This window comes from Pseudomonas sp. BN417 (genome assembly GCF_029871205.1).
Taxonomy (GTDB): domain Bacteria; phylum Pseudomonadota; class Gammaproteobacteria; order Pseudomonadales; family Pseudomonadaceae; genus Metapseudomonas.
The window spans coordinates 1-49,818 of sequence record NZ_SSOJ01000085.1 but is presented as its reverse complement, the minus strand read 5'-3'; the positions used below and the strand labels follow the sequence as shown (position 1 = coordinate 49,818).

Annotated in this window: 51 protein-coding genes and 1 rRNA gene; 27 read left to right on the top strand and 25 right to left on the bottom strand. The window is 66.3% G+C overall.

Features of this window, described 5'->3' with window-relative positions:
- The first annotated feature begins 277 nt into the window (after positions 1-277).
- Positions 278-393 (top strand): 5S ribosomal RNA (gene rrf / locus E8F11_RS10035).
- A 338-nt stretch (positions 394-731) separates the two neighbouring features.
- On the opposite strand, the gene queD is transcribed toward rrf, so the two are convergent.
- Positions 732-1,088 (bottom strand): 6-carboxytetrahydropterin synthase QueD, encoded by a 357-nt coding sequence (gene queD / locus E8F11_RS10030; protein ID WP_280288697.1) that lies wholly within the window; start codon positions 1,086-1,088, stop codon positions 732-734.
- A gap of 117 nt (positions 1,089-1,205) precedes the next feature.
- A complete protein-coding gene (norR, locus tag E8F11_RS10025; protein WP_280288696.1) occupies positions 1,206-2,762 on the bottom strand; it encodes a nitric oxide reductase transcriptional regulator NorR in 1,557 nt (518 codons plus the stop codon).
- 148 nt (positions 2,763-2,910) lie between these two features.
- Here norR and hmpA point away from each other — a divergent pair, with 148 nt between their 5' ends.
- From hmpA to E8F11_RS10010, 3 genes are read left to right on the top strand one after another with little or no spacing between them, the layout of a single operon-like run.
- Positions 2,911-4,092, top strand: a complete 1,182-nt coding sequence (hmpA, locus tag E8F11_RS10020; protein WP_280288695.1) for an NO-inducible flavohemoprotein — start codon at positions 2,911-2,913, stop codon at positions 4,090-4,092.
- 54 nt (positions 4,093-4,146) lie between these two features.
- Positions 4,147-4,404: a transmembrane sensor/regulator PpyR gene (locus tag E8F11_RS10015; RefSeq protein ID WP_280288694.1), complete on the top strand. Its 258-nt coding sequence runs from the start codon at positions 4,147-4,149 to the stop codon at positions 4,402-4,404.
- Positions 4,391-5,581, top strand: a complete 1,191-nt coding sequence (locus tag E8F11_RS10010; RefSeq protein WP_280288693.1) for an NnrS family protein — start codon at positions 4,391-4,393, stop codon at positions 5,579-5,581. The genes E8F11_RS10015 and E8F11_RS10010 overlap by 14 nt, the downstream gene beginning before the upstream one ends.
- On the opposite strand, the gene E8F11_RS10005 is transcribed toward E8F11_RS10010, so the two are convergent.
- On the bottom strand, positions 5,533-6,441 hold the full coding sequence (locus E8F11_RS10005; RefSeq protein WP_280288692.1) for a hypothetical protein: 909 nt from the start codon (positions 6,439-6,441) through the stop codon (positions 5,533-5,535). The two genes, E8F11_RS10010 and E8F11_RS10005, sit on opposite strands and share 49 nt — an antisense overlap.
- Before the next feature lie 58 nt (positions 6,442-6,499).
- Complete coding sequence (locus tag E8F11_RS10000) at positions 6,500-7,579, bottom strand: patatin-like phospholipase family protein (RefSeq protein ID WP_280288691.1); 1,080 nt, start codon at positions 7,577-7,579, stop codon at positions 6,500-6,502.
- 169 nt (positions 7,580-7,748) lie between these two features.
- Here E8F11_RS10000 and E8F11_RS09995 point away from each other — a divergent pair, with 169 nt between their 5' ends.
- From E8F11_RS09995 to E8F11_RS09980, 4 genes are read left to right on the top strand one after another with little or no spacing between them, the layout of a single operon-like run.
- On the top strand, positions 7,749-8,057 hold the full coding sequence (locus tag E8F11_RS09995; RefSeq protein ID WP_280288690.1) for a PepSY domain-containing protein: 309 nt from the start codon (positions 7,749-7,751) through the stop codon (positions 8,055-8,057).
- The gene (locus tag E8F11_RS09990; protein WP_280288689.1) at positions 8,057-8,371 is read left to right on the top strand and encodes a PepSY domain-containing protein; all 315 of its coding nucleotides are present in this window, start codon (positions 8,057-8,059) and stop codon (positions 8,369-8,371) included. Before E8F11_RS09995 ends, E8F11_RS09990 begins: the two co-directional genes overlap by 1 nt.
- Positions 8,371-9,039 carry a response regulator transcription factor gene (locus E8F11_RS09985; protein ID WP_280288688.1) on the top strand — a complete coding sequence of 223 codons (669 nt, stop codon included), beginning with the start codon at positions 8,371-8,373 and terminating at the stop codon, positions 9,037-9,039. Before E8F11_RS09990 ends, E8F11_RS09985 begins: the two co-directional genes overlap by 1 nt.
- Positions 9,036-10,358, top strand: a complete 1,323-nt coding sequence (locus E8F11_RS09980; RefSeq protein ID WP_280288687.1) for an ATP-binding protein — start codon at positions 9,036-9,038, stop codon at positions 10,356-10,358. Before E8F11_RS09985 ends, E8F11_RS09980 begins: the two co-directional genes overlap by 4 nt.
- Before the next feature lie 151 nt (positions 10,359-10,509).
- Here the strand turns inward: E8F11_RS09980 and E8F11_RS09975 are convergent, their stop codons facing one another.
- The 3 genes from E8F11_RS09975 to E8F11_RS09965 form a co-directional block, all read right to left on the bottom strand.
- Positions 10,510-11,031 carry an AAA family ATPase gene (locus E8F11_RS09975; protein ID WP_280288686.1) on the bottom strand — a complete coding sequence of 174 codons (522 nt, stop codon included), beginning with the start codon at positions 11,029-11,031 and terminating at the stop codon, positions 10,510-10,512.
- Positions 11,028-11,594 carry a nicotinamide riboside transporter PnuC gene (gene pnuC / locus E8F11_RS09970; RefSeq protein WP_280288685.1) on the bottom strand — a complete coding sequence of 189 codons (567 nt, stop codon included), beginning with the start codon at positions 11,592-11,594 and terminating at the stop codon, positions 11,028-11,030. Before pnuC ends, E8F11_RS09975 begins: the two co-directional genes overlap by 4 nt.
- Before the next feature lie 74 nt (positions 11,595-11,668).
- Positions 11,669-12,283: a hypothetical protein gene (locus E8F11_RS09965; RefSeq protein WP_280288684.1), complete on the bottom strand. Its 615-nt coding sequence runs from the start codon at positions 12,281-12,283 to the stop codon at positions 11,669-11,671.
- Between the two features lie 399 nt (positions 12,284-12,682).
- Here E8F11_RS09965 and E8F11_RS09960 point away from each other — a divergent pair, with 399 nt between their 5' ends.
- Complete coding sequence (locus E8F11_RS09960; RefSeq protein ID WP_280288683.1) at positions 12,683-13,513, top strand: undecaprenyl-diphosphate phosphatase; 831 nt, start codon at positions 12,683-12,685, stop codon at positions 13,511-13,513.
- A gap of 48 nt (positions 13,514-13,561) precedes the next feature.
- On the opposite strand, the gene E8F11_RS09955 is transcribed toward E8F11_RS09960, so the two are convergent.
- Together E8F11_RS09955 and E8F11_RS09950 are read right to left on the bottom strand one after the other, a co-directional pair.
- On the bottom strand, positions 13,562-14,911 hold the full coding sequence (locus tag E8F11_RS09955; protein ID WP_280288682.1) for a heavy metal sensor histidine kinase: 1,350 nt from the start codon (positions 14,909-14,911) through the stop codon (positions 13,562-13,564).
- Positions 14,911-15,591: a heavy metal response regulator transcription factor gene (locus E8F11_RS09950; protein ID WP_280288681.1), complete on the bottom strand. Its 681-nt coding sequence runs from the start codon at positions 15,589-15,591 to the stop codon at positions 14,911-14,913. The genes E8F11_RS09955 and E8F11_RS09950 overlap by 1 nt, the downstream gene beginning before the upstream one ends.
- Positions 15,592-15,769: 178 nt before the next feature.
- On the opposite strand from E8F11_RS09950, the gene queF reads away from it, so the two are divergent.
- On the top strand, positions 15,770-16,600 hold the full coding sequence (gene queF, locus E8F11_RS09945; protein WP_280288680.1) for an NADPH-dependent 7-cyano-7-deazaguanine reductase QueF: 831 nt from the start codon (positions 15,770-15,772) through the stop codon (positions 16,598-16,600).
- Positions 16,601-16,685: 85 nt separating this feature from the next.
- On the opposite strand, the gene E8F11_RS09940 is transcribed toward queF, so the two are convergent.
- The 3 genes from E8F11_RS09940 to E8F11_RS09930 all read right to left on the bottom strand — a co-directional run bounded on the left by E8F11_RS09940 (position 16,686) and on the right by E8F11_RS09930 (position 18,299).
- Entirely contained in the window at positions 16,686-16,949 is a 264-nt protein-coding gene (locus E8F11_RS09940) for a DUF4404 family protein (RefSeq protein WP_280288679.1), read from the bottom strand.
- 134 nt (positions 16,950-17,083) lie between these two features.
- A complete protein-coding gene (locus E8F11_RS09935) occupies positions 17,084-17,824 on the bottom strand; it encodes an HAD family phosphatase (protein ID WP_280288678.1) in 741 nt (246 codons plus the stop codon).
- A gap of 55 nt (positions 17,825-17,879) precedes the next feature.
- The gene (locus tag E8F11_RS09930) at positions 17,880-18,299 is read right to left on the bottom strand and encodes a thioesterase family protein (protein WP_280288676.1); all 420 of its coding nucleotides are present in this window, start codon (positions 18,297-18,299) and stop codon (positions 17,880-17,882) included.
- 104 nt (positions 18,300-18,403) lie between these two features.
- Between E8F11_RS09930 and E8F11_RS09925 the strand changes: the two genes are divergently transcribed.
- Positions 18,404-19,105 carry a VacJ family lipoprotein gene (locus E8F11_RS09925; RefSeq protein WP_280288675.1) on the top strand — a complete coding sequence of 234 codons (702 nt, stop codon included), beginning with the start codon at positions 18,404-18,406 and terminating at the stop codon, positions 19,103-19,105.
- 46 nt (positions 19,106-19,151) lie between these two features.
- On the opposite strand, the gene E8F11_RS09920 is transcribed toward E8F11_RS09925, so the two are convergent.
- Positions 19,152-19,466, bottom strand: a complete 315-nt coding sequence (locus tag E8F11_RS09920) for a PilZ domain-containing protein (protein WP_280288674.1) — start codon at positions 19,464-19,466, stop codon at positions 19,152-19,154.
- 217 nt (positions 19,467-19,683) lie between these two features.
- Here E8F11_RS09920 and rssB point away from each other — a divergent pair, with 217 nt between their 5' ends.
- Complete coding sequence (gene rssB, locus E8F11_RS09915; protein ID WP_280288673.1) at positions 19,684-20,868, top strand: two-component system response regulator RssB; 1,185 nt, start codon at positions 19,684-19,686, stop codon at positions 20,866-20,868.
- The gene (gene rssC / locus E8F11_RS09910) at positions 20,865-21,347 is read left to right on the top strand and encodes an anti-sigma factor antagonist RssC (RefSeq protein ID WP_280288672.1); all 483 of its coding nucleotides are present in this window, start codon (positions 20,865-20,867) and stop codon (positions 21,345-21,347) included. The genes rssB and rssC overlap by 4 nt, the downstream gene beginning before the upstream one ends.
- A 60-nt stretch (positions 21,348-21,407) precedes the next feature.
- On the opposite strand, the gene tal is transcribed toward rssC, so the two are convergent.
- Positions 21,408-22,334: a transaldolase gene (gene tal / locus E8F11_RS09905; protein WP_280288671.1), complete on the bottom strand. Its 927-nt coding sequence runs from the start codon at positions 22,332-22,334 to the stop codon at positions 21,408-21,410.
- A gap of 295 nt (positions 22,335-22,629) precedes the next feature.
- Between tal and E8F11_RS09900 the strand changes: the two genes are divergently transcribed.
- Positions 22,630-23,016: a hypothetical protein gene (locus tag E8F11_RS09900; protein WP_280288670.1), complete on the top strand. Its 387-nt coding sequence runs from the start codon at positions 22,630-22,632 to the stop codon at positions 23,014-23,016.
- Here E8F11_RS09900 and dusA read toward each other — a convergent pair.
- Positions 22,986-23,996, bottom strand: a complete 1,011-nt coding sequence (dusA, locus tag E8F11_RS09895; protein WP_280288669.1) for a tRNA dihydrouridine(20/20a) synthase DusA — start codon at positions 23,994-23,996, stop codon at positions 22,986-22,988. The two genes, E8F11_RS09900 and dusA, sit on opposite strands and share 31 nt — an antisense overlap.
- 130 nt (positions 23,997-24,126) lie before the next feature.
- On the opposite strand from dusA, the gene E8F11_RS09890 reads away from it, so the two are divergent.
- The gene (locus E8F11_RS09890; protein ID WP_280288668.1) at positions 24,127-24,735 is read left to right on the top strand and encodes a flavin reductase family protein; all 609 of its coding nucleotides are present in this window, start codon (positions 24,127-24,129) and stop codon (positions 24,733-24,735) included.
- 35 nt (positions 24,736-24,770) lie between these two features.
- Here the strand turns inward: E8F11_RS09890 and E8F11_RS09885 are convergent, their stop codons facing one another.
- Positions 24,771-27,449: a cation-transporting P-type ATPase gene (locus tag E8F11_RS09885; RefSeq protein ID WP_280288667.1), complete on the bottom strand. Its 2,679-nt coding sequence runs from the start codon at positions 27,447-27,449 to the stop codon at positions 24,771-24,773.
- A gap of 253 nt (positions 27,450-27,702) precedes the next feature.
- Here E8F11_RS09885 and E8F11_RS09880 point away from each other — a divergent pair, with 253 nt between their 5' ends.
- The 6 genes from E8F11_RS09880 (at position 27,703) to E8F11_RS09855 (ending at position 35,395) form a co-directional block, all read left to right on the top strand.
- Positions 27,703-29,667, top strand: coding sequence for a methyl-accepting chemotaxis protein (locus E8F11_RS09880; protein ID WP_280288666.1), 1,965 nt, complete (start codon positions 27,703-27,705; stop codon positions 29,665-29,667).
- A gap of 148 nt (positions 29,668-29,815) precedes the next feature.
- Positions 29,816-30,733, top strand: coding sequence for a MoxR family ATPase (locus E8F11_RS09875; protein ID WP_280288665.1), 918 nt, complete (start codon positions 29,816-29,818; stop codon positions 30,731-30,733).
- The gene (locus E8F11_RS09870; protein ID WP_280288664.1) at positions 30,733-31,680 is read left to right on the top strand and encodes a DUF58 domain-containing protein; all 948 of its coding nucleotides are present in this window, start codon (positions 30,733-30,735) and stop codon (positions 31,678-31,680) included. Before E8F11_RS09875 ends, E8F11_RS09870 begins: the two co-directional genes overlap by 1 nt.
- A complete protein-coding gene (locus E8F11_RS09865; protein ID WP_280288663.1) occupies positions 31,677-33,662 on the top strand; it encodes a DUF3488 and transglutaminase-like domain-containing protein in 1,986 nt (661 codons plus the stop codon). Before E8F11_RS09870 ends, E8F11_RS09865 begins: the two co-directional genes overlap by 4 nt.
- A 55-nt stretch (positions 33,663-33,717) precedes the next feature.
- A complete protein-coding gene (locus E8F11_RS09860; RefSeq protein WP_280288662.1) occupies positions 33,718-34,479 on the top strand; it encodes a CHAD domain-containing protein in 762 nt (253 codons plus the stop codon).
- A gap of 118 nt (positions 34,480-34,597) precedes the next feature.
- Positions 34,598-35,395 (top strand): thioesterase family protein, encoded by a 798-nt coding sequence (locus E8F11_RS09855; protein ID WP_280288661.1) that lies wholly within the window; start codon positions 34,598-34,600, stop codon positions 35,393-35,395.
- 140 nt (positions 35,396-35,535) lie between these two features.
- Here the strand turns inward: E8F11_RS09855 and E8F11_RS09850 are convergent, their stop codons facing one another.
- The 3 genes from E8F11_RS09850 to E8F11_RS09840 form a co-directional block, all read right to left on the bottom strand.
- A complete protein-coding gene (locus tag E8F11_RS09850; protein ID WP_280288660.1) occupies positions 35,536-35,892 on the bottom strand; it encodes an Mpo1-like protein in 357 nt (118 codons plus the stop codon).
- Between the two features lie 85 nt (positions 35,893-35,977).
- Positions 35,978-37,459, bottom strand: a complete 1,482-nt coding sequence (locus E8F11_RS09845) for a methyl-accepting chemotaxis protein (protein ID WP_280288659.1) — start codon at positions 37,457-37,459, stop codon at positions 35,978-35,980.
- A gap of 107 nt (positions 37,460-37,566) precedes the next feature.
- Positions 37,567-38,373: a TatD family hydrolase gene (locus E8F11_RS09840; RefSeq protein WP_280288658.1), complete on the bottom strand. Its 807-nt coding sequence runs from the start codon at positions 38,371-38,373 to the stop codon at positions 37,567-37,569.
- Positions 38,374-38,598: 225 nt separating this feature from the next.
- Between E8F11_RS09840 and E8F11_RS09835 the strand changes: the two genes are divergently transcribed.
- On the top strand, positions 38,599-40,017 hold the full coding sequence (locus tag E8F11_RS09835) for a transglycosylase SLT domain-containing protein (RefSeq protein ID WP_280288657.1): 1,419 nt from the start codon (positions 38,599-38,601) through the stop codon (positions 40,015-40,017).
- A gap of 101 nt (positions 40,018-40,118) precedes the next feature.
- On the top strand, positions 40,119-40,553 hold the full coding sequence (locus E8F11_RS09830; RefSeq protein WP_280288656.1) for a DoxX family protein: 435 nt from the start codon (positions 40,119-40,121) through the stop codon (positions 40,551-40,553).
- 45 nt (positions 40,554-40,598) lie between these two features.
- On the opposite strand, the gene E8F11_RS09825 is transcribed toward E8F11_RS09830, so the two are convergent.
- The 3 genes from E8F11_RS09825 to thpR all read right to left on the bottom strand — a co-directional run bounded on the left by E8F11_RS09825 (position 40,599) and on the right by thpR (position 43,375).
- Positions 40,599-41,630, bottom strand: a complete 1,032-nt coding sequence (locus tag E8F11_RS09825) for a lipase secretion chaperone (protein ID WP_280288655.1) — start codon at positions 41,628-41,630, stop codon at positions 40,599-40,601.
- 55 nt (positions 41,631-41,685) lie between these two features.
- The gene (locus tag E8F11_RS09820; protein WP_280288654.1) at positions 41,686-42,633 is read right to left on the bottom strand and encodes a triacylglycerol lipase; all 948 of its coding nucleotides are present in this window, start codon (positions 42,631-42,633) and stop codon (positions 41,686-41,688) included.
- Between the two features lie 211 nt (positions 42,634-42,844).
- Positions 42,845-43,375, bottom strand: a complete 531-nt coding sequence (thpR, locus tag E8F11_RS09815) for an RNA 2',3'-cyclic phosphodiesterase (RefSeq protein WP_280288653.1) — start codon at positions 43,373-43,375, stop codon at positions 42,845-42,847.
- A 199-nt stretch (positions 43,376-43,574) separates the two neighbouring features.
- Here thpR and E8F11_RS09810 point away from each other — a divergent pair, with 199 nt between their 5' ends.
- Positions 43,575-43,883: a class I SAM-dependent methyltransferase gene (locus tag E8F11_RS09810; protein WP_280288652.1), complete on the top strand. Its 309-nt coding sequence runs from the start codon at positions 43,575-43,577 to the stop codon at positions 43,881-43,883.
- A 22-nt stretch (positions 43,884-43,905) separates the two neighbouring features.
- Here E8F11_RS09810 and greB read toward each other — a convergent pair whose 3' ends face one another.
- Genes greB through E8F11_RS09795 form a run of 3 tightly spaced genes read right to left on the bottom strand, consistent with a single transcriptional unit; the run spans position 43,906 to position 47,625 of the window.
- Positions 43,906-44,403, bottom strand: a complete 498-nt coding sequence (greB, locus tag E8F11_RS09805; RefSeq protein WP_280288651.1) for a transcription elongation factor GreB — start codon at positions 44,401-44,403, stop codon at positions 43,906-43,908.
- Between the two features lie 34 nt (positions 44,404-44,437).
- The gene (locus tag E8F11_RS09800; protein ID WP_280288650.1) at positions 44,438-46,942 is read right to left on the bottom strand and encodes an FtsX-like permease family protein; all 2,505 of its coding nucleotides are present in this window, start codon (positions 46,940-46,942) and stop codon (positions 44,438-44,440) included.
- Positions 46,942-47,625 (bottom strand): ABC transporter ATP-binding protein, encoded by a 684-nt coding sequence (locus E8F11_RS09795; RefSeq protein ID WP_280288649.1) that lies wholly within the window; start codon positions 47,623-47,625, stop codon positions 46,942-46,944. The genes E8F11_RS09800 and E8F11_RS09795 overlap by 1 nt, the downstream gene beginning before the upstream one ends.
- A 10-nt stretch (positions 47,626-47,635) precedes the next feature.
- Between E8F11_RS09795 and E8F11_RS09790 the strand changes: the two genes are divergently transcribed.
- The 3 genes from E8F11_RS09790 to E8F11_RS09780 all read left to right on the top strand — a co-directional run bounded on the left by E8F11_RS09790 (position 47,636) and on the right by E8F11_RS09780 (position 49,615).
- A complete protein-coding gene (locus E8F11_RS09790) occupies positions 47,636-48,241 on the top strand; it encodes an arylesterase (protein WP_280288648.1) in 606 nt (201 codons plus the stop codon).
- 56 nt (positions 48,242-48,297) lie between these two features.
- On the top strand, positions 48,298-48,579 hold the full coding sequence (locus tag E8F11_RS09785) for a hypothetical protein (protein ID WP_280288647.1): 282 nt from the start codon (positions 48,298-48,300) through the stop codon (positions 48,577-48,579).
- A 73-nt stretch (positions 48,580-48,652) separates the two neighbouring features.
- On the top strand, positions 48,653-49,615 hold the full coding sequence (locus tag E8F11_RS09780; RefSeq protein ID WP_280288646.1) for a L,D-transpeptidase family protein: 963 nt from the start codon (positions 48,653-48,655) through the stop codon (positions 49,613-49,615).
- Positions 49,616-49,818 lie beyond the last annotated feature (203 nt).

The following is a 49,818-nucleotide window of genomic DNA, read 5'->3' as shown; positions in this document are numbered from 1 at the left end:
GTGGAGCTTCTCCATGTGAGAGTAGGTCATCGTCAAGCTTCTATCCCAAACCCCCGATACGCTGACGCGTATCGGGGGTTTGTCTTTTAGTGAAGACTCTCGAAATGAGTGCTTCGAGCAGTAACCGAAAAATACTGCTGAGCTGAGTCCCTGATGGAGCCAGCTCGAGCTTGCAGGCGGATGAGTCGATAGACCGAAAGTCGCTCTGAACCCGCAAATGCAGGCTGTCATGTACCTGATTCGGGGTCGCGTTCCAGACGAGACTCCAACCGAATTGCTTGACGATCATAGAGCGTTGGAACCACCTGATCCCATCCCGAACTCAGTAGTGAAACGACGCATCGCCGATGGTAGTGTGGAGCTTCTCCATGTGAGAGTAGGTCATCGTCAAGCTTCTATCCCAAACCCCCGATACGCTAACGCGTATCGGGGGTTTGTCTTTGCGCGCAGGAAAAGCCTTCCGGGAGTCGGCGAATGAACGCGCGCTCTGGCGCAATTGTTGGGTAGGCCGTGCTTCATCGGTCCACCATCGGAGCCAGGCCAGGCCGCGGATGGTGGACATGAAAAGCAATGTCCACGCTACAAGGCTTGAGGCTGCGTTATTCGGTGCGCACGGCGCACCAATCGACATCCCGGGCCGAACCTGACGGTCCGGTTGAATAATGAATTCGCCCCTACGGCAATCCATAAAAAAGGCCACCCTTGGGTGGCCTTTTGCATTTGTGGCGATGTCAGTCGCCGCGGTACTCGCAACCACTGGTGCAGGTCTCGTGGATGCGAATGCGGGAGAGTTCCGGGAGCAGGGGTTTGAGTTGCTGCCAGATCCACTTGGAGAGCACTTCGCTGGTGGGGTTTTCCAAGCCGGGAATCTCGTTGAGGTAGTTGTGGTCGAGCTGTTCGTAGAGCGGCTTGAAGATTTCCTTGATCTCGGAGAAGTCGCGGATCCAGCCGGTATAAGGGTCGACCTCACCCTCGATGTAGATGGCGACGCGGAAGGAGTGCCCGTGCAGGCGGCCGCATTTGTGCCCGGCGGGCACATGGGGGAGGCGGTGCGCGGCTTCGAAGATGAATTCTTTGAACAGTTCCACTTGAGTAACGCTCTTGAAGTGACGGCCAGGCTCTGGCCAAAGCAGGAAAGCCTTGATTTTACCAGCTCTGAGGCAGCCTGAACGAAAAGACAGGTGCAGTCGGACGAACTCCTCCCCTCACTTGATGCCCAGCCGCTTAGCCAGCCGCAGCAGGTTGGCGCGGTCCAGGCCGAGTTCACGGGCCGCCGCCGCCCAGTTCTGCTGCTGGCGCTCCAGGCAGGCAGTGATCAGCCGGCGCTGATAGTGGTCCACGGCTTCACGCAGGTCGCCAGCCGCGACAACTGGTGGAGTCTCGGATGGGCTTGCGACCGCCGTAGGCTGGTTGCTCGGCAAGGGCAGGGCAAGATCATTGGCCGCCAGGGTGAGGATGCGTGGTCGCTCCGGACTGGCTGCCAGGGCCTTGAGGGCGGCACGGCCGATCAGGTGTTCGAGTTCCCGCACATTGCCCGGCCAGTCATAGCCGAGCAGTGCGGCCTGGGCGTCCTGGCTGAGGCGCAGGCTGCGCAGCCCGAGGCGGGCGCGATTCTCCTCGAGGAAGTAGCCGGTCAGCAGCAACACATCGCGGCCACGCTCCCGCAGCGGCGGAACACGCAGGGGATAGACGCTGAGGCGATGGTAGAGATCGGCGCGGAAGCGGCCGGCGCGCACTTCCTCGGCCAGGTCGCGGTTGGTCGCCGCGATGACGCGCACGTCGACCCTGTGCTCGCGGTCCGAGCCGACGCGCTGCAGCTGTCCGCTCTGCAGCACCCGCAGCAACTTGGCCTGGATCGCCAATGGCAGCTCGCCGACCTCATCGAGGAAGAGGGTACCTTCATGGGCCAATTCGAACTTGCCCTTGCGCTCGTTCACTGCGCCGGAGAAGGCGCCACGCACATGGCCGAATAGCTCGCTCTCCACCAGGGTGTCGGGCAGGGCGGCGCAGTTGAGGCTGATCAGCGGATGCTTGGCCCGCAGCGAGCGGCCATGGATGGACTGGGCCACCAGTTCCTTGCCGACGCCGGTTTCGCCGCTGATCAGCACGGTGAGCTCGCTGCTGCCCACCAGGGTGATCTCTTCGAGCAATGCCTTTTGGGCCGAGCTTTGCCCGATCATTTCCCGAGGGCGGACCTGGCCGGCCGCCTGGCGATAGACCTCCGCCAGCTGCTGCTCGTCCTGGGCGCGACGACTGAGGCTGTCCATGCGCTCGACGGCTTTCACCGTGGCCGCCGCCAGGCTGGCGAAGCCTTCCAGCATCTCCAGGTCCTGGCCGTCGAAGCGTGCAGGGTCCATGGCATCCAGCGTCAGCAGTCCCCAGGGGCGATCGTCGAGGTAGAGGGAGCAACCCAGGCAGTCGTGCACTTCCAGGTGTTCCTGGTGACCTTCTACCAGCCCGTCGTAGGGATCGGGCAGCCCGCAGTCCGCGGCGAAATGGGTGACGCCACGGCGCTCCATCAGTGCCTGCAGCCGAGGGTGCTCGGAGACCTTGAAGCGCCGCCCCAGGGTGTCCTGGCTCAGGCCGTCCACCGCCAGGGGCACCAACTGGTCGCCGTCCAGGCGCAGCAGAGCAGTGGCATCGCAGGGCAGGAGTCCGCGCAAGGCTTCGAGCAGGCGTCGATAACGTTCGCGCTCGGGTAGTTCGCGGGAGAGATCGCTGACCAGCGGGATCAGCGTCTGCAGCAGGGGGTGCGTTGTCATTATGACTCCACAGTGTCGATATGACCTGCTCGGCAGTGTAGTCAAAAAAACACTTAAAATTATAAGTTATTGATTTATATGGGATAAAATGTTGGCACGAAAGCTGGATTAGTAAAGGCAGAAAGACCCAACCCATAACGGAGTCCTTATGCTGTCCAGCCAACAACGTGCCATCGTCAAATCCACCGTGCCCCTGCTGGAAACCGGAGGGGAGGCGCTGACCAGCCACTTCTATAAGATCATGCTGGGTGAGTACCCGGAAGTGCGGCCGCTGTTCAACCAGGCTCACCAGGCCAGCGGCGACCAGCCGCGCGCCCTGGCGAACGGCGTGCTGATGTACGCCCGACACATCGACCAGCTGGAGACCCTCGGCCCGCTGGTGAGCAAGATCGTCAACAAGCACGTGGCCCTGCAAGTACTACCCGAGCAATACCCCATTGTTGGCGCCTGCCTGCTGCGCGCCATCCGTGAAGTGCTGGGTGCCGAAATTGCCACCGACGAAGTGATAGAAGCCTGGGCCGCCGCGTACCAGCAACTGGCCGACCTGCTGATCGGCGCCGAAGAGGAAGTCTACGCCGCCAGCGCAGCTGCTGTCGGGGGCTGGCGTGGTGCGCGCTGGTTCCGCCTGGTACGCAAGGAAGTGGAAAGCGCGGAGATCACCTCCTTCTACTTCGCTCCGGAAGACGGCGGTGAGCTGATGGAATTCACCCCTGGCCAGTACATCGGGCTGCGCCTGTTCCTGGATGGCGAGGAAGTCCGCCGCAACTATTCGCTCTCGGCCCTCGCTAATGGCCGCGAGTACCGCATCAGCGTCAAACGCGAGGAGGGCGGCCGGGTTTCCAATTACCTGCACGACCAGTTCGACGTGGGCCAGCGCATCGAGTTGTTCGCCCCGGCCGGTGACTTCGTCCTGCGCCCGGGCAGCAAGCCCCTGGTGCTGATCACCGCCGGCGTCGGCATTACCCCGGCGTTGGCCATGCTGGAGGCTGCGCAGGACAGCGGGCGGCCGATCCATTTCATCCATTGCGCACGCAATGGTGCGGTCCATGCCTTCCGCGACTGGATCGAGGAGAAAGTTGCCGCCATTCCGCAGCTCAGCCGGTTCTTCTGCTACAGCGAGCCGCACCCCCAAGACCAGGCTGACGCCTCCGGCTTCCTGACCCGCGATCAACTGGCGCAATGGCTGCCCGCCGAGCGTGATTTGGATGCCTACTTCCTCGGGCCCAAGCCCTTCATGGCCCAGGTGAAGAAGCATCTGCGCGAGCTGGGCGTACCCGATCGCCAATGCCACTACGAGTTCTTTGGACCGGCCAGCGCCCTGGAGGCCTGACCACAGCGGCCCGGCGCCCAGGGCGCCGGGCCTTCAACCGAGGAGAGCAAGATCATGACTGGTTTGTTCGGTTGCCCCCAACGCCTGCTGCGACTCTCTCATCTGTTTCTCTGGACGGGCCTGGCCCAGCTGTTGCTGGGCATAGCCGGTGCCTACTACCTCGATGCCCATCTCGAACTGCTGACGCTGGTCGGCGCCCACGGCATGGTCATTCTCGGGCCCACCCTGATCAAGCTTGGTTACGTGATGCGCCTCACCGCCCTCTACCAGATGCGCAAGGCTGCGCAGGAGTTCTGCTGTGCAATTGCTTGACGCTTCCCGCGAGTTGGCCATCCGACCGATCTGGCGCCTGGGCTTCAGGCCTTTCTTCCTCTTCGGCACGGCGTTCGCCCTGGTGGCCGTGCTGATCTGGCTGGCAGCGCTCCACGGCCACGCCGGCGCCTGGCAGCCTGCGGGCGGCTGGCTCGCCTGGCATCGTCACGAGATGGTCTTCGGCTTCGGCGGCGCGATCATCGCCGGCTTCCTGCTCACGGCGGTGCAGAACTGGACAGGTAATCCGGGACTGCGTGGCCGCTCCCTGGCCTTGTTGGCAATGCTCTGGCTGGCCGCACGCCTGGCCTGGCTGCTTGGTGCGCCCCTGGCGCTGCTGATTCCCCTTGAAATCTCTTTCCTGCCGGCGGTTGCACTGGCGATGGGTTGCAGCCTCTGGCGCGTGCGCCAGCGCGGCAACTACCCGGTAGTGGCAGTGCTGATGCTCCTGGCCGCTGCCGATGCCCTGGTGCTATGGGGCCTGGCTTTCGCCGACGACGGCCTGCAGCGCCAGGGCGTGCTGGCCGCGCTCTGGCTGGTGGCCGCGCTGATGGGGCTGATCGGTGGCCGGGTCATTCCGTTTTTCACCCAGCGCGGGTTGGGGCGTACCCAGCAGGTCAAGGCCTGGCCCTGGCTCGACTGGATCATGTTGCTGGCCGGCGTCCTGCTGGCTGTCGTTTTCGCCAGCGGCGTCGGCCTGCAAGCCAATCCCTGGTTGGCGCCGCTCTGTGCCGTGCTCGGCCTGGGTAACCTGCTGCGCTTGGCGCGCTGGTACGACGCCGGCATCTGGCGCGTGACACTGCTCTGGCCGCTGCATCTGGCCTTCGCCTGGCTAGCAGCGGCTCCCTTGGGACTGGCGGCCTGGCATCTGGGCATGCTGGGCAATTCGAGCCTGGCGCAGCATGCGCTCGGTGTGGGAGCCATGGGCGGGCTGATCCTGGCGATGATCGCTCGTGTCAGCCTGGGCCACAGCGGCCGACCGCTGGAGGCGCCGCGGGCGATGGGGCTGGCCTTCGCCTTGCTGAATCTGGGCGCGCTGGCCCGGGTGGTCCTGGTGTCGTGGTTGCCCGGTACTGCGTTATGGCTTGCCGCTCTCTGTTGGGGGCTGGCGTTCGCGCTGTTCCTGCGGCATTACGCGGTGCTGTTGTGCACGCCGCGACTGGATGGCAGGCCGGGCTGATCGCCCGTTGAAGCCTCTGCCTGGCGAATTGGCTCGCCGGGGCAGGCGCGCAGTAGTTCGCCGATGTGCCGGGCCAGGTAGTCCTGGAAGCCCCTATCGTCCCAATACTCCAGGTGGGTCAGGGGCGTGTGCCGCTTGTACCAGGGGCCCACGGACATGGCCTTGTCTTCGTGCACCACGGCGGCGTAGCCCTGCACCGGGCGCAGTGGGTAGCCCAGGAGGTCGGCCGGTGCATAGACGTTCAGCCAGCGCGCCGCGCGGCTCAGGCGCTCATCGAGGCAGTTCCCGGGAAAGCGGATCGGCTGCACCGGGTCGTAGGCGAAGGTGAAGAGCGGGATATTGCAGCCGAAGGTGAAGAGGCCGGCGAGGGTTTCCATGGCGAGGAAGGGATCGCGCGGGCAACTCGGCGTGACGTTGAGCTTCTGCTGGTCCCAGACGTAGTTGGAGATGATGTGCCCGCCCAGGGAGTGGGCCAGCACCACCAGAGGGGTGGTCGGCCCGACCTTGGAGCGCAGCGCATTGAGGCCGTTGCGCACGCTCTGGTGCACTTGCTCGTAGGTGGTGTCGTAGGCCTGGCTGACCTTGCGGTAGCCGCTGGCATCGCCGAGGAAGAGGGTGACCAGGCGGCGCATCCAGCGCCAGCGCACCGGCTCCCGTTCGAGCTTCTCCAGGTAGGCCAACTCGCGCTTGTCCAGCACGCTGGCCCAGTACAGCGACTGGAAGGCGATGTCTTCCGACTCCACGCCCAGGCGCCTGCGCAGTCCGCGGATGAGGCTCTGGGCAAAGGCGTGCTGGCCTTCGGTGTCCCGTGAATCCGGCTGATTGCCGATGCCATGAATGATGGCGACTGCGAGCTTCATCCCTGTACTCCCCGTTTGGCTCGCGCGGCAGCCTACCCGTTGGCTGCCGCTCCTTCAATCAGAGGTTCAAGAGACGCTCGCCGAGCTTGCCGCCATCTACCAGTTCGAGGAATTCGTCGCCCAGGCGCTGGCTCTCGGCCATGGCCTTGCGCCAATAGCGTTCGCGCCCGGCATCGTCGCCGAGGTAGCGCTTGAAGTCCTTGCGGTCGGGCAGCTTGCCGTGGGGCAGGGTGGCCAGGTACTGGCGTGACGGGGCGAGCAGCAGCACGTCCTGCAGGCGCTCGGCATCCCCCTTGCGCCAGGGCAGGCCCTTGTCGAACCAGCCTGGCACCACCTTGTCGGTAAAGTGCGGATAGAGCACCACGCCGCCCGGGTTGTAGGGCAGGTCCAGGTGGTAGTCGAGCAGGCCTCCATCGCGGTAGGTGCCGGGGCCGGCGCCGGGAATGTCGCGCACGCCTTCCATCACCATGGGTATCGAACCCGAGGCGAGCAGGGCATGACGCAGGTTGCCCAGGTCGAGGGCGTGGAAGCGCGAGGGGAAGTCGGACAGTGCCGCCAGCGGCGGGGCCAGGCGGGCGTCGTGGAGGATGACCCGCTCGAAATGCCGGGCCAGGCGCGAGCGGCCCAGCAGGTTGCTGCCGATGACCGAGGACAAACCCAGGCCCAGGGCGCCGCGGCGGTCATGGGCGAGCAGGCCGTGGCTCTTCACCACCACCACGTTCAGGCGGTAGTGCGGGTTGGCCAGCACCTGGGCGTCCTGGTCCTGCAGCAGTTCGTCCAGCATCAGGCCACAGAGGCGACTGACCTCCGCCATGCTCACGCCCTTGGGGAAACGCTGGCTGGTGTAGAGATCGCCCAGGCGACGGATGCCGGCCGCGGCGTCCGGCAGGCAGGTGCTGGCGAAACGCCAGGAGCCGATGGAGGCGCCGATCAGCGAGCGTTCCCGGGGCGCTCTCGGCAGCCAGTTGCCGAACAGCGCCAGGTCCAGGCCCTGGATGCCCAGCGCCTTGGGGCCGCCCGCGGCGCCGGGCAGGATGCCGACGTCTGCGGGCTTGAGGCCTTGTTCACGGATACGCGCCATGGCGCGGCGTCCTGCGCGCAGGGTGAGGGCGGGAAACTTGATCTGAATGGCGCTCATGCAGGCCTCCTGAATGCAAGGCAGCGATTATAGTGGCGCCCCTGCCAGGGCCAAGTCGCTTCAGCGGATGAATGATGCTTTCCAAGTCCCGCGGCAAATTCAGCTTGGATTAAGTCGTGCCGGGTATCTTGCACCCATCGAAAGCACACAACTCCCAAGGAAATGACTCATGAAGAAACTCACTGCCCTGTTCGCCGCTGCTGCCCTCGCCACCACCGCCGGTCTCGCCCAGGCGCGCGACCTTGGCCCGGACGAAGCCCTGAAGCTGCGCGACGCCGGCACCATCCAATCGTTCGAGAAGCTCAACGCCGCGGCCATCGCCAAGCACCCCGGCAGCACCATCAATGAAACCGAGCTGGAAGAAGAGTACGGCCGCCATATCTACCAGGTCGAACTGCGCGACGCCCAGGGCGTGCAGTGGGATCTCGAGCTTGATGCCACCAACGGCCAGATCCTCAAGGATCACCAGGACGACTGATGCGCTGGATCTTTCGCTACAGCGGGATCATCGCCCTGATCCTGGCCATCTTCGCCCTCGAGGCGGTGGCCAGGGACCTGGATCAGGACGAGGCCCTGAAGCTCCGTGAAGAGGGTGTGATCCTGCCCCTCGAGCAACTCCTGAGCAGCGCCCTGGGGCTTTACCCCGGGGCGCGATTGCTGGAGGCCGAGCTGGAGGAAGAGGATGACGTCTACATTTACGAAGTGGAGCTGATCACCGCCGATGGTACGGTGCGTGAGCTGGAACTGGATGCCCGCGACGGGCGAATTCTGAAGGACGAGGAAGACGACTGATGCGGTTGTTGCTGGTAGAGGACCATGTACCCCTGGCCGATGAGCTGACCACCAGCCTCGGTCGTCAAGGCTATGCCGTGGACTGGCTGGCCGACGGGCGTGACGCATTGCACCAGGGGGCCAGCGAACCTTACGACCTGATCATTCTTGACCTCGGCCTGCCCGGCAAGCCGGGGCTCGAGGTGCTACAGGAGTGGCGTGCCGGTGGGCTGGCGACGCCGGTACTGGTGCTCACCGCGCGCGGCTCCTGGGCCGAGCGCATCGACGGCCTCAAGGCCGGCGCCGACGATTACCTGACCAAGCCCTTCCATCCCGAGGAGCTGGCCCTGCGGATCCAGGCGCTGCTGCGCCGTGCCCACGGCCTGGCCAACCAGCCCAGGCTGGAAGCGGCCGGCCTGCACCTGGACGAGGGCCGCCAGTGCGTCAGCCGCAACGGCGAGGACGTGCAGCTGACCGCTGCGGAATTCCGTCTGTTGCGCTACTTCATGCTGCATCCCGGCCAGCTCCTGTCGAAGAGCCACCTGGCCGAGCATCTCTACGACGGCGAGACAGAGCGGGATTCCAATGTGATCGAGGTGCACGTCAATCACCTGCGTCGCAAGCTCGGCCGTGAGGTGATCGAGACCCGTCGCGGCCAGGGTTACCGCTTCACCGGTGAGAGCCGGTGAGGTCGATCCAGCGCCGGCTCAGCCTCGGGCTGGCCGGTGCCTTGCTGCTGGCCGGACTCGTATTGGCGCAGACCAGCCTCTGGTTGTTCGACCTCGGCCTGCGGCGCTACCTGGCCGAAGGCCTGCGCAGCGAGGCCGAGTTGCTGCTCGGTGCGCTGGTGCGCGGTCCCAATGGCATTCAGCTGGACGAGCAGCGCCTCAACCCCGTCCATCACCAGCCTTATTCCGGCCGTTACTTCGTCATCGAACTGGGCGAGCAACCCTGGCGCTCACGCTCCCTCTGGGACAGCGAGCTGGCCATGCCAGCGCAGAAGGGGTTGGCGCCCGGCCTGCTTCCGGGACCTGGCGACCAGGAGCTGCTGGCCTGGCGTGGCGACTACCGCCGCTTCGGCCGCCAGGTGCGGATAGCCGTGGCCCAGGACTACACGCCGCTGCTGGAAAGCTTCCGCCGCGCGCAGTGGACGGGCTTTGCCCTGGGCGTGGCCGGGCTGTTGCTGATCCTCGCCCTGCAACGCTTCACCGTGCGCCGTGCGCTGCGTCCATTGGAGGAGGTCCGCCAGCAGATCGCCCAGCTGCAGCAAGGGCAGCGCAGCGAGCTGGATAGCCGGGTGCCGGAGGAGCTGGAACCCCTGGTGGCGCAGATCAATCACCTGCTCAGCCACACCGAAGATACCCTGATGCGCTCGCGCAATGCCCTGGGCAACCTCGGCCATGCCCTGAAGACGCCGCTCGCCGTGCTGGTCAGCCTGGCCGAACGCGAGGAGCTGCGTGCCAACCCAGAGTTGCGCGCGACGCTGCGCGAACAACTGGAGCAGATCGAACAGCGCCTTGGCCGCGAACTGGGCCGCGCGCGCCTGGCCGGGGAGGCGTTGCCGGGGGCGCATTTCGACTGCGCCGAGGAACTCCCCGGCCTGTTCTCCACCCTGGCGCTGATCCATGACCGTGGCCTCGACCTGGACTGGTCCGCGCCCGAAGGCCTGCGGCTGCCCTGGGATCGCGAGGACCTGCTGGAACTGCTCGGCAACCTGCTGGACAACGCCTGCAAATGGGCGGAAAGCCAGGTCAACCTGACCATCCGTGCGGGAGACGAGGGCTACAGCCTGATGGTCGACGATGACGGTCCCGGCATCGCCGAAGACCAGCGCGAGTCGGTGATCGGCCGTGGCGCGCGCCTGGACGAGCAGGTGGCAGGTCACGGCCTGGGCCTTGGCATAGTGCGTGACATCGTCGAAGCCTGGCACGGCCGCCTGAGCCTGCAGGACAGTCCCCTCGGCGGCCTGCGGGTGCGCATCGAGCTTCCCGCCGCAACGCCTTCGTAGGTAAATCCGCGCGCGATTGAAATGGCTCTGTCTGCATTAGCTGTTGCCAGGCTTCGACCGACGAGCCTGGAGCCCCGTAGGAGCGAGCTTGCTCGCGAAATGAGCCCCTTCGCCAGCAAGCTGGCTCCTACAAGAGTCCCGATGCCCCGGGTCAGCGCAGCCAGCATTCAACCCGTTTCACGACATACCGTCGCCGGGCTTCCCAATCCCCCTCGATCAACTCATAGGCCTGGCCGGTACCTTCCAGCCAGGCGCGGCAATCTTCGAAGAAGGCCCGCCGTTCCGATAGCTCCGGTTGGCAGCGCTGGCCATCGTCTACCCAGGCCACCTGCTCCGGGCTCAGCAGCAGATGCAGGTCGTAGCGCCGGGCCAGCAGTTCGGCTTCCAGCCAGACGGGGCAGGCGCCGAACAGCTTCTGGCTCCAGAGCATGTTGCTGAGCAGGTGGGTATCGAGGATCAGCAGGTGAGGGCGCTTGGCGCGGGCGTCGTCTTCCCAGGCGAGCTGGCCACGGGCGATGGCGGGAATGTCGGCATAGCAGGTGTCCCGCTGTTCGCGGTCAATGAAGTGGCGAACGTATTCGCCCACCAGCAATCCGCCGAATTCCGCCTGGAGTTCGGCCGCCAGCCAGCTCTTGCCGCTGGACTCCGGCCCGGTCAGGACCAGGACTTTCATGCCGTGGCCGGCGCCAGGTCACGCCGCCAGGCGCGCCACCCCTGCACCGCCAGCAGGGTGAAGAGTCCGTAGAGCGCCGCCGTCAGGTACAGGCCCTTGCTGAGGAACAGCAGCACGAACAGCAGGTCCACGGCGATCCAGAGCAGCCAGCATTCCAGGCGCTTCTGCGCCATCCACCACTGGGCAACCAGGCTGAAGGCGGTGAGCGCCGCATCCCACCAGGGCGCCGCGGCGTCGGTCCAGGTCGCCATGGCATAGCCCAGGGCCAGGCTGCCCAGACCACCGGCCAGCAGGCCCAGGCCCATTTTCTGCGATTCCAGGCGACTCACTTGGCGGCCGTCGTGACGCTCGCCGCCGCGTGTCCACTGCCACCAGCCGTACAACTGCAGCACCGCGTAGGCCAGTTGCAGGAGCATGTCCGAGTAGAGCTTCACCTCGAAGAAGATCCAGCTGTACATCAGCACCATGACCAGACCGATCGGCCAGCACCAGGGGTTCTGCCTGACGGTGAGCCATACGGCCAGCACGCCGAGGGTGGCGGCGATGAGTTCAAGCGGTGACACGGCGTAGTTCTCGCGGAGGAAAGCCGCCGATTGTAGCGGCTCGAGGCGCTGGCCGGGAGCGGGTCGCTGCGCGCTCAGCAGGCCAGATTGTCAGCTTCGCGATAGAGCATCAGCAGCTTGCGGATGATGGCCTGCTGGATATCGCTGCGCTCGAAGGCGGAGAGCCGGGTGAGCTTGTGCACCTGCAGGCGGTGCAGATGGATATAGGGCAGTTGCTGGCCGAACTCGCGCAGGTCGCCCTTCATCAGGATCGGCAGGAAGACGTCGCCGATCTTCTTCTGGTTGCTGATGATCTGCGCCAGGGCCGGCTTGAACGCCATGGTCCTGGGCGCAGGCCCGCCTTCGCGGACCTGGGTGCTCATCAGCAGGCCGGGCTTGCCCAGCACGGCGCCGGGAAGCACGCACAGGCCGGTGCGGCGGACGGCGCTGGGGTCGATGCCGTGAAGGGTGTCGTGGAACGCATAGGGCGCGGGCAGGACCACCATCTTGCGGCCGAGGTCGTTGGGAAAATGCACGCTGTAGTTGGTGTACAGCTGGCGCACCGATTCGGAGTAGACGCACAGCCGGTTCTCGAACAGCCGGATGAAGCGCTCGGCCAGTTCGCGCCGGGCGATGCTGTGCAGATCCCAGATCAGGTCGACGTTCTGTGGCTGGCTGAGGTCGACTTCCTGGTGCTGCATATCGTTCATGCTGGTTCCATACATGAAGTTGCCCGAGCAGGCGGTTGAGTTGTTCTGCCAATTGGCCGAGGCGCCAGCTGGCGCTGTAGTTTCGTTCGGCCGCTGTGGCGCTGTCGTGGGTCAGTCCGGCAGTCTGCGTCACATTATGGCTGATGCCTGTGACAACGTGTGATTGTCGCAGCCGCCCTGGCGATGGTGGCGGATAGCGGCAGGCAGTCTTTGGCCGCGCTTTCCGGCCGGCTCTCTGTTAGCATTTCGGCCCTCCGGGGCAAAGCTGAAGCTCAATCGACCCCGGAACCTGCTCGCTGGCCCCCGGTCTCAACGCCGTTCGGCACTCCTGCGGTGCCAGCTACCTGCACATTCGAATGCAAAGACCGCACGACAGGCGTGTCTCGGGGGATAGTTTCGATGGATTTGTGGACGGCCATGCAGGCCATCATTCTGGGGGTTGTCGAGGGCCTGACGGAGTTCCTGCCGATCTCCAGCACCGGCCACCAGATAGTGGTCGCGGACCTGCTGGGATTTACCGGGGAGCGAGCGATCGCTTTCAACGTCATCATCCAGCTGGCGGCCATCCTCGCCGTGGTCTGGGAGTATCGGCGGAAGATCTTCGACGTCGTGGTCGGCCTGCCCACCCAGCGCAGCGCCCAGCGCTTTACGGTCAACCTCCTGGTGGCGTTCTTCCCGGCGGTGATCCTGGGTGTGGCCTTCGCCGACCTGATCCACCACTATCTGTTCAATCCCATCACGGTGGCCAGTGCCCTGGTGGTGGGCGGCGTGGTCATGCTCTGGGCCGAACAGCGCCAACACAAGATCCAGGCCGAAAGCGTCGACGAAATGACTTGGAAGCATGCCCTCAAGGTCGGCTGCGCCCAGTGCCTGGCACTGGTGCCGGGCACCTCGCGCTCCGGCGCTACCATCATCGGCGGTCTGTTGTTCGGCTTGTCGCGCAAGGCGGCCACCGAGTTCTCCTTCTTCCTCGCCATGCCCACCATGGTCGGCGCGGCGGTCTACTCGGGTTACAAGTACCGCGACCTGTTCCAGCCCGGCGACCTGCCGGTGTTCGCCATGGGCTTCGTGGTGTCGTTCATCTTCGCGATGATCGCCGTGCGCAGCCTGCTGAAGTTCATCGGCAGCCATAGCTATGCGGCCTTCGCCTGGTATCGCATCGGTTTCGGCCTGCTGATCTTGGCGACCTGGCAGTTCGGCATGATCGACTGGTCCACCGCCCAGGGCTGATCCAGCCGTTTGCCGAGAAGGCGCGCCCAATGGCGCGCCTTTCGCGTTTCAGGGGGCGGGAAAGTCGAGGATGAAGCGAGTCCAGCCATTGGCGGACTCGCAGCGGATGTCGCCGCCGTGCGCGCGGACGATGGAACGCGTGATGGCCAGGCCCAGGCCGGCATGCTCGCGGCCCTCGCGGCGGGCCGGGTCGGCGCGGAAGAAGCGGTCGAACAACCGGGGCAGCAGTTCGGCGGGAATCTCCGCACCGCTGTTGGCGACGACCAGGCGCAGGCCGCGGGCATCGCTGGCCAGGCTCAGCTCGATGCGGCCGCCCTCCGGGGTGAAGCGCAGGGCGTTGTCCAGCAGGTTGGAAAGGGCGCGACGCAACATGCCGCGGTCGGCGGCGAAGCGCGCCTCGCCACTGCGGCTCATGGCCACCTGCCGGTCCTCGGCCAGGGGGCTGAAGTACTCCAGCAGGGCATCCAGCTCGCTGGCGAGATCCAGGGGTTCGCGGCGGGTGGCCAGCAGGCCGTGCTCGGCCTTGGCCAGGAACAGCATGTCGCCGACCATCTGCGCCAGGCGCTGGAGTTCTTCCAGGTTGGAATGCAGGGCCTCGCGGTAATCGTCGATCGCGCGCTCCTGGCTGAGGATCACCTGGGTCTGGGTCAGCAGGTTGGACAGCGGTGTGCGCAGTTCATGGGCGATGTCGGCGGAGAAGGCCGAAAGCCGCTGGAAGGCGTCGTCGAGCCGCGCCAGCATGGCATTGAAGGCGCGCACGAGTTCCACCAGTTCCTGGGGCACCTGGTCGTCCGCCAGGCGGGTGGTGAGGGAGCTGGCGGAAACGCCGGCAGCGACTTCGGCCATGCGGTGCAGGGGCCGCAAGCCGCTGCGCGCGGCCCAGGCGCCGAGCAGGGCGGTGGCCAGGGCCGAAAGCCCCACGGTGAGCCAGATCAGCCGCTGCATGCGCTCGAGGAAGTGCTGGTGGTGGGTGATGTCCAGCGCCAGGGTGATGCGTGGCGAGGCCGGGTCTTCCGGCCGCAGCGGTGCGCCATAGGTCCGGTAGTCGGTGCCGTCCTGCTGCCATTCGTGCAGGCCGTCGCGCCCCGGGGCGCGGAGTCCTTTGGCGCTGGTGAACCAGTACTGGCCTTCGCTGCCCTCCAGGCGCAGGGCGAGGTCAGGGTGCAGGCGCAGTTCGGCCTGCAAGGCTTCCAGGCGCGGCGCCAGGCTGGCGGGGCTGTCCGCATCGCGCACCAGCGCGCGGAAGGCTGCCAGCCGGCTTTCCAGCAGTTGCTGGTCGAGCTCGACGAAGTGGGCCTGGCTGGCGCGACTGAAGAGCACGCCGGCGGTCAGAGAGACGGCGGCCGTGCAGGCGGCGAACAGCAGGCCGAGACGGGCAGTCAGGGAGAGTCCGCGCATCAGCCTTCGCGCGCCTCCAGCACATAGCCCAGGCCGCGCACGGTATGGATCAGCTTGGTGGGGAAGTCGTCGTCCAGCTTGGCTCGCAGGCGGCGGACGGCGACTTCGATCACGTTGGTTTCGCTGTCGAAGTGCATGTCCCAGACTTCCGCAGCGATCAGCGCCTTGGGCAGCACTTCGCCCTGGCGGCGCAGGAGGAATTCCAGCAGGGCGAACTCCTTGGCGGTGAGGTCGATGCGCCGGCCGCCGCGTTCCACGCGCCGGCTCAGCAGGTCCAGGTGCAGGTCGGCCAGCTCCAGGCTGGTTTCCTGCGGGCTGGCGGCGCCGCGGCGCAGCAGGGTGCGAACGCGGGCGAGGAGCTCGGCGAAGGCGAAGGGCTTGATCAGGTAGTCATCGGCGCCCAGTTCCAGGCCGTGGACGCGCTCTTCCACGGCGTCCCGCGCGGTGAGGAACAGCACCGGGACCTGCACGCCGGCCTCGCGCAGGCTGCGCAGCACCTGCCAGCCGTCGAGACCGGGGAGCATCACATCGAGGATGATCAGGTCGTACTCGCCGGAAAGGGCCAGTGCGCGACCTTCCAGGCCATCGGTGGCGAGATCCGCGGCAAGGCCGGCCTCGGCCATGCCCTGGCGCAGGTACTGGCCAGTCTTGGGTTCGTCTTCGACTATCAGTAGTTTCATGCTGGCAGTAGTTTCATGCTGGGCTCATCGCTTCGGCTGCTGCTTTATACCGTGCCGGCTGGCCGGACAGGGAAAGCTGACAAAGTTGTAATGCGGCAGCGCCGTTGGTGCCGCGGATTTTCCAGCGGCGGCGCGGCTGTATACAATTGCCCGGTTTTCGCATTCTCAGGTCCGCGCCATGCATCATCCCGCCGAACATTCGCCGCTGGGCAAATCCAGCGAGTACGTCAGCACCTACAATCCGGAGCTGCTCTTCCCGATTTCCCGCGTGACCAAGTGGAACGAGCTGGGACTGACCGCTGCGACCCTGCCGTACCGCGGCGTGGACTACTGGAATTGCTACGAGCTGTCCTGGCTGACGCCGTCCGGCAAACCGGTGGTGGCCATCGGCGAGTTCGCCATTCCAGCCGATTCGCCGAACATCATCGAATCCAAGTCCTTCAAGCTGTACCTGAACTCGCTGAACCAGTCCGTCTATGCCAGCGCCCGGGAGCTCGAACAGGTGCTGGAACGGGACCTGAGCGCTGCGGCGGGTGCTCCGGTGAAGGTGCGGGTGCGCAGCCTGGCGGAGGTGGAGGCCGAGGGCGTGGCCAGACTGCCGGGCCAGTGCATCGACGAGCTGGATGTGCGCATCGACAACTACGAGCATCCGCAGCCCGAACTGCTGCGCGCGGACGCCGGCCAGCAGGTGGCGGAGGCGCTGCACAGCCATCTGCTGAAGTCCAACTGCCCGGTCACCGGCCAGCCGGACTGGGGCACCGTGGTCGTGGAATACCGTGGGGCGAAGCTGGATCACGCCAGCTTCCTGGCCTACCTGGTGAGTTTCCGCCAGCATGCCGATTTCCATGAACAGTGCGTGGAACGTATCTTCCTCGACCTCAAGCGCCTGTTGCAGCCCGAGCAGCTGACTGTCTATGCCCGTTACGTTCGCCGCGGCGGCCTGGATATCAACCCCTATCGCAGTACCCATGAACGCCAGGTGGACAATCGCCGGCTGGTGCGGCAGTAGGGCAAGGGCGTTTCAGGGCCCGGAGCCCAGGCCGGCTGAATGACGAGAACCCCGACTCGAAGTCGGGGTTTTTGCTTTTCGTGGGCTAGATGCCCATGTTCGCCAGGCTCTGCATGATGTTGCGTAGGGTGCCGGCGAGGGTGGGGTGGCGGGTCTCGAATCGTTCCACGGCCAGGTTGACGCCGTCCACCAGGGTCGCGTCCGGTGCGCTGGCGGCGTCCTGGGCCAGGCGCAGTTCGATTTCCTGCATCAACTCGATCAGCGATGCGCGCTCCTCCGCATCCAGCGGCGGCTCCTGGGCCAGCTGGTCGCGCAGTTGTTGCAGTTGCTGCTGCAGGCGTTCAGGCATGACTTTCTCCCGTTGCGAATGACTCAGGAGTGGACCCCTGCCGCCGGGGCAAAGGTCCCTCATGCCTTAGAGATTAATCCAGGCTGCCCGGGCCTGCCTGATCAGGATCAAGGCTGTAACAAAACAGCCTCGCGTCAGGGCTTCTCGCCCTTCTCCCGGCGCGACGCCAGATCGGCCAGGCAGGGGCCCAGTTCGCCCAGGTGGTCGATCACCGAGTGCGCGCCGAGGCGGTAGAGCTCCAGTGTCGCGGTGGCGCGCAGGCGGTCGCGTTCGGCGCTGTCCAGGGCTTTCCAGTCGGCGGGTGCGAGGCCGCACAGCGGGCCGCTGGCGGCCAGGCCTATGGTCCAGAGCCCGGCATTCAGACCGGCCTGCAAAAGACGCGGATTGGCACTGACCAGCACGCAGCCTTCCAGGTGCGATACACCCAGCCCGGCCAGGGCCTGCCAGCAGCTGTCCGGCGCGGGCCAGGGGCGGGCGCCATTGAGTTCGCTGGGGCGCAGCCAGGCGGGCAGGGGCGCGGCCAGGCGCCAACTGGCGGGGGCCGGCAAGTCGTCGAGCCAGGCGCAGGGCACCTTGCTGCCGTCTACCAGGCTGGCCAGCGTATCGAGGTCGGTCACAACTTCCGCATGCTCGCTCGCGGCGTCGAGCAACTGCTGCTGGAAGGCCTGCAGTTGCGCTTCGCTGGCGGAGGCGCCCAAGGCGTGGTCGAGGGCGGCCAGTGGCTCAAGGCCGGCGGATTTGGCGAGGCGCTCTACCGGGCAATCCGGCAGCAGACGGGTCAGCGCCAGGGGCAGGGTACGGGAACCGAAGTCCACCAGGCAGCCGGAAAGGCCGAAGAGGATGGCGGTGAAGGCGGGCGGTTGGCTCTGGGGCATCTGCGTCGTCCTGACGGGGTCTGGCGCAGGCTAACCGCCCTGGATGACAACGGGGTTACGAATGCTTGACGGCCCCCAGGGCCCGGCGCAGGTCGTCGGGTACCGGCACCGACCTGTCGGTATCGTGATCGATCCAGACCAGCTTGCAATGGCCTTCGCCGTAGAGCGTTTCCGGGTCTTCCAGGGTGCTCAGGCGGTGTTCCAGCACCAAGCTGCTGTTGCCCACCGGGCCGGCGTACAACTCGATGACCACGGTGGCCGGATGTACCACGGGCTTGAGGTAGGTATGCAGGGTCTGCAGCACCACCGGGCCCCGGGGCACGTTGTTCATGTCGATGCCGAGACGCTCGAACCAGGCCACCCGGGCTTCTTCCAGGTACTGGATGTAGAGGGTGTTGTTGACGTGGCCATAACTGTCCATGTCGCCCCAGCGAACGGGGATATGTGCAACATGAAGCAAGTTTTTTTCCAGCATGGGGGCTGTCCACTATGCTGCCCAACAGGGGCGATGGCCTTATACTGCGCGCCGTCGGTGGGGCGGCAGGGCCGCCACACTACTTTTCTCAAGGAGAGTCTGCAATGCAATTGATCGGTGCTCAGTGGCTCGGTCGCCTGAGCCGCGCGCTGGCCTGCCTGAGCCTGGCGATACTCCCCATCGCCGCGCACGCTGCGGAGGATGACCCCTGGGAGGGCTTCAACCGCGCGATGTTCCGTTTCAACGATACCCTCGATACCTATGCGCTGAAGCCCGTCGCCAAGGGCTACCAGGCGGTGACCCCGCAGTTCCTGGAAGATGGCATCCACAATGTCTTCGGCAATATCGGCGATGTGGGCAACCTGGCCAACGACCTGTTCCAGGCCAAGTTCCACAATGCCGGCGTCGACACCAGCCGCCTGATCTTCAACACCAGTTTCGGCCTGCTCGGCTTCTTCGACGTCGCTACCCAGATGGGTCTGCAGCGCAACGACGAGGACTTCGGCCAGACCATGGGCTACTGGGGCGTAGACAGTGGCCCCTACCTGGTGCTGCCGTTCTTCGGACCCAGCACCGTGCGCGATGCCGGCGGTATGGTCCCGGACAGCTTCCTCGGTCCTTACCCCTATATCGACCATGTACCGACCCGCAACGTGACCCGTGCGGTGGATGTGGTGGATACCCGCGCCAACCTGTTGTCGGCCGAGAAGCTGATCACCGGCGACAAGTACATCTTCATTCGCAACGCCTACCTGCAGAACCGCGAGTTCAAGGTGAAGGACGGCGAGGTCGAAGACGACTTCTGAGCGACAGCCCCATGAAAAAGGCGACCCCGGGGTCGCCTTTTTCGTTTCAGGCCTTTACCACCCGGGACATGTCCAGGATGACCAGGCCAAGGGTCTGGCCACCGCTTGGGAGCTCGCCGACGCGCACGACTTCGGCCTCGGCTTCCAGTCCCTTGAGTGCGCTGTGCTCGGACGGGATGAGCACGCGGACGCGGTCGCCGACCGCGAGGTTCACGTCCCCTTCCAGCTGTATGCCGCTGCTGGAGAGGTCCAGGCAGCGGGTGGGGTACTGCTGGCCGGCGTGCTCCAGGATGGCCTGGGTCTGCACTTGCATCCGGATGAAATCGCGCTTGTCGCTGTAGTTGCGGTCGTCCAGGCTCACGTACGGGTCCCCTTGTTGTCATGGAGTCGCCTCGAACCACTTATAACTTCCAGCGATTTCAGGTGTAAAGGCAGAGTTCGACACGCGCTGCAAGCTTGAATCGCCCTGCGGATGGGAGTACCGTCTGCGCCGTAAAGCGAACCCCCGTACTCGTGCTCGGGCCTTAGATCGGGTGCTAAAACCAACCCATCCCTGGCGCCGTTTGCCTGGATACTCCATGCACAATCCCAGTGCCAAGCTGCTGATTATTGACGACGACGAGGTAGTGCGCGCGAGCCTCGCGGCCTATCTGGAAGACAGTGGTTTCAGCGTTCGGCAGGCCAGCAACGGCCTGCAGGGGCTGCAGGTTTTCGAGCGGGATCGCCCTGATCTGGTGATCTGCGACTTGCGCATGCCCCAGGTCGATGGCCTGGAACTGATTCGCCGAATTTCCGAGCTTGAATCAGAAACCCCGGTGATAGTGGTCTCCGGCGCCGGCGTGATGAGCGACGCGGTCGAAGCCCTGCGCCTTGGTGCGGCGGACTACCTGATCAAGCCCCTGGAGGATCTGGCCGTTCTCGAGCACTCGGTGCGCCGTGCCCTCGATCGCTCGGCCCTGCGCCTGGAGAACCGCCGCTACCGGGAGAAGCTCGAAGCCGCCAACCGCGAGCTGCAGGCTAGCCTGCATCTGCTGCAGGAGGACCAGAACGCTGGCCGCCAGGTGCAGATGAACATGCTGCCGGTGACGCCTTGGATGGTGGATGGCCTGCGCTTCGCCCACCAGATCATTCCGTCGCTGTACCTTTCGGGGGACTTCGTCGATTACTTCCGTGTCGATGAGCGCCGGGTGGCGTTCTATCTGGCGGACGTTTCCGGCCACGGCGCTTCTTCAGCCTTCGTCACCGTGCTGCTCAAGTTCATGACCACGCGCCTGCTCTACGAGTCCCGGCGCAACGGCTCCTTGCCCGAGTTCAAGCCTTCCGAGGTGCTCGGGCACATCAACCGAGGCCTGATCAACTGCAAGCTGGGCAAGCACGTGACCATGCTGGGCGGCGTGATAGACGAGCAGAGCGGCAAGCTGACTTACAGCATCGGCGGGCATCTGCCCTTGCCGGTGCTCTACAGTGAGGGCAAGGCCTCTTACCTGGCCGGCAAGGGCCTGCCGGTGGGGCTGTTCGACGAGGCGAGCTATGATGATCATGTCATCGAGCTGCCGCCGTCCTTCAGCCTGACTTTGCTTTCCGACGGTATCCTGGACCTTTTGCCCGGGGATACCCTCAAAGATAAGGAAGCCGCGCTGCCGGGTCTGGTGTGCGAGGCAGGTGGCAGTCTGGATGGCTTGCGACAAGTATTTGGGCTGGCCAGTCTGGGCGAGATGCCGGATGATATCGCCTTGCTGGTGTTGAGCAGGAACCTTGCATGAGTACCGGTAAAATCCAGTTTGCCGAGCAGGACGGGACTTTCGTCCTCAAGTTTGTCGGAGAAATCCGCCTGACCCTGTGTTCGGCCCTGGATTCAACCATCGAAAAGATCTTCACGGCGCTGAATTTTTCGGCGATCGTCATCGATCTCACGGAAACCCGAAGCATCGACAGTACGACGCTGGGCCTCCTGGCCAAGCTGTCGATCCTCTCGCGGCAGAAAGTGGGCCTGCTGCCCACGGTAGTGACCACCCACCCCGATATCACCCGACTGTTGCAGTCGATGGGATTCGATCAGGTGTTCAATATCGTCGGTACGCCGATCCCCTGCCCGGAATGCCTGGAGGACCTGCCGCCGCAGGACCAGACGGAGGATGTGGTCCGCACCAAGGTGCTGGAAGCCCACCGCATCCTCATGGGGCTCAACGAGTCGAACCGCGAAGCCTTCCACGACCTGGTCAGCGCCCTCGAGCGCAGCTGAACCGCCGTTTCCGCCTGACCATTACGCGCGCAGCCCGCAAAGGCTGCGCGCGTTTGCATTTCAGCGGCGGGAGGCGAGCAGAGCCTCCAGCTTTTCCTGGTCACGGGCGAACAGGCGGATGCCCTCGGCCAGCTTCTCGGTCGCCATGGCGTCCTCGTTCAGCTGCCAGCGGTAGGCTGTCTCATCCAGCACCATGCGAGCTTCGGCATCGCTGCCGGGGGCCAGGTTGCGCGCCAGCGAGCCCTGATCTTCGGCCAGTTTCTGCAGGAGTTCGGGGCTGATGGTGAGGCGGTCGCAGCCGGCCAGCGCCTCGATCTGCCCGAGATTCCGGAAGCTCGCACCCATCACCACCGTCCGGTAGCCGTTGGCCTTGTAGTAGCGATAGATGCGTGAAACTGACTGCACGCCCGGGTCTTCATTGCCGACGAAATCGCGGCCTTCGGCTTTCTTGTACCAGTCGTAGATCCGGCCGACGAAGGGGGAAATCAGGAATACCCCGGCATCCGCGCAAGCAGCCGCCTGGGCGAAGTTGAACAGCAGGGTCAGGTTGGTCTGGACGCCCTCGCGTTCCAGCTGTTCCGCCGCGCGGATGCCCTCCCAGGTGGAGGCGATCTTGATCAGCACGCGGTCACGGCCGATGCCGGCTTCTTCATAGAGGCCGATCAGGCGCTCGGCGCGGCGCAAGGTGGCGTCGGTATCGAAGGACAGGCGCGCATCCACTTCAGTGGAGATGCGCCCCGGAATCACCTTGAGGATCTCCTGGCCAACGGCCACGCCGAAACGGTCGCAGGCCAAGCCCTGGTCATTGCCGCTGGCGGCCACGGCGCTGTCGAGCAGGTCGGCATAGCGCGGCATGGCAGCGGCTTTGAGCAGCAGCGAGGGGTTGGTTGTGGCGTCCACCGGCTTGAGGCGGGAAATCGCGTCCAGATCGCCGGTGTCGGCAACGACGGTGGTGTACTGCTTGAGTTGGTCCAGCTTGGAGGTCATGGCGAAACCTTGTCGTGGCGGATGAAGTGACCTTACCCGAGCTGCCTGGGCTGCTCAACGGGGGCGTAAGGGCTTTTTTACAGGCTGCTCGCCTGCCCATCCTTACTGACCGGGGGAGGGGGGATGCAGGTTCCGCTGGTCCGACGAAGAAAAAGACTTCGCATTTTTATTGCGGTTTTTCCGCGCTCGTCCGTCTACTTCCATGAGAGCCCAGAAATTCTGGGGCAACAGGCTGACAGGAGATTCAGCCAGAGGCCTCGCGTCACGCGAGCCATTGATCGACAAGGAGAATCTGATGCGAGTACACGCCTTGCCACGGGCCAGGCCCGTTGCCCAGCAGCCAGTCTGCCTGATGGTCGAGGAGCGCCTGGCGGGCGTGGATCATCGCCAGCTGCGCCGGATGTTGCAGCAGGCAGGACTGAAGACCAGCATGCCGCGCCTCAAGGTGCTGGAAATGCTCTACCTGGCCGCGCTCCAGGGGGGCGGTTTATCCAGCCGTCTTCTGCATGAGCGCCTGGTGGAGGCCGGCGAACCGCTGTCCCTGGCCAGTGTGCGCCAGGTGCTGGGGCGAATGGTGGAAGGTGGCCTGGTGGCCGCCCTGGGCGGCAGCCGTTTCTGCCTGGCGCCGGCCTGGGAAGCGGCGATCTCGCCTCAGCGGCCGCGCAACAGCTCCGCAGCCTGATCCAGTAGCGCCAGCGGGTCGGCGGTCTTGTGTACGTCGACCGACAGCAACTGGCGGAAGCGCCTGGCGCCTGGGAAGCCCTGGGCCAGGCCGAGGACGTGGCGGGTGATGTGATGCATCACCCCACCTTCCTGCAGATGACTCGCGATATAGGGGCGCATGGCCTCCAGCGCTTCCGCGCGACTGATCTGCGGAGCGGCGCCGCCGAACAGCGCGGCGTCAACCTCTGCCAGCAGGTAGGGGTTGTGGTAGGCCTCGCGACCCAGCATTACGCCATCGAAGGTCTGCAGGTGCTCCCGGCACTCGTCGAGGGTCTTGATACCGCCATTGAGGATGAGCTCCAGGTCCGGGAAGTCCCGCTTCAGCTGCGCCGCCACGTCGTAGCGCAGAGGGGGCACCTCGCGATTTTCCTTGGGAGACAGGCCCTCGAGGATGGCGATGCGCGCGTGCACGGTGAAGCTGCGGCAACCGGCCTCGCGCACCTGACCTACGAAATCGCAGAGCTCGGCATAACTGTCGCGGCCATTGATGCCAATCCGGTGCTTCACCGTCACCGGGATGTCCACCGCATCCAGCATCGCCTTGACGCAATCGGCCACCAGCGCCGGATGTCCCATCAGGCAGGCGCCAATCATGTTGTTCTGCACCCGGTCGCTGGGGCAGCCGACGTTCAGGTTCACCTCGTCGTAGCCCGCGTCCTCGGCAAGCCGCGCACAGGCCGCCAGTTCCGCCGGCACACTGCCGCCCAGCTGCAACGCGAGCGGATGCTCCGCCTCGTCATGCCGCAGGAACCGCGCCCGATCCCCATGCAGCAGGGCGCCGGTGGTCACCATTTCGGTGTAGAGCAGGGCGTGCTGCGACAGCTGGCGCAGGAAGAAGCGACAGTGACGGTCAGTCCAATCCATCATCGGCGCCACGGAGAAGCGGCGGGACAGGGCGGGGCGGGCGGCGGTGGCGAGGTGGCGTTGCGGTTGGTTCATCTGCAGTGACTATTGCGTTGCGGCGCCGGCTGGCGTGAAAGGGGCGTAGTTTATCAGGAAGCGGCATTGCCCGCCCCGACCGCCCCTCGCCAAGGCATAATCGCCATTTTCGTCCCGCCGGAGTCTTTCGATGCAGCTCGATTTCACCCAGCTAGCCCCGCTGGATGCCTACCGCTGGCTGGCCTCTACCGTTACGCCGCGTCCCATCGCCTGGGTGTCTACCCTGTCGAAGGACGGGGTCAGCAACCTGGCACCTTTCAGTTTTTTCCAGGTGATCAGCGACGATCCGCCGACCCTGATGGTGAACATCACTACCCGCGATGGTGGCGAGTTGAAAGACACCCTGCGCAATGTGCAGGAGACCGGCGAGCTGGTGATCCAGCTGGTGTCCTTCGGCCAGGCCGAGGCGATGAATGCCAGCGCGGCCTGGTTGCCCCATGGCGTCAGCGAATTCGAGAACTGTGGCATCGCCTGCGAGCCTTCGCTGCGGGTGAAGGCACCGAGGGTCCGGGGCGTTCCCGTGGCCTTCGAGTGCCGATTGGTGGAAGTGCAGCCCTATCCCCGCGCCAATCCCAATTGCCACCTGGTGTTCGCCGAGGTGCTGCTGGCGCATATCGACGACGAGGTGCTGACCGAAGCCGGGCGGGTGGATCCGCAGCGCCTGGACCTGGTGGGGCGCCTGGGCGGCAGTGCCTACGCACGGACCTGCGAAACCTTCAACATGGCGCGGCCTGGCTGAGCCGCACCATTTCCCTGGCCGGAGGAGGGGGCCGACTAGCGACGCTCCTCTCCGGCGAAGTGGCGGCGCAGCTTCTTGTCTAATTCGACGACCGCGCAGGTGACCACTGCCGTGCCCAGGCACCAGGTCCAGCCCGCCAGGCCCAGCCCGCTGGTGCCAAACAGCGCCTGGAATGCCGGCACGTAGGTGAAGCCCAACTGCAGCAGTACCATCAGGCCGACCATGCCCCAGACCATGGGGTTGTCACGCAGGCTGAAGCGCGCCGGGCCGTTCAGGCGCCGGCTGCTGAAGAGGTAGCCGATCTCGCCGAATACCAGGGCGTTCACCGCCAGGGTGCGGCTGGCTTCCATGCTCCAGCCGAGTTTCTGGGCATGGATGAACAGCCCGAGGCTGGCCAGAGTCAGCAGCACCGATACCAGCAGGATCAGCCACAGCAGTTCGGCCGACAGCAGCGGCGCCTTCGGGTCCCTGGGCGGGCGCTGCATGAGGTCGTCCTCGGCGGGCTCGAAAGCCAGCGCCAGGGCGAGGGTGACGGCGGTGATCATGTTCACCCAGAGGATTTGCAGCGGGGTGATGGGTAGCGTCAGGCCGAGCAGGATAGCGGTCAGCAGGACGAAGGCCTGGGCGCCATTGGTGGGCAGGATGAAAAGGATGGATTTTTTCAGGTTGTCGTAGACGGTGCGGCCTTCTTCCACCGCGTGGGCAATGGTGGCGAAGTTGTCGTCGGCCAGGACCATCTGCGCCGCCTCCTTGGCCGCCTCGGTCCCCTTGATGCCCATGGCGATGCCGATGTCGGCGCGCTTGAGGGCGGGAGAGTCGTTGACCCCGTCGCCGGTCATTGCCACCCGTTCGCCTATGGCCTGCAGGCGCTCCACCAGGCGCAGCTTGTGGCTCGGGCTGGTGCGGGCGAACACGCTGGTTTCTTTCAGCCGGGCGTCCAGTTCGGCGTCGCTGAGGTCATCCAGGTCGGCGCCGGTCAGCGGGTTGCCGCCCGGCAGGCCGAGGCGCTCGGCAATGGCGGCGGCAGTGGCGGCGTGGTCGCCGGTGATCATCTTCACGTGGATGCCGGCGCTGTGGCATTCCTCGATGGCGAGGATGGCTTCTTCCCGTGGCGGGTCGAGCATGCCCACCAGGCCGAGGAGAATGAAGCCGCTGTCGAGGTCGGCATGATCCAGTTCATGCTGGTGCTCCCCGGCCGCGCGCCGGGCCAGGCCGATCATCCGCAGGCCAGTCGCTGCGCCTTCGCCCAGCACCTCGTCCCAGACCCGCGGGTCCAGCGGCTCGACTGCGCCATCGCGCCATTGCTGGTCGCAGACTTCGAGCAAGCGTTCCGGCGCGCCCACCAGGTAGATGATGCCGCTGCCATCGGCATCCCGGTGCAGGCTGGCCAGGTAGCGGCGTTCGGAGCTGAAGGGAATGGCGTCCACCCGTGGCAGGCGGGCGGATTCGTCCTCGGCATCCAGCTGCAGCTTGCCGGCCAGGGTGAGCAGGGCCGCTTCGGTGGGGTCGCCGGTGATGCACCACTGGCTGTCCACCTCGCACAGGCTGGCGCTGTTGGCCAGCAGGCCGGCGCGAGCCAGTTCATGGAGGTCATGGGCCAGGTCGCCGGTGGGCGTCACATCGCCCTGCGGGGCATAGCCCACGCCTGCCACTTCGAAGCGGCGGGCGGCGGTGTAGATGCGCTGCACGGTCATTTCGTTGCGGGTCAGGGTGCCGGTCTTGTCCGAGCAGACCACGGTCACTGCGCCGAGGCTTTCCACCGCCGGCAGCCGACGGATGATGGATCGGCGACGGGCCATGCGTTGCACGCCCAGGGCCAGGATGATGGTCAGTACCGCCGGCAGGCCTTCGGGAATGGCGGCCACGGCCAGGCCCACGGCGGCCATCAGCATGTCTTCGGCGCTGTAGCCGCGCAGCAGGATGCCAAAGGCGAAGGTGGCCACCGCCAGCACCAGGATGATCAGGGTGAGCTGGCGGGCGAAGCGCGCCATGTCCGCCAGCAATGGCGTCTGCAATTGCTCCACCGTGCCTAGCAGGTGGCTGATGCGTCCGAGTTCGGTCTCGCCGGCGGTGGCGACCACCAGGCCGACGCCGCTGCCCGCGCTCACCAGGGTGCCGGAGTAGGCCATGCTGTGGCGGTCGCCCAGGCTGGCGTCCTGGGGGACGGGTTGGCTGCCCTTGTCGGTGGGCACGGATTCGCCGGTGAGCGCCGCTTCTTCGATACGCAGGTTGCGGGTCTCCAGCAGGCGCAGGTCCGCCGGCACCCGGTCGCCGGCCTCCAGCAGCACCAGGTCGCCCGGCACCAGCTCCTCGGCCGGCACCTGACGCACCTCGCCTTCGCGCTTGACCCGGCTGTCCAGGGTGAGCAGCTTCTGGATCGCGCGCATGGCGTGTTCGGCCTTGCCTTCCTGGATGAAGCCGACCACGGCGTTGATCAGCACCACACCGAAGATCACTGCGGAGTCGAGCCATTCGCCCAGGACCAGGGTGACCAAGGTTGAAGCCAGCAACACATAGATCAGCAGATTGTGGAATTGCAGCAGGAAGCGCTTCAGCGGCCCGGCGCTGGGCCGTTCCGGCAGGCAATTGGGGCCAAAGCTGGCCAGGCGGCGTTCGGCTTCCTCCGTATCCAGGCCGGCAGGGCCGCTGTCCAGCTGCTGCAGGCTGGTCTCGACGGTCTCGGCATGCCAGTGAGTGGGGGATGGGGCGCTCATGTCGTCCTCCATGGCGAATCCTCGGGCAAGCCTAGTTCCTTCAGACGACTCCGTTATTGGCCTGGGTCAGTTCCTGGGCTCCTGTAGGAAAGATGGAAAGCATCCCAAAGCGACCTCCAGTTAGCCAAAAACAGCATGGGCGGGGGAGGTGGCAGGAATATGGCTTGTCGCCAGTATTGGGCTGTTCCAATGTTCGGCCTTCCGGGAAGCGGATCGCGTCCATGCGGTTGTCGCCTTGTGGGGAGGTTGGAGCATGTGGACTGTCTTGCAACGTAGCCTTGCCAGCCTGGGCACGGCCAGCAAGTTGATGCTGGGTTTTGGCACCGTGCTGGCGCTGACCCTGGTGGTGGCGTCGACCGGCTTCACCGCACTGCGCGCGGTGGACGCCCGGGCCAGCCTGCTGGAGGAAATGCGCGCCATCAGCAGCGATGTGCTGATGATCCGGCACACGGAAAAGGACTATGCCCTCACCGCCGATGCCAAGCGGGCCGAAGCGTTGCGCCAGCAGGCCGAGGCCATAGTCGTGCGCAGCGAGACCCTGGCCGCGCAGTTGTCCGCACCCGGCCGCGAGGCCCTGGGTGAGGTCACCCAAGCCATGGCCGAGTATCGTGGCGCCTTCGACCGCTATGCGGAGCTCAGCGATAACCAGCGCCTCGCCCTGGAGGCGGCCAACTGGTTGGTGGTGAGCGCATCCAACAGCCTCGACGTACTGCAGAGCGGCCTGAACGAAGATGGCGTTGACCTGCTGAAGAGCTCCCAGGGTGCCGAGGGTGCTGACCTGGTGACCCAGGGCGGACAGATCGGCCGTGTCTACCAACTGCTCCTGCAGGCCCTGAACCAGGCCGGCCTGCGCCTCGAGCAGAGTCGCAGCGCCAATGAGGCGGGCACGCCGCAGATCCAGGAAGCCCAGGAGGCGCAGAGGCTTGCCGCCGAGCTGCGCGATGCCATGCAGGACCCCGGCTACGCTGCCGTGCTCACCGAGGTGATCGGCAACGTCGACTCCTTCAACGAGCGCCTCAAGGAATACACCGCCATCCTGGAGCAGCAGCGCCAGGAGTACGCGCATCTGGCCGCCGCAGCCGAGCGCGTGGTGCGGGCGGTGGAGCGGGCCTACGAGTTGCAGAAGGCCGACATGCGTGCCCAGCAGGACGCCAGCTCATTGCTGATATTGCTGGCAGCGGCCCTGGCCCTGCTTATCGGCCTCGCCGCAACCGCGCTGATCAGCCTGCTGATTGTCCGGCCCCTACGCCGGGTGATCGGCCTGGCGCGGCAGATCGCCGAGGGTGACCTCAGCGCCAGCATCGAGGTGCAGCGCCGCGACGAGATCGGCCAGCTGATGGAGGCCATGCAGGGCATGTCCGGCAATCTGCGGGACATGGTCGGCCGCCTGCAGGGCGGGGTGGCGCAGATTTCCGCCTCGGCCCAGGCGCTGTCCAGCATCACCGAGCAGACCCGCATCGGCGTGAACGGCCAGAAGGAGGAAACCGATCAGGTGGCCACCGCCATGAGCCAGATGGCCGCCACCGTCCAGGAGGTGGCGCGCAATGCCGAGGCCGCCGCGGCCTCCACCGAGTCCGCGGACCGGCGCGTGGGCACCGGCGGCCAGGTGGTACGCCAGACGCTCGAAAGGGTCAACCAACTGGCCCATGCCATGGCGGAGGCCACCAGCAGCATCCAGCGCCTCAGCCAGGACACCCAGAGCATCGGCACCGTGCTGGACGTGATCAAGAATGTGGCCGAGCAGACCAATCTGCTGGCACTCAATGCCGCCATCGAAGCGGCCCGCGCCGGCGAGCAGGGGCGTGGCTTCGCGGTGGTGGCCGATGAAGTTCGGGCGCTTGCCAGGCGGACCCAGCAGTCCACGGCCGAGATCGAGCGGCTGATCGCGACCCTGCGCGAAGGCGTGCGCAGCTCGGTGGAGCACATGCAGCAAAGCGGCAGCCTGGTGGACATGACGGTGCAGGACGCCAACCAGACGGAAGAAGCCCTGGCCGGCATCGCCGAAGCCGTGACTCTGATCCACCAGATGAACCAGCAGATCGCCGCGGCGGCCGAGCAGCAGAGCGCGGTGGCCGAGGAGATCAACCGCAGCGTCACCAATATCCGCGACATCGCCGACCAGTCGGCCACGGCCATGGACGAGACCGCCTCGTCGAGTATCCAGCTGGCCCGCCTGGGGCAGGAACTGCAGGGGATGGCGGGGCATTTCCGGTTGTAGGGCCGCGGCACCTCTTTACCGCGCGGAGCAGTCCTACGATTTCTCCGCCCTAGGACCTGTCCCACAGTTTTCATAAGTAAAGTTTGCCGGGCGCTATGCCATTGCCCGGCCGGCCAGTAGCATCGGCGCATTGCACAGGGAGCGACGAATGCGAACCAAACTGGATGCCTGCCTGCACGCCGTGAACCAGGTATTGCTGGGCAAGGAAGCGCAGGTACGCCTGGCCGTGACTTGCCTGCTGGCCCGCGGGCACCTGCTGATCGAAGACCTGCCCGGTATGGGCAAGACCACCCTCGGCCATGCCCTGGCCAAGGTGCTGGGCCTGAGCTTCCAGCGCATCCAGTTCACCTCCGACCTATTGCCTGGGGACATTCTCGGCACCTCGGTGTTCGACAAGAACAGCAGCCAGTTCGTCTTCCACCCCGGCCCGGTATTCGCCGAGCTGGTGCTGGCCGACGAGATCAACCGCGCCACGCCCAAGAGCCAGAGCGCGCTGCTGGAAGCCATGGAAGAGGGCCAGGTGACCATCGAAGGCGCGACTCGCCCGCTGCCCGAGCCCTTCTTCGTCATCGCCACCCAGAACCCGGTCAGCCAGGGCGGCACCTTCGCGCTGCCCGAGTCCCAGCTGGATCGCTTCCTCATGCGCCTGTCCCTCGGCTATCCGGCGCGGGCCGCAGAGAAGGCGCTACTCCAGGGCGAGGCGCGTCGCGAGCTGCTGCCGCGCCTGGAGCCTGTCTTCAGCCACGCTGAACTCGGCCTGATCCAGGCCGAGGTGCCCAAGGTGGTCGCCAGGGATGCCCTGGTGGACTACGTGCTGCGCCTGGTGGACGCCACGCGCAGCCAGCCGCAGTTCGCCTGGGGCCTGTCACCGCGTGCCAGCCTGGCATTGCTCTCGGCCGCTCGCGCCTGGGCCCTGTTGGCCGGTCGCGACTACGTGATCCCGGAGGACGTCCAGGCCGTGCTGCCTTCGGTAGTCGGCCACCGCTTGCGCGAGCGCGCCGACCCGTCCGGCCATGGCGGCGGGGCGCTGGTGCAGTGGCTGCTGCGCGAAGTGCCGGCGCTCTGATGCTGGAGGTCCAGGTCGACCGCTGGCTAGCCAGGCGCATTCCGCCGGCCAGCCAGGTGCGCCTCGACCAGCGGCGGATCTTCATCCTGCCGACCCGCGCCGGTGTCGCCTTCGGCGTGGCGCTGGTGCCCATGCTGCTGGTGGCCATCAACTACCAGAACAGCCTGGCCTACGCGCTGACGTTTCTGCTGCTGTCGGTGTTCCTGGTGGCCATCCTGCACACCTTCCGCAACCTGTCCGGATTGAACCTGAAGGCGGCAGGCGGCGCGCCGGTGTTCCTCGGCGAGCAGGCGCATTTCCACGTCACATTGGAAAGTGGCAGGCGCGGGCACCAGGCCGTCGCCCTGGGCTGGCCGCCGCAGGCCCTGCAACTGCTGGACGTGCCGGCCGATGGTGCCTGTTCGGTCGAGCTCCACCTGCCCACCCAGCGCCGTGGCTGGCTGCGACCCAGGCGCTTGCGCGTGGAGAGCCGCTATCCCCTTGGCTTGCTGGTGGCCTGGAGCTGGGTCGACCTGGACCAGGCTCTGCTGGTCTATCCGCGCCCGCGGGCGGGGGACCTGCCGCTGCTGGCCGGGCATGGCGAGGACGACGGTGACGAAGGCCGGCATGTACTCGGTCCCGGGGCCGACGACTACCAGGGGCTGCGCGCCTACCAGCCGGGGGATTCACGCCGGCGCCTGCACTGGAAGGCCTATTCCCGGGGCCAGGGCTTGTTCGTCAAGGATTTCGCCGCACTGGCCGGGCGTGACATCTGGCTCGATCTGGAGCAACTGGATGGCGATCTGGAGCAGCGCCTGGGTCTGCTGTGCCATTGGGTACTGCAGTTTACCTCCCGAGGCCAGCCCTTCGGCCTGCGCCTGGGTGCCCAGCAGCTGGGGCCGGATACCGGCGACGCCCACCGTGAGGGTTGCCTGCGTGCCCTGGCGCTGTTCGGGGAGCCGCGATGAAGAGCGGCCTGCCGATCACCCGGATTGGCCTGACCTGGCTGCTGGTGGCCCAGGTGCTGGTGATACTGCCGCACCTGCCGCATCTGCCGCTGTGGATCATCGCCATGTGGCTGGGCTGCGCCGGCTGGCGCATCCAGATCTTCCGCATGCGCGCGCGGTATCCCGGCGGCCTGGTCAAGGCGGCACTGATCCTGGCCACCGCCCTGGGGGTGTTCCTCTCCCGCGGCAGCCTGGTGGGCCTGGATGCCGCCGTGGTGCTGCTGGTGGCGATATTCATCCTCAAGCTGGTGGAGATGCGCAGCCAGCGCGACGCCCTGGTGCTGATCCTGTTGGGCTTCTTCACCCAGGTCACCGCCTACCTGTTCAGCGATGGCATGCTCGCCGCCCTCTACAGCCTGCTGCCCCTCTGCGCGCTGCTCGCGGCCCTGGTGGGGTTGCAGCAGAGCCGCTTCGCCGAGCGCCCGCTGGTGCCGCTGAAGGCCGCCGGCAGTCTGCTGCTGCAAGCGGTGCCGCTGATGCTGCTGCTGTTCCTGTTCTTTCCGCGGCTGGGACCGCTCTGGTCGCTGCCGTTGCCCAATGACAAGGGCGTGACCGGCCTGTCCGACAGCATGAGCCCGGCGGATATCGCCGAACTCAGCCGCTCCGGTGAACTGGCTTTCCGCGCCAGTTTCGACGGCCCGATGCCGCCCGCGAGCCAGCTCTACTGGCGCGCCCTGACCCTGGAGCGCTTCGACGGTCGCCGCTGGTCGCAGTCCATTGGCACCCAGCAGAGCCCGCCGGCGGACTGGCGCAAGGAGGGCGAGCCGCTGCGCTACAGCATCGTCATGCAGCCCAGCGGCAAGTCCTGGCTCTTCGCCCTGGACGTGGCCGAGACGAGCGAGGAGGGCGTGCGGCCCATGGCCGACTTCCGCCTGGACCGGCGCGGCGACATCAACCGCCCGCTGCTCTACCAGGTCACCTCCTGGCCCCAGGCGTTGCGCGAACCCCAGGGCAATCCTGAGTCGCTGCGCCGTGCCCTGCAGCTGCCCCCTGAGGGCGACCCGCGCACCCGCGCCTGGGCGAATGAGCTCAAGCATCGCCATGCCGCCCCGCAGCAACTGGTAGACGCAGTGTTGCAACACTTCAATCGCCAGCCCTACGTCTACACCCTGCGGCCGCCGCCCCTGGGCGCGGACAATATCGATGCCTTTCTCTTCGATACACGCCGTGGCTTTTGCGCTCACTACGCCGGGGCGATGACCTTCGTGCTGCGCGCAGCCGGTATTCCGGCGCGGGTGGTGGCCGGCTACCAGGGCGGCGAGCTGAATCCGGCCGGCAACTACCTGCTGGTGCACCAGTTCGACGCCCATGCCTGGGTAGAGTATTGGCGCCCGGGGCGAGGCTGGGTCAGTGTCGACCCCACTTTCCAGGTGGCGCCCAACCGTATCGAGCGCGGCCTGGAAGATGCCCTGGCCAGTGAACGGAGCTTCCTCGAGGGTTCGCCGCTGTCGCCCCTGCGCTTCCGCCAGTTGGCCTGGTTGAACCAGATGCGGCTGGCCTGGGACGAACTCAACTACGGTTGGCAGCGCTGGGTGCTCGGCTATCAGGGCGAGGTACAGGTGCAGCTGGTGCGGCGCTGGTTCGGTGCGATCGACAGCCGGTTGCTCGGCGTCGGCCTGGTGGCGGCCGGCGCAGTGCTGCTCGCCGTCCTGGCACTCTTCCTGTTCGCGCCCTGGCGGCGCGAGCGCGATCCCCAGCTGCGCCAGTTCCAGGCCTTCGAACGCTTGCTGGCGCGCCATGGCCTGCTACGCGGCCGAGGCGAAGGGCCGCGCGCCTTCGCCGAGCGCGCCTGTCGCGAGCTGCCGCAACAGGCGGCGCAAATCCGCGCCTTCCTGATCGCCTTCGAGGCCAGTCGTTACGCCGGCCAGCAGACGGTCGACGCCGCCGGTCCGCTGCGCGCCTTGCGCAAGGCATTGCCTTGGCACCTGCGGGCCCTGCATTGATGATCCATGCTTGAATAACGCCGCCCACGTCCCCTGATGTCTGGAGAGTCTGAAGATGGCCAGATTGCTGGACGACCTGATCGCTCAGGTCATTGGTCTCGAAGTGCGCCTGCACGCCTGCGTCGAACGTCTGGACGCCGGTACCGATGACGAGGCCCTGCATGACCTGCGGGTAGCGACGCGGCGCCTGCGCAGCCTGCTGCGGCCACTGCGCGGTATGCCCGTGGCGGACGTGCTGAGGCAGGCCGCCGCCGACCTGGCCACCCTGAGCGGGCCGCTGCGCGATCTGGAAGTGCTGATCATCGAATTGCGCAGCCACGGCCTGGATCGCCTGACTGTGGATCGCGAAAAGGCGCGACACCTCGGCTATGCCCGGTTCCTCCTGGCGCCGGAGCTGCTGCGACTGTTCCAGGTGCTGGAGGCCTGGCCGCACCTGATGCGGGTGTCCCACCGCGAAGGGCTGTTGAAGGGGCTGCGCCAACGAGTCGACAAGTCCCTGGCAAAGAACCGCAGCAGCCTGGAACAGGCGCTGCGCGATCCGGCCCATGATCGTCATCGCCTGCGCCTGCTGATCAAACGCATGCGTTACAGCCTGGAAGCCTACCCGGGCTTCATCGAACTGCCGCCCAAGGCCCTGCTCTTGCTGGTGGGGGCGCAATCGGCCCTGGGCAAATGGCACGACAACTTCCAGTGGCTGGCGCGCGCCAAGCACGAAGTGGACCTGCGCCCGCGCGTGCGCGGCTGGCAAGTGGCGCTGCACGCCGCCGAGGTGCGCTCGGACCGGGTGCTGGAGAAGTTGCTGCGACGCCTGTCCTGAATGCCGGCTTGGCCGTTCTCCCCTCCGCCTTGGCGCTGCAGTGCTGCCCTGCGGCTTTCGAGTGGCCGGGGCAATATCCTAAGATCGCCGGCTGAGCGTTTGACTACAGGGAATCCAGATGAACTTTTCCGAGATGATCCAGGCGGCACGCAGCAACCCCACTGAACTGGCGGTGCCGTCTACCTGGGGCCAGGGGCGAGCGGTGTTCGGCGGTGTGGTGGCGGCGCTGGCCTTCGAGGCCATGCGTGCCAAGGTGGAGCCGGGCAGGCCGGTGCGGTCCCTGGCAACCACCTTCGTCGGGCCACTGGAGCCGGAAGTGCCGGCCAGCTTCGAGGCCGAGCTGCTGCGCGAGGGCAAGGCGGTGAGCCAGGTATTCTGCCGGGTGGTGCAGAAGGGGCAGACGGTGGCACTGGTGCAGGGCAGCTTCGGTGGCTCGCGTCAGTCGGTCGTGCAGATGCAGGCCGAACCCGCACCGGAAATGAAGGCGCCCGAGGACTGCTTTGAGTTGCCCTTCATCCAGGGCGTGACCCCGGAATTCACCCGCCACCTGGCCATGCGCTGGAGCATCGGTGGCCTGCCGTTCTCCAATAGCCGCGAGCGCGACATGGGCGGCTGGGTGCGCTTCCGTGGCGCGGTGGCGCGGGAGCCGCTGACCGAGGCCCATCTGCTGGCCCTGGTGGACGCCTGGCCACCGGCAACCGTGCCGCACCTGCCTGCGCCCGCGCCGGGCAGCACGCTGACCTGGACCATCGAATTCGTCCAGCCGCTGGCGCAGCTGGATACCCATGACTGGTGCAAGTACCGCGCGCGCATCGAGCACGCCCGTGACGGTTACGGCCATGCCGCGGCGGCCCTGTGGACGCCCACCGGCGAACTGGTGGCCTTGAGCCGGCAGACGGTGGTGGTGTTCGGCTGATCCGGGCCGCGGATCGAGAAGCTGTTCGTAGGATGTGGTTGAGCGGAGCGATACCCATCAGCAATGGTCGATGGGTATCGCAAGCTCGCGGAACGCCGCCCGACCCATCTACGGACTGCGCCCACATAGGATGAATACCCTCAACGCTTCTTGCGCCAGTTGCGCCACCAGCGGCCGCTGAGCAGGAAGCGCGGGAAGGTGATGAACTGCTCCACCAGCAGCCGGCCGATGGCGTCCTTGGGGTCGCTGAAGGGTTCCGGTTGCACGGCTTCGAGCTTGTGGCCGCGGCCCTGCAGGGCCAGGGAGGCGACTATGCCGATCACCCCCAGGACCAGTGGCCGGAAGCTGAGGCTGAACAGGCCGTAGACCAGGGTCAACGCCGCCACGATGAACAGTGGTACGGCGACCACGTGCAGGATCAGGTTGGTCGGGTGCTGGTGATTGTCGGCGTAGGTACGCCATTGCCAGGCGTGCAGGTTGGGAAGTCGTTTGCCCATGGTCAGCTCCTTCAGGGTATGGCCGCAGTCTAGTCCGGCCCTTGCGGGCCGGCGAATGGGATGTCCCTATCGAGCGGATAGCCTGCTAGGCGCGCAGCCTGAGCTGGCGGATGGCCTGGGACAGCTCGCTGGCCAGGCCCGCCAGTTCGCTGCTGGTGGCGGCGGACTCCACCGTCTGGCTGACGGTCAGTTCGGTGACATCGCGAATCCCGACCACGGCGCGGGTCATCTCTTCGGCCACCTGGCTCTGTTGCTCGGCGGCCACGGCGATCTGGGTATTGCTCTCGCGCATCTGCGCCACCGCGCCGGTGATGGCTGCGAGGGCCGCGCCGGCCTCATGGGCCGCCTGCACGCAGTCGTCGGCCTTGAGCGAGCTTTCCCGCATGAACTCCACCGCATCACGGGTGCCGGACTGGAGCGCGTTGATCATGTTGGTGATCTCGTCGGTGGAGTCCTGTACCCGCCTGGCCAGATTGCGGACTTCGTCCGCCACCACGGCGAAGCCCCGGCCCATCTCGCCGGCACGGGCAGCCTCGATGGCGGCGTTGAGCGCCAGCAGGTTGGTCTGCTCGGCAATGCCGTGGATGACGTTGACCACGCCGCTGATCTTCCGGCTGTCCTCGGCCAGGCGCTGGATCATCTCGGCGGTCTGCTGCACGCCGGAGGAGAGCCCGGCGATGGACTGCTCGACGCGCTCCACCACCAACTGCCCGGCACCGGCCAGCTTGTCGGCGTTCTGCGACTGGTCGCGGGTATCCGCGGCGTGCTGGGCGATGTGGTGGACGGTGGCCGACATCTCGTTGATGGCGGTGGCGGCCTGGTCGGTTTCGCTCTGCTGGCCGAGCATGCCCTGGCGCACTTCGCCCATGCTGCCGGCGAGCCGGGCGGCGCCTTCGTCGAGGCGGGCGACGGCCTGGGCCACTGTGCCGACCACACGCTGGTAGCCGCCCTGCATGGCGTTGAAGGCGCTGGCCATCTGGCCCACTTCGTCGCGGCTGTCCAGCGGCACGCGGGCGGAGAGGTCGCCGCTGCGTTCGACGTGGAGCATCACGTCCTTGAGGGTGTTGAGGTGGCTGAGCAGGAAGCGGATCAGCAGCTGCGAGGCCGCCAGCAGGGCGACCATCAGCAGGAACACCGAAACCGCGTACTCGAAGGCGCGCTCGCCAAGCAGCTGGATCAGGCTCGGGCTGCTGGCCAGCATGGCGACGCGCTCACCGTTGCCACGGTCGAGCACCTGGGCGCCGATCAGCGGGTCGCTGCCGAACAGGCTGTCGTGGGCCAGGTCCACCCAGCCACTGGCCTTCGCCAGGGCCTGTCCGCCGGGCAATTGCGCCGCGCCGCCATCGTCGAGGGCAATGATTTTCAGTGAGGGGGGCAGGGGCTGGTCGGCGGGCCAGAGGCGGAGCAACTGCGCCTGGGCCTCGGCGGCGCTGCGGGCGCCTTCGGCGCGCCCCTGCTGCTCCAGATAAAGCGCGTGCAGGACCAGCAGGAGGGTGGTGAAGAAGGCCACCGCGTTGACGGCCCAGAACTTGTACTTCAGTGAGACATCGCGAATCCAGGTGCCCATGATGTTCTTCTTGTGTGCTCGATCGGTATTGGCAAGGTGCCAGTATTTTCTGACGGCAATTTCCGGCAGAACTTGATCCGAATCAAGGGGGCGCTGGGTTGCCCGGCTCAGTCGATGGCCGGCAGACCGAAGAAGGCGCGGGCGCTGGCGCTGCTGTGCCGGGCCAGGTCTTCCTGGCTTTCTCCACGGTGCAGGGCGACTTCCCGCAGCACTTCGGTGAGGAAGGCCGGTTCGTTGCGACCGTGCTTGGGCTTCGGCTTGAGGCTGCGCGGCAGCAGGTAGGGCGCGTCGCTTTCCAGCATCAGCCGGCCGCGCGGAATGTCGCGCACCAGAGCGTGCAGGTGGGTGCCGCGGCGCTCGTCGCAGATCCACCCGGTGATGCCGATGTGCAGGTCGAGGTCCAGATAGCCGTAGAGCGCGCGTTTCTCGCCGGTGAAGCAGTGCACGACTGCGGCGGGCAGCCGGTCGCGGAACTCCCGCACGATGGCCAGCAGGCGTTCGTCGGCGTCGCGCTCGTGGAGGAACACCGGCTTGCCCAGTTCGGCCGCCAGGGCCAACTGATCTTCCAGGGCCTTTTCCTGCTGCGGTCGCGGCGAGAAATCACGGTTGAAGTCCAGGCCGCATTCGCCCACGGCGCGCACCCGCGCTTCTCCCAACAGGTCACGCAGTTGACGCTGGCTGTCGCTGTTCCAGCCGCTCGCTTCGTGGGGGTGGACGCCGGCGGTGCTGAACAGGCGCTGGCCGGTTTCGTCCAACTGTTCGGCCGCCAGCAGGGCCTTTTCGCTGTCTTCCAGGCTGGTTCCGGTCAGCACCAGTTGGCAGACGCCTGCAGCATAGGCGCGCTCCAGCAGCGCGCGCGGCTCGGCGGCGAGGCTGGGGTGAGTCAGATTGACGCCGATGTCGATGAATTGCATGGTGCTACCTCGAGTTGGAGCAGGGCAGCATATCAAAGCTCGAAATAATTCAATAAAACCAATAATTACAGGAACTTGGCGGCACATGTTGAAGTCGATACCGCGCTTTGACTGGCATCACGTGCGCAGCTGTGACACTCTCCGTGCCCCTCGCTCGCCAGCCAAGGCTTCGCGGCGCGGCAGTTTCATGCCTGCGCTGACGCCCGGCCAGTTCCTGGAGAACCGATGACGCGACCGCTGCTGTTCCTGCTCTGCCTGCTGGCGCTGCTGCCGTATTCGGCCCGCGCGCGCCTGGCGGCTCCGCCGGAAGCCTGGCAGCGGCCGGCGGAAGCCCGCGACCTGGCGCAGATCCGCCGTAGCGGCGTGCTCAAGGTGCTGGTGAACCAGAGCCGCAACAGTTCTGGGGAGATCAAGGGAGAGTCGGTCGGGGTCGAGTACCACCGGATCCGTGCCTTCGAGCAGTACCTCAACCGCAATGCCCGCGACGGGCGTGAAATCAGGCTGAAGATAGTTCCCAAGGCCAAGGACCAGTTGCTGGTCGCGTTGCAGCGCGGCGAAGGCGACCTGGTGGCGCCTGGCGAACTGGTCAGCCAGGGCGGAGGAAATGTCAGCGCCAGCGCCCCCCTGCGCAATGACGTGCCGCTGCTCCTGGTCAGCCGCCACGGGCAGCGACGCTACCTGCGCCTGGAGCAGCTCTCCGGCCGCAGCATCGCGTTGCCGGTGGGCAGTGCCGCCGGTGAGGCGCTGCGTCAGGTCAACGAGAAGCTGGCTGCGCGCAAATTGGCGCCCATCGTCATCGAATGGGCCGATCCGTCCCTGGCGGTGGAAGATGTGCTGGAGATGGTCCAGGCCGGCATCTACCCGTTGACGGCGGTGGAGCAACCGATTGCCGAGCGCTGGTCCAAGGTGATGCCCAAACTGCGCCTGGACCGGCACCTGGTGCTGGATCGCCAGGGCGACATGACCTGGTTCGTGCGGCGCGACGCGCCCATGCTGCGGGCCAGCGTCGACCGTTTCATTGCCGGTTACCGGGCGCCGGATGACCAGGATGCCGCCTTCCAGCGGGTCTACCGCCGCCTTTACAAGGTGCACAACCCGCTGGCGCGCCGGGAGCGCCAACGCCTGGAGCGGGTCCGTCCGGTGCTGCAGCGCTATGCCGAGCAACATCGCTTCGACTGGTTGAGCCTGGCCGCGCTGGCCTACAAGGAGTCCAACCTCAACCCCACGGCCAGGGGCGCCAGCGGCGCCACCGGACTGATGCAGATCACCCCCGGCGCGGCACGCAGCGTCGGGGTAGGGAATATCCAGAAGCTCGACAACAATGTGCAGGCCTCGGCCAAATACCTGGCCATGCTGCGCCGCAGCTTCTTCTCCAGCGCCCAGCTCAACGAGCGCGAGCGCATGGCCTTTGTCCTTGCGGCCTACAACCTCGGTCCGCAGCGGGTCCAGGGCATGCGCGCCGAGGCCCGGCGCCGCGGCCTCGATCCCAACCAGTGGTTCTTCCAGGTGGAGCGCATCGCCGCCGAACAGGCCGGGATGGGGGTGGTGAGTTACGTCAGCAGCGTGAACAAGTACTACCTGGCATTCGATCGCGAGCGTTATCTACTGGAGCCCTCGAAAAAGCCGGGTAAGGCGCGCAAATAATCGATTTTGTAGATTATTTTGCTGAGGATTTTGCGGTTTTAATATCGAAAATATCAACTAAACTTTTGCTTATCGACTCCCCCAATACAAGGAACACCTCGATGAGCAACCCGATCAAATTCGTTCTCGCCACCAACGCCGGCTACGGAATTACCCTGCTGCGGATCATCACCGGCCTGACCTTCATGGCCCACGGCTCGCAGAAACTCTTCGGCATGTTCGGCGGCTATGGCCTGGCGGGTACCGGCCAGTGGATGGAAAGCATCGGTCTGGCCCCCGGTTACCTCATGGCCCTGATGGCTGGCAGCGCCGAGTTCTTCGGTGGCCTGGCTCTGGTGATAGGCCTGCTTGTGCGCCCGGCCGCGGCGGCCTTGACCGTGGCCATGGTGGTGGCGGTGTTCAGCGTGCACTGGGCCAACGGCTTCTTCATCCAGGCCAATGGCATCGAATATTCGATGACCCTTGCACTGATCAGCGCCACCCTGCTGATCGAAGGCGCCGGCAAGCTCTCGCTGGACCGCAATATCGCCAGCTGATGCCCTGTTGCCCGAAAGGCCCGCTTCGGCGGGCCTTTTTGCGTTTCAGGGCTTTTGCTTGCGCGCGGCTGCCAGCTCGGCGGCGGCCTGCAGGCGCAAGCGTTCCTGTGGGTTGAACCCTTCCTCTTGCAGACGGCTGATGGTCGCCGCCTTGTCGCTGGCGCTGAGGCCCTGGTTGGCCTCGATCCGGGCCTTTTCCCTGAGGTAGACCTGCAGCCTTTGCTGCCATTGCAGGCGTTGCTGGTCCAGGTTTTCCAGTCGAGTCGTGGCTTCGGCGCCCACCAGTTGCTGGCGCAACTGGCGGATCTGCTCGGGGCCGGCGCCTGAAGCCTGCAGCGCGCTCACCTGGGCCCTGAGTTCGGCCTGGAGCTGGCTTGCGACTGCCGTTTGCAGTTCCTCCGGCAGGGTGCTGCGCAACTGGTCGATGGCAGCGGCTTTTGCGGCCGGGTCCAGGGTGGAGTCGCGCTGGATGGCCAGGCGCTGCAGGGTAAAGGCGTTGTAGGCTTCTTCGTTGGCGAAGAAGGCCTGATGGACTTCGGTACTGAAGATCCGTGCCCGCAACGCCTGTACCGCGGCTTCGCGCTGGCGCAGGGCGGGTAGGTCGGCGAGAAGCGGCAGGTCCCGCTCGAGTTGCACCAGTTGGCGCTTGTAGTCGAGATATTGGTCGAGCAGGGTCAGGGCCTGGTTTTCGGCCGGCGCATCGAGTTGCTCGGTGATATAGCCGCGCAGGCGCTGCACGCTGCTGGCCAGGGGCTCCTCGCCATGGGCGCTGAGGAAGTAGTCGAAGATGCGCCGGATATCCATGCTGACCAGCAGGTTGCCGGCCGCGTCCAGGTGGAAGCTGCCATCCACCCGGGTTCCCGCCAATGAGCTGGGCAGGAATCCTGGCTTGGCGGCTTGGGGTTTGTGGCCGGCCGGGACGAGAAGCCTGTCGGCGGCGACCGGAGCGAGCGCAGTGCTTGCCGGGATCGGCGTAGCGCTGGTCGTGGCCGCCGGCGCCGGCTTGCCCCCTGACTGCAGGAGGATCGCGAGGGCGGCGGCGAAGGCGATGGGCAGAAGCAGCAGGAATCGTTTCACTGGGGCGCTCGGCAGGCGTGAGGGGAGCGGGGCACCGAGGCCCCGCGGGCAGGGCTCAGAGCCCGTCGTTCTTCAGCCGGTTGGCCTGTTGACGATAGACGGTTACCGGGTCGGTTTCGAACAGGCTGGTCAGGCCAAGGGTCTGGTTGACCTCATCCAGGTGGTTCATCCGGTAGTCGTCGCGGATGACCTTGCCCAGGTGCGAGCTGCAGCGTCCCACCAGGCCGTCATTGGCTTCGCCGTTGAAGGGGAGGGAGCTGGCGCCCAGGAAAGCATCGCTGATATCCAGCACGTTGGTCAGCGGGCTGGTGCCGCTCCAGGAGTAGTAGCGCACGCCATTGACCTGGTAGGCGCCCTCACCGCAACTGGTGGTGGGCAGGCCCTGGGGGAAGCGCTCATTGAAGGCCGCGGCACCCTGGCTATTGAGGGACTCCAGGGTTCCGAGCGCGTTCTGCTCCAGTTCGCTGCTGCTGCCGGAAAGGAAGTTGATCAGGGCACCAAGGCCGTTGACGATGCCGGCCAGCACGACTTCTCCGGCGGAACCCGGCGGCACCTGGCGAATGAAGTCGGCGGTGGCCGAGCCCTTGTGCGGGGCCCCGACGCTGGTGGCGGAGGCGACCAGGTCCGGGCGCACGGCGGCCACGTAGCGGATGGTCGGACCGCCATGGCTATGGCCGATCAGGTTGACCTTGGGGCTGCCGCTGATGGCGACTATCTCTTCCACCTGCTCCAGCAGCTCCTCGCCACGGGCTTCGGTGGTGTTCAGCTGGCTGACCTCGGTGACGTAGACGCGCGCGCCGTCCTGACGCAGGGCCGAGGGGATGCCGTACCAGTAGTCGACGCCGAGGATGCTGTCGAAACCGAGCATGCCGTGGGTGAGTACGATCGGGTAGCGGGTCTGGGTATAGCCACTGGAGCCGAACCAGAGGGCCTGGGCCTGCCCGGAGGCGGCGAGCCCGGAAGCAAGGCAGAGGGCGGCGATCAGGGTCTTGTTTTTCTTCATGTGCGCTCTCGTCTGTTGTGCGTAGGAGGGCCTGGCTGCATTCCGTCGCTTGGCCACGCCCGTCCTGGGCGTGCACTACAAGCAGGGCGGAGGGCAGGAACCATGCCATTTTCGGCACATTGGGGATAAGCGCTCTGGACTGGGCTTTTCGCAGATGTTTACACACGTTCACTGAAAGATGCCCGCCAGTTCCCTGTTACGCGGCGAAACGTCAGGATGGGGCCGGAGGCCGCAATGGCCACTGCCCGAGCGCCCGATATCGGGTGCCCTTGATGGTGTTTTCCGAGGCGAAAAGGGTGAATTCGGTGACTGGCCAATCGAAGGTTGGGGTCGGCGCGGCGGGCAGTCTCGGACAGTGCCGAGCCAGGGTCAGGTGCGGCTTGAACGGGCGGCTTTCCAGCTCGTAGCCGGAGGCCAGCAGCCGTTCGCGCAGGTCGCGCTCGAAGTCGCACAGGGCTTGCGGCACCTTGCTTGGCGCCAGGTGCAGTAGGCCGTTCTTCCAGCGCTCCAGGCGATCCAGCTGCAGGGTGAAGCCGACGCGCTCGAGGCCGTTGGCCAGCGCCTCCAGCGCTTCCACTTGTCCACGAGGCTGGGAACCGAGGAAGGCGATGGTCATGTGCAGGTTTTCGGGCGCCACCGGCTTGCCGTCGAGAGGATGCTGGGCGCGCCATTCGGCGATGTCGCGGGCCAGTTGCGGGCAGCAGGGGATGGCGAAGAACAGGCGCAGCGGCGGAGTGCTCATGGGGAGCCTCGCAGGGCGTGGGGGTCGCCTTGACAGTATTGCGCGGGCTTCTCTAGGATGTCGCCCCATGCGCCGATTTAGTCAGCTACTTGCGGGGCGCGGAGGTCTTCAAGGACCTCGAAATACCGCTAAAACGCTGGTTCGGTGTCGCCTCTCACCGCTGCCCAGCGGGACCCCCATGAGGCGGAGACACGACACCATGACCTGTCCCCAACCCCCGCTACGCCTGGCCCCGATCACCAGCGGCCTGGTTCTGCGCAATCCGCGAATCCTGCTCGGCGGCTCCCACCAGCCGACACTCCTGCGTTACCTCGAAGGCTGGCCCAAACGCTGGGACCGTCCGCGCAACTTCCTCATCCAGTTCGTCCGCGATGGCGAGTCGCTGGCCCGGTTCGCCAGGGACAGCTTCGATATGGCGGTGATCCAGGCGCCCTCTGCCGAGGAACTGCCGGCAGTGGTCGGTGAATTGGTGCGGGTCGCCCGGCAGGGGTTGATCACCCTGCGCTGACTCTCGGTCGCAGGCTGGCGATCTACGGATAGTCGATCTCGACGACATACCAGGTCTTCTCCCCGGTGGGGGCGTTCACCCGCACCTCGGCGTCCAGCGCCTTGCCCACCAGGGCGCGGGCCAGAGGAGAGTCGATGCTGATCAGGTTCTGCTTCAGGTCGAATTCGTCCGGCCCGACTATGCGGTAGCGGGCCTGCTCGCCGTCTTCGTCTTCCAGGGTCACCCAGGCACCGAAGTAGACCTTGCCGGGATCGGCCGGGCGCTCGCGCACCACCTTGAGATTCTCCAGCCGCTTGGTGAGGAAGCGCACGCGGCTGTCGATTTCCCGCAGCATCTTCTTGCCGTAGGTGTACTCGGCGTTCTCCGAACGGTCGCCCTGGGCGGCCGCTTCGCTCACCGCCTGAGTAACCTTGGGCCGGCGTACGTGCCACAGCTCGTGGAGTTCGGCGCGCAGGCGAGCTTCGCCCTCCGGGGTGATCAAGGGGGTTCCGGCGGTACGGGGCGGGCGATAGCGGCTCATGACGGTCCTGTGGAAGTTGGGGAGGCCAAGCCTATCAAGCTTCGCGCAGGACCGTCAGCGGGCTGGCGTTGAGCGCGCGACGGGTGCCTATCAACCCGGCGCCGCCCACCAGCAGGGCGCCCACCAGCGGCAACAGCAGCAGCCAGGGATGGGGCTGCCAGTGCAGGTCGAAGGCGAAGCGGTAGAGCAGGGCGCTGACCAGCTCGCAGCCGAGGGCGGCGAGCAGGCCGCTGCAGGCACCGAGCAGGGCGAATTCGGCACGACGGGCGCTCAGCAACAGCCGGCGTTCTGCGCCCAGGGCGCGGAGCAGCGCGCCCTGGCGGATGCGTTCGTCGAGGGTGGACTGGAGCCCGGCGAAGAGCACAGCCAGTCCGGCGGCGAGCACGAACAGCAGGACGAACTCCACCGCCAGGGTGACCTGGGCGAGGATGCTGCGCAGCTGCGCCAGGATCGCTTCGACCTGCAGCAGCGTGACTGCCGGGAAGGCGCGGGACAGTTCCACCAGCTCCCGGTCGTGGCGCGGCGGCAGGTAGAAGCTGGTGAGGTAGGTGACGGGCAGGTCGGCCAGGGTGTCCGGGGCGAAGATCATGTAGAAGTTCGGCTGGAAGCTATCCCAGTCCACCTCACGCAGGCTGGTCACCTGGGCGTCGCGCTGCAGGCCGCCGACACTGAAGCCGAGCTTGTCGCCCAGCTTGAGGCCGAGGCTTTCGGCGAGCTTGGATTCCACCGAGACACCGGGCAGCCCGGATTTCGGCAGGTCGCTCCACCAGTGGCCAGCCACCAGGCGGTTGTCATTTGGCAGCTGGGCCGACCAGGTCAGGCTGAGGTCGCGCTGCACGGCGCGTTCGCCCTGGGAGTCCTTGCTCACCAGTTGCCGCACTGCCTCGCCGTTGATGGTGGTGAGGCGGCCGGGCACCACCGGGTACAGCGGCGTGGGATGGGGCGAAAGACTGGCCAGGCGGCTGGCGAAGGCGTCCTTTTCGGCGGGCAGTACATTCAGGGCGAAATGGTTAGGCGCGTTGTCCGGCAGCTGGTTCTGCCAGGTGTCCAGCAGCTCGCCCCGGAGCAGGGCGATCAGCGCCATGGCCAGGAGGATCAGGCCGAACGCCAGGGATTGCCCGGCCGCCGCCAGGGGGTGGCGCAGCAGTTGGCCGAGGCCCAGGCGCCAGGGCAGTGTGGCGCCGGCAAGGAGCCGGCGCAGTGCCTTGAGGCCGGATAGCAGGAGGCCGCCCAGCAGCAGGGCGGCGATCAGGCCGCCGCCGAGCAGGGCGAGGGTCAGTTTCAGGTCCAGGCTCAGGCGCCACATGATCAGGCCCAGTGCCAGCAGCGCAGCGCCATACACCAGCCAGGCGCTGGGTGGCAGTGGCAGCAGGTCGCGGCGCAACACCCGCAGCGGCGGTACCCGTCCCAGCGCGGCCAGGGGGGGCAGGGCGAAGCCGGCGAGGGCGAGCAGGCCGGTGGCGATGCCAGCGAGCGCCGGCACCAGCCCGCCCGAGGGAATCACCGCGGGCAGCAAGCCGCCCAGCAGCTGGAACAGAATCGTCTGGGCCAGCCAGCCGAGCAGGGCGCCGAGGGCGCTGGCCAGCAGACCCAGTAGCGCCAGTTGCAGGCCGAAGAGCAGCAGGGCTTCGCGGCGGGACAGGCCAAGGCAGCGCAACAGGGCGCTGGCGTCATAGCGGCGGGCGGCGAAGCGTGCGGCGGAGAGGGCCACGGCGACGCCGGCGAGCAGCACCGCGGCAAGGCTGGCCAGGTTCAGGTAGCGTTCGGCGCGGCCCAGCGCGCCGCCGATCTGCCGATTGCCCTGGCGGGCGTCTTCCAGGCGCTGGTTGGCGGCCAGGCCCGGCTCGACCGCGGCGCGGTAGCGGCTGAGGGTTTCGTTCGGTCCGCTCCAGAGCTCGCGGAAGCGCACCCGGCTGCCGGGCTGCACGACTCCCGTGGCCTCCAGGTCGTCCAGGCTCATCAATACCCGCGGGGTCAGGCTGTAGAAGTCGCCAGCGCGGTCCGGCTCGTAGGTCAGTACGCGGGTGAGGCGCAGGGTCTTCTGCCCCACGTCGATGCTGTCGCCGGGTTTCAGCCCCAGGGTGGCGAACAGGCGTGCCTCGGCCCAGGCCTCGCCTGCCTTGGGGCCGCTGCCGGCTTGTTCGTCGCCATAGGGTTGTGCTGCGCTCCTGAGTTCGCCGCGCAGCGGATAGACCCCGTCGGCGGCCTTGACGCTGGCCAGCTGGATGCCGCTGTCGGCGGCGATCACGCTGGAGAACTCCACCGCACGGGCATGCTTGAGGCCAAGGCGCAGACCGCTGTCGACCTGTTCGGCGCTGGCCGGGGAGGAGCCGCTGAGCAACAGGTCGGCGCCGAGGAATTCCGTGGCGCGCAGCAACATGGCGGCATTCAGCCGGGCGCTGAAATAGCCGATGGCGCTGCTGGCGGCGACGGCTACCAGCAGGGAGAAGAACAGCACCCGCAGTTCGCCGCCGTGGGCATCCCGCAGCAGCTGGCGGGCGGCCATGGACAGCAGCCGGATGAAGTGCAGGCGCCGCATCAGGGCTCCACCTGGTCGACCAGCCGGCCGCCCTCGAGGCGGATCAGGCGTCGGCAGCGGTGTGCCAGGCGCTCGTCGTGGGTCACCAGCACCAGGGTGGTGCCGCGCTCCTGGTTGAGCTGGAACAGCAGGTCGCTGATGCGCTCGCCGGTGTGGCTGTCGAGGTTGCCGGTGGGCTCGTCGGCGAAGAGCACGTCGGGCTCGGCGGCGAAGGCGCGGGCAATGGCCACGCGCTGCTGTTCACCGCCGGAGAGCTGGCGCGGGTAATGGCTGAGACGCTGGCCCAGGCCGACCCGGTCGAGCAGGTGGCGCGCGCGGGCGCGGGCGTCCCGATGGCCTTCCAGTTCCAGCGGCAGCATGACGTTCTCCAGGGCGTTGAGGTTGTCGAGCAACTGGAACGACTGGAAGACGAAGCCGACGTGCTCCGCGCGAACCCGTGCGCGCTCGTCTTCGTCGAGGTTGGACAGGCTGCGGCCGGCCAGGCTCACGTCGCCGTTGCTGGGCAGGTCGAGGCCGGCGAGCAGGCCGAGGAGGGTGGATTTGCCTGAGCCCGAGCTGCCGACTATGGCCAGGCTGTCGCCCTTGGCGAGGCTGAAGGAGAGATCGTGAAGGATGGTCAGCTCGCCTTCCGCGCTGGGAACCACTTTGCTAAGGTTCCGCGCATCGAGAATGCTTGCGCTCATGGAGATTCCAATGCGTGCCTGGTTGTTGGGCGGATGCCTGTCCCTGATGCTGCTGGCGCAGCAGGCCATGGCGGGGACCTTGCTGGTCGTCGGCGATAGTATCAGCGCCGCTCTTGGGCTGGAAACCAGCCAGGGCTGGGTCTCGCTGCTGGAAAAACGCCTTGCCGAGAAGGGCTACCAGCAGCGGGTGGTGAACGCCTCCATCAGCGGCGACACCAGTGCTGGCGGGCTTGCCAGGCTTCCCGCCCTGCTCGCCGAACACAAGCCGGAACTGGTGATCATCGAGCTTGGCGGCAACGATGGCCTGCGTGGCCAGCCCCCTGCGCAATTGCAACAGAATCTTGCCGGCATGATCGACAGTGCCCGGGGCCAGGGCGCCACGGTGCTCCTGCTCGGCATGCGCCTGCCGCCCAACTATGGTGCCCGCTACACCACGGCTTTCGCGAATGTCTACAGCGCACTGGCTGCCGAGAAACAGGTGCCACTGGTGCCGTTCTTCCTGGAGGGGGTGGGAGGCGTGCCGGACATGATGCAATCCGATGGCATCCATCCCCAGGCCAAGGCCCAGCCGCGGCTGCTCGACAACCTCTGGCCGACCCTCGAACCCATGCTCTGACGCTTTTCCCAAGGCCCGCTTTCGGCTAATGTTGCGCACCCTCCCTGGAGTCCTCCATGCCGCGCACCGCCTGGTCCCTGTTTGGCTACAAAGTGATAGAGCCCGACGAGCAACTCGACCTGTTCGCTTGCCGCGAAGTGCGCCTGCACCTGGTAGTGCGCCAGCTCGAACTGGGGGGCTTCGCCGACCGGACCCTGTGCGGCGGCCTGCTGCCAGCGCAGCCGCGCTGGAGTAATCTGGAGCAAGGTCTCTTGCGTGACCGACGCTTGTGCTCCAACTGCCGCTCCACCCTGGAGTCCCAGCGCCACGGGCAGCACTCGGTCTGGTCGGAAGCCTGAGGGCTCCCGGCAAAGCTCGCGCCGGTGTAGAATTCCGAGTCTTTTATTCAGTCAATTTGCCAAGGATTCCCGGATGTTGCCGCGCTTTCCAGCCGTCGCCCGCTCCCTGTCATTAGCATCCCTGCTGGTGGCGGGCCCTGTCGCAGCCCTGGAGCTGCCCTTGCCGCCGCCCGGCGAAGACATCGTCGGCCAGGTCCAGGTGATCAAGGCCAACTACGAAGACACCTTCGCCGATATCGGTGTCGCCAATGACCTGGGCTACCTGGAGATGGTCGCCGCCAACCCCGGCGTCGACCCTTGGTTGCCGGGTGCCGGCACCGAGATTATCCTGCCGACCCGCTATATCCTGCCGCCGGGCCCGCGCGAAGGCATCGTGATCAACCTCGCCGAGTACCGCATGTACTACTACCCGAAAGGGCAGAACGTCGTGCATACCTATCCGCTCGGTATCGGCCGTGAAGGCTGGGGTTCGCCCATCGCGGCCACCACCATCACCGCCAAGTTTCCCAATCCGGCCTGGTACCCGCCCAAGTCCATCCGCGAAGAGCACGCCGCCGACGGCGATCCGCTGCCCACCATGGTGCCGCCGGGCCCGGACAACCCGCTCGGTCCGTTCAAGTTCAAGCTGGGCGTGCCGGGCTACCTGATACACGGCTCGAACAAGAAGTTCGGCATCGGCATGCGCGTCAGCCACGGCTGCTTCCGCATGCTCAACAACAACGTGCTGGCGCTGGCGGCCATGGCCCCGGTGGGTACCCCGGTGCACATCATGAACGAGCCCTACAAGTTCGGCGTGAGTGGCGGCAAGGTCTACCTGGAAGCCCACGCGCCACTGGACGATCATGGCGACCCGTCGGTGGTGGACAAGCACACCGCGGTGATCAACGCGCTGCTCAAGCGTGAAGAGCTGGTCAACACCATCCGCCTGGACTGGGACGTGGTGCGTGAAGTGGTTGCCGCCGAAGACGGACTGCCGGTGGAAATCGCCGAGCCCAATTCGGCTGTGGCGGCCAGCACGCCGAACACCGAACTCTAAGCAGCACCGGGTTCCAGGAAAAGCCCGCTGAGCGCCATGCGCCAGCGGGCTTTTCTTTGGTTCTTCACGGATTACCGGGGAATGGGGCTCACGCCGGATTGGTAATCCGGTGTGAGGGGGCTTGGAGTCTTTTCGTTCGGCTCATTGCCGAGTGGGCTTCGAGTCTCGGTTTCGCCCTCCCGGGCGAGTCCCTTTTCCAATCG

What these genes read in the sequence shown, in the direction of transcription:
- norR (WP_280288696.1), bottom strand. Translation starts at nt 2,762, where the DNA reads ATGACAACGCACCCCCTGCTGCAGACGCTGATCCCGCTGGTCAGCGAT.
- hmpA (WP_280288695.1), top strand. Translation starts at nt 2,911, where the DNA reads ATGCTGTCCAGCCAACAACGTGCCATCGTCAAATCCACCGTGCCCCTG.
- E8F11_RS10015 (WP_280288694.1), top strand. Translation starts at nt 4,147, where the DNA reads ATGACTGGTTTGTTCGGTTGCCCCCAACGCCTGCTGCGACTCTCTCAT.
- E8F11_RS10005 (WP_280288692.1), bottom strand. Translation starts at nt 6,441, where the DNA reads ATGAAGCTCGCAGTCGCCATCATTCATGGCATCGGCAATCAGCCGGAT.
- E8F11_RS10000 (WP_280288691.1), bottom strand. Translation starts at nt 7,579, where the DNA reads ATGAGCGCCATTCAGATCAAGTTTCCCGCCCTCACCCTGCGCGCAGGA.
- E8F11_RS09995 (WP_280288690.1), top strand. Translation starts at nt 7,749, where the DNA reads ATGAAGAAACTCACTGCCCTGTTCGCCGCTGCTGCCCTCGCCACCACC.
- E8F11_RS09990 (WP_280288689.1), top strand. Translation starts at nt 8,057, where the DNA reads ATGCGCTGGATCTTTCGCTACAGCGGGATCATCGCCCTGATCCTGGCC.
- E8F11_RS09985 (WP_280288688.1), top strand. Translation starts at nt 8,371, where the DNA reads ATGCGGTTGTTGCTGGTAGAGGACCATGTACCCCTGGCCGATGAGCTG.
- E8F11_RS09975 (WP_280288686.1), bottom strand. Translation starts at nt 11,031, where the DNA reads ATGAAAGTCCTGGTCCTGACCGGGCCGGAGTCCAGCGGCAAGAGCTGG.
- E8F11_RS09965 (WP_280288684.1), bottom strand. Translation starts at nt 12,283, where the DNA reads ATGAACGATATGCAGCACCAGGAAGTCGACCTCAGCCAGCCACAGAAC.
- E8F11_RS09960 (WP_280288683.1), top strand. Translation starts at nt 12,683, where the DNA reads ATGGATTTGTGGACGGCCATGCAGGCCATCATTCTGGGGGTTGTCGAG.
- E8F11_RS09955 (WP_280288682.1), bottom strand. Translation starts at nt 14,911, where the DNA reads ATGCGCGGACTCTCCCTGACTGCCCGTCTCGGCCTGCTGTTCGCCGCC.
- E8F11_RS09950 (WP_280288681.1), bottom strand. Translation starts at nt 15,591, where the DNA reads ATGAAACTACTGATAGTCGAAGACGAACCCAAGACTGGCCAGTACCTG.
- queF (WP_280288680.1), top strand. Translation starts at nt 15,770, where the DNA reads ATGCATCATCCCGCCGAACATTCGCCGCTGGGCAAATCCAGCGAGTAC.
- E8F11_RS09940 (WP_280288679.1), bottom strand. Translation starts at nt 16,949, where the DNA reads ATGCCTGAACGCCTGCAGCAGCAACTGCAACAACTGCGCGACCAGCTG.
- E8F11_RS09935 (WP_280288678.1), bottom strand. Translation starts at nt 17,824, where the DNA reads ATGCCCCAGAGCCAACCGCCCGCCTTCACCGCCATCCTCTTCGGCCTT.
- E8F11_RS09930 (WP_280288676.1), bottom strand. Translation starts at nt 18,299, where the DNA reads ATGCTGGAAAAAAACTTGCTTCATGTTGCACATATCCCCGTTCGCTGG.
- E8F11_RS09925 (WP_280288675.1), top strand. Translation starts at nt 18,404, where the DNA reads ATGCAATTGATCGGTGCTCAGTGGCTCGGTCGCCTGAGCCGCGCGCTG.
- rssB (WP_280288673.1), top strand. Translation starts at nt 19,684, where the DNA reads ATGCACAATCCCAGTGCCAAGCTGCTGATTATTGACGACGACGAGGTA.
- rssC (WP_280288672.1), top strand. Translation starts at nt 20,865, where the DNA reads ATGAGTACCGGTAAAATCCAGTTTGCCGAGCAGGACGGGACTTTCGTC.
- tal (WP_280288671.1), bottom strand. Translation starts at nt 22,334, where the DNA reads ATGACCTCCAAGCTGGACCAACTCAAGCAGTACACCACCGTCGTTGCC.
- E8F11_RS09900 (WP_280288670.1), top strand. Translation starts at nt 22,630, where the DNA reads ATGCGAGTACACGCCTTGCCACGGGCCAGGCCCGTTGCCCAGCAGCCA.
- dusA (WP_280288669.1), bottom strand. Translation starts at nt 23,996, where the DNA reads ATGAACCAACCGCAACGCCACCTCGCCACCGCCGCCCGCCCCGCCCTG.
- E8F11_RS09890 (WP_280288668.1), top strand. Translation starts at nt 24,127, where the DNA reads ATGCAGCTCGATTTCACCCAGCTAGCCCCGCTGGATGCCTACCGCTGG.
- E8F11_RS09885 (WP_280288667.1), bottom strand. Translation starts at nt 27,449, where the DNA reads ATGAGCGCCCCATCCCCCACTCACTGGCATGCCGAGACCGTCGAGACC.
- E8F11_RS09880 (WP_280288666.1), top strand. Translation starts at nt 27,703, where the DNA reads ATGTGGACTGTCTTGCAACGTAGCCTTGCCAGCCTGGGCACGGCCAGC.
- E8F11_RS09875 (WP_280288665.1), top strand. Translation starts at nt 29,816, where the DNA reads ATGCGAACCAAACTGGATGCCTGCCTGCACGCCGTGAACCAGGTATTG.
- E8F11_RS09870 (WP_280288664.1), top strand. Translation starts at nt 30,733, where the DNA reads ATGCTGGAGGTCCAGGTCGACCGCTGGCTAGCCAGGCGCATTCCGCCG.
- E8F11_RS09865 (WP_280288663.1), top strand. Translation starts at nt 31,677, where the DNA reads ATGAAGAGCGGCCTGCCGATCACCCGGATTGGCCTGACCTGGCTGCTG.
- E8F11_RS09860 (WP_280288662.1), top strand. Translation starts at nt 33,718, where the DNA reads ATGGCCAGATTGCTGGACGACCTGATCGCTCAGGTCATTGGTCTCGAA.
- E8F11_RS09855 (WP_280288661.1), top strand. Translation starts at nt 34,598, where the DNA reads ATGAACTTTTCCGAGATGATCCAGGCGGCACGCAGCAACCCCACTGAA.
- E8F11_RS09850 (WP_280288660.1), bottom strand. Translation starts at nt 35,892, where the DNA reads ATGGGCAAACGACTTCCCAACCTGCACGCCTGGCAATGGCGTACCTAC.
- E8F11_RS09845 (WP_280288659.1), bottom strand. Translation starts at nt 37,459, where the DNA reads ATGGGCACCTGGATTCGCGATGTCTCACTGAAGTACAAGTTCTGGGCC.
- E8F11_RS09840 (WP_280288658.1), bottom strand. Translation starts at nt 38,373, where the DNA reads ATGCAATTCATCGACATCGGCGTCAATCTGACTCACCCCAGCCTCGCC.
- E8F11_RS09835 (WP_280288657.1), top strand. Translation starts at nt 38,599, where the DNA reads ATGACGCGACCGCTGCTGTTCCTGCTCTGCCTGCTGGCGCTGCTGCCG.
- E8F11_RS09830 (WP_280288656.1), top strand. Translation starts at nt 40,119, where the DNA reads ATGAGCAACCCGATCAAATTCGTTCTCGCCACCAACGCCGGCTACGGA.
- E8F11_RS09820 (WP_280288654.1), bottom strand. Translation starts at nt 42,633, where the DNA reads ATGAAGAAAAACAAGACCCTGATCGCCGCCCTCTGCCTTGCTTCCGGG.
- thpR (WP_280288653.1), bottom strand. Translation starts at nt 43,375, where the DNA reads ATGAGCACTCCGCCGCTGCGCCTGTTCTTCGCCATCCCCTGCTGCCCG.
- E8F11_RS09810 (WP_280288652.1), top strand. Translation starts at nt 43,575, where the DNA reads ATGACCTGTCCCCAACCCCCGCTACGCCTGGCCCCGATCACCAGCGGC.
- greB (WP_280288651.1), bottom strand. Translation starts at nt 44,403, where the DNA reads ATGAGCCGCTATCGCCCGCCCCGTACCGCCGGAACCCCCTTGATCACC.
- E8F11_RS09800 (WP_280288650.1), bottom strand. Translation starts at nt 46,942, where the DNA reads ATGCGGCGCCTGCACTTCATCCGGCTGCTGTCCATGGCCGCCCGCCAG.
- E8F11_RS09795 (WP_280288649.1), bottom strand. Translation starts at nt 47,625, where the DNA reads ATGAGCGCAAGCATTCTCGATGCGCGGAACCTTAGCAAAGTGGTTCCC.
- E8F11_RS09790 (WP_280288648.1), top strand. Translation starts at nt 47,636, where the DNA reads ATGCGTGCCTGGTTGTTGGGCGGATGCCTGTCCCTGATGCTGCTGGCG.
- E8F11_RS09785 (WP_280288647.1), top strand. Translation starts at nt 48,298, where the DNA reads ATGCCGCGCACCGCCTGGTCCCTGTTTGGCTACAAAGTGATAGAGCCC.
- E8F11_RS09780 (WP_280288646.1), top strand. Translation starts at nt 48,653, where the DNA reads ATGTTGCCGCGCTTTCCAGCCGTCGCCCGCTCCCTGTCATTAGCATCC.